We start from the raw sequence: 57,671 nt of genomic DNA, 5'->3' as shown, positions 1-57,671 counted from the left end.
GAACGTGGCAATCGACCGAGGCTCGCTGTTTGGGCACGATCGGCTGCATGGCGTACGAGTGTGGAGTCTGCGGTGGCCATGTCGATCATGGCTGCAACGGCGTGCTTGACCCGGGCGCTGGGGCTGGGGGAAGACGATGCTGCCGCCGCCTGCACTGCAACCTCTCGGAAGGTGTCCACATGTGTGAAGAGGAGGTCCTCCTTCGAGGGGAAGTGCAGGAAGAACGTGCGCTGTGACACACCTGCGTCTGCTGCTATTTCTGCCACGGTGGTCGCAGTGAACCCTCTCTCGTCGAACAATCGCGTGGCGCTCTTCAGGATGGCCTCTCGTGTGCGGCGGCGCCTCAGTTCGTGCCCATTCGTCACGGTGATCACCTGATCTCAAGGTCGAAGTGAAGATATACGCGGTCGTCGTCGCTGTCGGCCCTCATTGAATCGTGCCCTGGCGTGCCGTATGGGGCGTTCGCCGACGGGCCAGCCTCACCATCTGAACCAAGGTCCGCGGCGGGTACCGCAGATAGACAGTGTGAGGGCGAACCTTGCGGGTGAGCGCATCTGTCCCGCCGTCGCAGTACACGATCTGACCTGTCATGAAGCGGTTGCGTTCGGATGCCATCCAACAGATCAGGTCCGCGATGGGCTGCACGGGCCCTGGCGTTCCAAGGGGTTGCGGCAAGGCCGCCTCCAAGAGGTCCCGGTCGCGTTCCCATGTTGCCAAGAGCGCGTCAGTGGCAATGACTCCGGGCGCTACGGCGTTGACCGTGATTCCAGGCTTGGTCCACTTCTCGTCCACCGCCGTCGCGCGGACCCAGTGGTTCAGTGCGATCTTGCTCGAACGGTAGATCTGGCTGCCGCGGCCGGTGGCGGTGAGGCGGCCAGCCACGGCGCGTGCACGCGTCTCATCGCCGTTCTTGGCAGCTCGGATCAGGGCGACGTTCCCACGATTCAGTGTCGATGAGGAGGAGACAGCGACGACGGTGGGTGCGTTGCTGGCGACGAGCAGGCCGTGGAGCATTGAAGTCACCTCGGTTACGCCGAAATAGTTCAATGAGACTGTGTTCGGGTGGGGTGCGCCGGATCCGGCGACTGCGACGATTGCGTCCAGGCGACCGCCCGTGATGTTGCGCACGGCTGTGGCCAAGTGGATCCGGCCGTTGCGCTGAGTGAGATCTGCTTGTACATCAACATGCGCGCCGATGCCTGCGCGGATGATCATGCCTGAGCGGGGCAGGGACTCCGCGATTGCGCGACCGAGCCCGGAATCGGCACCTGTAACGAGGGTGACTCGTCCCGAAGTGTGCATATCTGCACTCTAGGGAGAAGTGTGCAGATATGCAATTATTTTCGTGGCGCGTTGACTGGTGAACACGTGGTTCGCATGACCACGGAGTGGTCAATCGTCGAAGGCCTACGAACTTGTGTCGGCAATTGGTGCTTCGTCGGGGGGGGGCGATGTGGCTAGATCTGTTGTTCCAGCAACTCGACTGTTTGGGTGAGCCCGTCCTCGTGTCGTGATATCGCAGCCAGTGCACGTGCACGTCTGGCGTACTGGGAAGCCTGTGGGCCGGTGGTGAGCTCGGTCACCAAGCGGGTCAGTTCTGCGACATCCAGGCGGTTGCGGCGCAGACGTCCCGGTTCTGGCCCCATGCCCAGCGCGTGCAGTCGCGAGGCATGGAAAGGTTGGTCAACGCCGAAGGGGATCACCACCGAGGGGCGTCCGCTGCGTAGAGCCTCATGGGTGGTGCCAGCGCCACCGTGGTGGATGGTTGCCGCGACCATCCCGAAGAGATGCTCGAACGGGGCCGCAGCGATGGCAAGGACATCGTCGGACAGGTGTCCGTTCTCCGTTTCGGAGGGGCTGAGCGTGAGCAGTGGGTATCCGGTGGCTCGGGCCGTGTCGAGGATCGCTGTCAGGTCCTGCTCGCAGGTGAACCGTGTGAAGCTGCCGAATCCGACGAACACTGGATTCCGTGTGAGGAACTCCGCCAATCGTGTACCCGGTTGCCAGGGTTGGGGTGGTGCGCAGAGATAACCGGTCTGGCGTGTGGATGCAGGCCAATCGGGGGCTGGCGGCACGATCAGCGGACTGGCGGCCAGAATGATCGGATACTTGTCAGCCATACGTGTGAGTGCAGCCGCGCCCTTGTGTGGCAACCCGAGTCGACGACGTACGCACGTGGTGAGCGCGCTGCCCAAGGAAGTCGAGAGCCGCCAGCTGAGGCCGGTTCCCCAACGGTCGTAGGGGGCCCATCCACTGAAGAACTGCGGTGCCAGAAAGCTCTCTCGGTGCGTCGTGGGCAACTGGCCGGTGAAGACGACGGTGGTCATGCGGCAGCCGAGGCCAGCGACGCAGGCCATCGCTGCGCCACGTCCCAGGACGCCGGTGATGATCATGTCGTCGCTGTGAACGCTACAGACCAGCGCGTCGGCGAGGCTGTCGGTCATGGCGGAGGTCCAACGACGTAGTAGCAGGTATTGGCCACCGAATGACCTGGACAGCACCTCCTGCGTGGGCGTGCGGGTCAATGCTTCGCCGAGGCTGGTGTCAATGGCCGTGAACTCTGCGCCGGGAGCCAAATGCGATACCAGTGGTCGGTATTCGGCCAAGGCCACCACGCGGGCCTCGTGGCCGGATGCAATCAGTGCGTCGGCGAGCGCCGCCAGAGGTTGGACATCGCCTCGTGACCCGAGAGCCAACAACACGAACATGGAATGAACCCTAGAGGGTCGGCGGGCGGCCGGACCGGGAGTGCACTGTTTTTACGTCAGGCGGGGAATGCGCTGGGTTGTCCAGCCCTGCTGGGTTTCGGCGGAGACACTGCGTCGTCAATGAGTGTGGTGAGAGGGCTGCCCCGCAGTGGAGTCGGTTCTCAACGTCGCCAATGACGGACTGGTCTCGCGGTACGGCAGATTGGAGTCGGTCGATGTCCAGCCCGACGGCATCACCTGCGTGGTGTTCTGCCATACCTGACGCCATGCGGGTGAGTGGAGGATGGTAGAACTCTCACATGATCTCGGTTGCAGACGGACACAACGATCTTCCGTGGGCCATCCGTGCGGGAGGTGGGTTGGACGCGGTCGATCTCGCCGAGGCCCCACAGTTCCACACCGACATCCCGAGGCTGGCCGCCGGTGGCGTCCGCGCTCAGTTCTGGTCGGTGTTCGTGCCGGGAACCGAACGGTGGGCACGAATCGAGGGCGTCGATCCCTTCACTGCCACCTGCGAGCAGATCGACATCGTCCACCGCATGATCCACCGTTGGCCCGAGCACTTCCGACTCACCACCACCGCTGCCGGGCTCACCGACCTCGCATCGTTGGAACGCGGGCCGGTGGCCTCACTGCTGGGCGCCGAAGGCGGGCACAGCATCAACAACTCCCTGGGAGCCCTGCGCACCCTCTACCGTCTCGGCGTCCGCTACATGACGCTGACGCACAACCAGAACAACGATTGGGCCGACTCCGCGACCGACGAACCCCGTCACGGCGGCCTCACCGACTTCGGTCGCGAGGTGGTGGCCGAGATGAACCGCATGGGCATGATGGTCGACCTCTCCCACACCGCCCCCAGCACCATGGCCGATGCCCTCGACGTGTCGAAGGCCCCGGTGATCTTCACCCATTCGAGCGCCCTCGGCATCACCGACTACCCGCGCAACGTTTCCGATGAGATCCTCCAGCGCATGGCGGCCGGAGGGGGCACGTGCATGGTGTCGTTCGTCGCCCCGTTCGTGAACGACGCCGCCCGCGACTGGCGACTCGCCTACGAGGCCGCCAAGGCGAACGTCGCTCCCGATGAGCATGATGCCTTCGACGCCTCGTGGATCGCCGAACACGGAACCTGCCCCATGGCGACCATCGACGACGTGGTGCGTCACGTGAATCATGTGCGTGACGTGGCTGGGGTCGATCATGTGGGTCTCGGCGGCGACTACGACGGCACGACGCAGCTCACCGCCGGGCTCGAGGACGTGGCGTCCTACCCGCACCTGTTCAGCGCCCTGTCCGAGCAGGGCTGGTCCGATGATGACCTGACCAAGTTGGGGTGGCGCAACATCGCCGCGTCGTTCGCTCGCGTCGAGGAAGCCGCCGAGGAGTCTTGGGTGACCTCATGATGCTGGAGGTCGCCGTACGTTCGGTGGCCGACGCCAAGGCGGCGTCGGCCGGGGGAGCGGACCGTGTCGAAGTGGTCGGTGAGGTCCGGTACGGCGAGATGAGCCCCGAACCCACCGTCGTCGCCGAGGTCTGCCGGGAGACCGACCTGCGCGTGCGCGCCCGCCTCAGGCTCCGGGAGGAATACACGACCGACGGCGGCGAACTGGTGCGGCTGCGCGCTCTTGCACACGAGTACACCCGAGCCGGGGCAGAGGGCATGGTGCTGGGATTCCTCACACCCTACGAAGAGATCGACGCCGAACTCTGTGGCGCCGTCGCCGGTGACGCCCCGTGGCCCTGGACCTTCCACGACGCCGTGGACCACGCCTTCGATTCGGACAAGGCATGGCGTGTTCTACGGCAACTACCGCGGTGTGATCAGGCGCTCACCGCAGGCTCGCCACGAGGTGTGGAAGCCGGGCTCGACGAGATCCTGACGCGGGCCCGCGAGGCCGATCCGTCATTGCTCCTGGTCGGCGGGGCCTTGGAGGCCGACCACGTTCCGTGGCTCGTCGGTGCAGGCATCCGGAATTTCCGACTCGATGTGCAGGTGCGTCCCGCGCGGTCATGGGACGAACCGGTGGATGCCGATTTCGTACGCGTGTGGCGGCGTCTGCTCGATGACGCCGAATCACGCTTCGGGTGACGGCACGGGCCTCTCAGTTCAGCCTGTGGTCTCTCAGTTCTTGAGGAAATCCGGCGGCAAGTTGCCGTCGTCATCGGCTAGGGCAGTCCGGGGCATGCCCTCCCAATTGCATTCCACACCCAGCGACGGGCGGCCCTTGAGCGCATACCACGTGGCCGCCGGATCCTTCAGGATCCCGTTCTTGCCCCGTTCCCGTAGTTGATTCATGGCATGGGCCAACGAACCGGGCGTGATGGCGTTGAGATCGAACGACTTCAGATCATCGAACTTCTGCCCCGGCTCCCTGCCGACCCACTGCACCGGCATGTCCGGGCGTCGGAACAGATAGATCGGACGCTTCTCACGGACACCGAAGAAGAACACCGCGTCCTGGGTCGCGTTCTGGGCGGCGAGCGAGATGCTCACCGGGGCCACCGATGCCGCCTTCGCGAGGCTGCGCACGGCCAGATCGACGTCTTCAGGTTTTACGTAGTCGAGTCGTGGAACCTGCTGCATGCCCTTGATGAAGTTGACTCGATTGTTGGGGCCGTCACCCTTGGCCACCGTCAACACCGGCTGCAGATAGGTGTTCTCCTGACGCGCCACGAGTGATGCACCGCCGTGTTCGGCGAGCAACGCCTCGATGTTCCCCAGATCGAAGGTCGTCAGCTCGAAAGGCTGCAGGGAGGGCAGATCATCGCCGCTGGCCTTGCCCTCGCTCCAGCTTCCGTTCCGCCACGTGTGCAGCGTGTGTTCTTCATCCACCACATCGACGCGTTTGGCGTCCGCGCTGATCTTGATCACCAGACCGGACTCGATCTTCTCCTGCAGGTGGGGGAGCAACGTGCCCCAGTCGGGTGTAGGAGAGACGACACTGCAGCCAGTGGCTGCGGTGATTCCAAGCGCGATCGAGGCGCCCAAGAAAGTCCGCCGGGGAAGGAAGAGTGAAGTCACCATCCCGAGGATAGTCCAAGCCGTGGACACATGCCCGCACTATGCCGGTATTCGCGCCATTATCCGCAGCACGCCGGATTTGCAGCACGCGGGACGCGAAAGTTTCCTGCCGGTGGGGCTCGCCTCGCACCCACGGGAGGCTCGACGCCCGAAGCATGCAACAGTGGGTGTCATGCTCATCCCGGAACCACAGGACCGGCCCTTTCGACACCGCGAGGCCACCAGAGTGGTCGTCCTCAACGAGGACGCCGCCGGGGACTCGGTACTTCTGTTCGAGGATTCCGATCCCGGGCTCCCGGACCGACGTTGGTGGGTGACGCCCGGTGGCGGCATCGACCCTGGTGAGGACGAACTCGACGCCGGAGTCCGTGAACTCCAGGAGGAGACCGGCCTGCGCGTGGAACGCGCCGACCTCATCGGGCCACTGGCCACGCGTCGTGTCGTGCATGGCTACACCGACCAGATCCTGGTTCAGCGAGAGACGTTCTACGGGGTCCGCACGTCACGGTTCGATGTCGACACCAGCGGGCACACGGAGGACGAGAAGATCACTCTCCAGTCGTGGCGCTGGTGGCCGGTGGATGAACTCGCCCGGACCGACGCCTGGATCTGGCCCGGCTACCTTCTGGATCTCGTGGCTGGGACGCGCCAGACGCCCGAGACGCCGGTGGATCACGGCGACCAGTTCGACGAGTCGACCGTCGGGCTCCTGCCCGAACAGATGCGGAACATCCTCGGAAGCTGAACCATCGAAACAATGGGCCGCTGGCTCCGGGCTGTTGAGCAAGTGAGCCGTTGAGCGCTGGGCTGTTGAGCAAGTGAGCCGTTGAGCGCTGGGCTGTTGAGCACTGGGCCGTTGAGCAAGTGGACCGTTGAGCGCTGGGCCGTTCCTGCGACGGGCCGTCTCAACAAGCCGTGCCGTCTCATCAAGCTGTGCCGTCAAGGCGAGTTGGTCAGTTCATCATCCGGTAACGGCGGTGGCGTCGGCGTCGACGTTCTGCCAGTGGAAGGGCGATCAGCTCGGCCACGTGGTGTTCGACGGCGTCGATGATGCGATGACAGAAATCCACCCATTCCTCCGTCGTCGCCGTGGCGGGATCGGGTTCGGCGACGATCTCGTCCACGGCTCCGGACCGCTGGAGATCGGCCGCACGGATCTGGTGAAGGTCGGCCATCTCGGGTGCCCGATCACGGGTGCGATGGATGATCGCGCTGGCCCCTTCAGGAGGCAGGGGAGCGATCCATCCGTGTTCGGCGCAGATGGTGCGATCCGCGGGTAGCAGAGCCAATGCGCCCCCACCGCTGCCCTCACCGAGGACCACCGAGATGACCGGAACAGAAGTGGTTGCCAATCGGGCCAGACAGCGGGCGATCTCTCCGGCCAGACCACCTTCCTCCCCCTCGGCGGAGAGCTCAGCCCCAGGTGTGTCGATCACCGTCACCACCGGTAGATCGAGCTCCTCGGCGAGTCGGATCCCGCGTTGAGCCACGCGCAGAGCAGCAGGCCCCAGCTCCGCGTCCTGCTGAGCGCGTCGATCTTGCCCCACGAGCACACATGACCACGTCCCGAACCGCGCGAGTCCGGTGATGATGGTGTGGTCGCTCTCACCCGAACCGGTTCCACTCAGCGGGATGAAGCGAGTGCTGCGGGCAGTCAACAGCTCGCGCAGGCCGGGCCGGTCGGAGCGACGCGTCGCGGTGACCGACTCCCACGCCGACCCCGGCTCCCTGGGCTCGACCGAGGCAGAATGACGCTGGGGCTCCTGCGGACTCAGCAGGATGTCGAGGGTCGCGATCCCCATCTCACGCACTCCGTCCAATGGCACCACTCCATCGATCACGCCGACTGACGAGAGGTTCTCCGCGGTCTGAACATCTTCGGGAAAGGGCTCACCGATCAGGAGTTCTCGGACGCGGGGCCCGAGGAAACCGATCAGGGCTCCGGGCTCGGCCACCGTCACATGTCCCAGCGAACCCCAGGACGCCAGCACCCCGCCGGTGGTGGGGTGGCGCAGATACACGATGTACGGCAGATGGGCGGCCCGATGTTCCATGACGGCTTGGCCGATCTTCACCATCTGGATGAAGGCAGGTGTCCCTTCCTGCATGCGCGTGCCGCCCGAGGACGGCGACACGAGCAGAGGCAACCCCTCCTTTGTGGCCCGCTCGATCGCCGATGTCAGCCGTTCACCGGCGGCGGCGCCGATGGAGCCGGCCAGAAAACCGAACTCTCCGGCCGCGACGGCGACCCGGCGTCCACCGAGCACTCCTTCACCGGTGATGACCGCCTCGTCGACACCGGCCCGCTCCGTAGCGCGGGCCAGCTGGTCGGCGTATTCGGGGCTCGGGTCGGGCTGGGTCGGTGCCACATCCCAGGAGCGAAATGAGGCGTCATCGAGGATGGCGTCGATGAGGTCACGGGCATGCGCGGCCATGGCGTCCTTTCGGCATCGGTGGATCATCGCTGATCGTCTCCAGCAAACAGTGTTGCCGGACGCCCGGCAATGGCAGGATCTGCCGGGAGACACGACCTGGGAATGTGACCAACCGGGGATGGTTGATGCGCCCTGGGTCTGTTGGTGGCCGGTGTGTGGGGGGGGGGCGGGGGTGTTGGTGGTCGGGTGTATGGATGCTCGGGGTGTTGGTGGTCGGCGTGATGCCTGGTGCTGGTCCGGGCATTTCCATGGAACCCCGGTTCCTGCTGCTCCGCCTTTACGTGAAGCCGTGTCTGTCCGGCACAAGGTAGAGGTGGAGGATATGTCCTTTTGAAGCGTCGTCCCACCTCTGCGTAAAGCCGTGTCTGCTCGGCACAAGGTAGAGGTGGAAGCGTCACCGCCGGGACGGTCGCTCTCGTGGCGGCAAAACCTGCTGGAAGTGCTCACCGGCATGCTCCGATGGAAAAATCTGAATGTCCAGATGAATTGCGGACGGCACCCGGGCGATCAGGTCTGGGTCCTGCATGCGGCGAACAGCGCTGAGCACCGTTTGATCGTTGCCCACGGGTGATCAGGATCCGGAGCAGTGCCTATGACCCAGCGTCCTGGTCGCAGGATCCAACGGCTTGGTCGCAGAATGTGTTGTCGCGGGAAGCAGTTCAGACGGACGCAGCGGTTCGTCCCGAGAGCGACGTTTCGGTTCGGCGTGGGCACCGGTTCGGCGTGGGCACCGGTTCGGCGTGGGCACCGGTTCGGCGTAGGCATTTCTGCAGCTTCAGCAAGAGGGCAAGATGCATGGAAAAACGTTGCGGACAGTATCTGTCCGCAACGCCGTCGGTTTTCCGGTTTCCGCCGGTGATTGAGGACGCCTTTTGACCTGAATGATTTTCAATGTGTGTGGGGGCCTTGCATGGATTGATGGAACCGGTGGGGGCTTTGCATGGGTTGGGAGATCTGTGGGGGCTTGTAGGGATTGATGGAACAGTGGGGGCCTTGTAGGGATTGGCAGATCCGTGAGGGAGACAGACAGCGCTGGGATGGCGACGGGGCCGTGCGGGCCACCAGAGGGGTGGCGGGGTCAGAAGGGCGACAGGCTGAGGCGCGGTGTGGTGTTGGCCGGTGCGGTGCGGTGCCGGGGTGCGGTGCGGTGCTGGGCGCCGCAATGCTGGGGGTGTAGCGCGGTGCGGTGTCGGGCAGTGTTGGCCGGTGCAGTGCAGGCGCTGAAGGAGGCGTCGGCAGGTGCTACTTCTGGATTGGCTGCGATGCCCCGGCACAGTATGGAAAGGGCGGGACCGGGCATCGTTCGTGTCGAAGGTGCCTCTGCCTCTACGTGAAGCCGTGTCTGTCCGGTGCAAGGCCGAGGTGGGAGTCAGCAGTCCTGAGTGGGACGTTCCACCTCTGCGTAAGGCCGTGTCTGCCGAGCGCAAGGTTGAGGTGGAGGTCGGCAGCCCTGAGCGGGACCTCCCACCTCTACAGAGAGCCGCGTCTGCCCGGCGCAAAGTCGAGGCGGAAACCCAGCGGGCGTTCGGTGTCAGGCCGGCGGGATGAAGTCGATGGTGATCAGGGGGTTGAAGCCCTCATCGGAGATCTCCAGACGTGTGGGGCCGCGAGGGATGTCGAATGACACCCAGCCACGGGCCTCCGAACCGGAGCCGGTGACCTCCTGGTTGTTGAGGTAGGGCTCCTTGGCTGCGCCGATCGAGGGGACGTATTGATTGCCCTCGAGGTCATAGGCCGCGTACTGGATCGACTCGACCACCATGGTTCCCTCCTCGGTCTCGACCAGCAGATCGATGTTGAGATAGGAGCCCCGACTGGGATCGATGTTGCCATCGTCGGCCCAGTCCGCTGTGACGACGGTGATCCAGCCGGTTCCGTACAGTCCCTGGACATGCACGCGGTCGCCGACCTCGGCCACCTGCACTTCGGGCGGTTCGCCTTCACGGGGAATCAGCTCGGTCTCTTCCGCGCCCGGAACCGGTCCGTCTGAGCCGGTCTGCTGCTGGATGCGCTGTGACCGTAGGAACAGGCCGCCGGAGATGACGAGGGCCAGCACCAATGACCCGATGATGATCATGGTGGGCAAGGTGAGCTCGATGCCGAGGAAAGATTTGGGGGCGTCATCGTCGGCATCCGCATGCGGCTCTGGCGTCGTACGTGGGGTCGCGTTCGTACGTGGGGCCGCGTTCGTACGTGGGGCATCGAAGTCCGGGCCATGCGAGTCCGTCTCGTCCGGACTCTCCGAGGGCACAGGGTCGCCGGGCAGGCGTTCATCGGGGAAACGCGCGGATTCCTGTGGGCGCGCATATCCCTCAGTGTCATCGGACCAGCGACTCATCACAGCTCCTCGGCATCGATGATGCGGTAGGCATAACCCTGCTCGGCCAGGAAACGCTGCCGATGCTGGGCGAAGTCCGCATCCACGGTGTCACGTGCCACCACAGCATAGAAAGTCGCCGAAGCGCCGTCCTTCGGACGCAGCAAACGGCCGAGACGCTGAGCCTCTTCTTGGCGTGATCCGAACGCTCCGGAGACCTGGATCGCCACCTCGGCGGTGGGCAGATCCACCGAGAAGTTGGCGACCTTCGACACCACCAGCAGATCGATCTCGCCGCTGCGGAACCGTTCGTAGAGTTCCTCCCGCTGCTTGGTGCTCGTCGAACCGGTGATGACCGGCGCATCCAGCCGCTCGGCCAGGTCGGTGAGTTGGTCGACGTACTGCCCGATCACCAGCGTCGGCTCCCCGGCGTGCCGGTTGACGATGTCGAGGGTCACCTCCGTCTTGCGGGCAGCGCTCGCCGCAAGGCGGTAACGCGCTTCGGGATCGGCCATCGCATAGGCGAGGCGGTCATCGTCGGGCAGCGTCACCCGGACCTCGACGCAGTCCGCCGGGGCGATCCAGCCCTGCGCCTCGATATCCCGCCACGGGGCATCGAAACGCTTGGGCCCGATGAGGGAGAACACCTCTCCCTCCTGGCCGTCCTCTCGCACCAGCGTCGCTGTGAGCCCCAGGCGACGCCGCGCCTGGAGGTCGGCGGTGCGTCGGAACACCGGGGCCGGCAGCAGATGCACCTCGTCATAGATGATCAGGCCCCAGTCACGGGCGTCGAACAACTCGAGGTGGGGGTGTACACCGTTTCGTTTGGTGGTGACCACCTGGTAGGTCGCGATCGTGACCGGGCGGATCTGCTTCCGGGCCCCGGAGTATTCGCCGATCTCGTCGGCGGTCAACGAGGTCCGACGCACGAGTTCGTCGCGCCACTGACGGGCCGACACGGTGTTGGTCACCAGGATCAGGGTGGTGGCCGACGCCTGCGCCATCGCCCCGGCGCCCACGAGCGTCTTGCCTGCGCCGCAGGGCAGTACGACCACACCGGAGCCCCCGTGGCGGAACGCCTCGACCGCCTGCCGCTGATAGGGCCGCAACTCCCAGTCGTCCTCCTCGAGATCGATCGTGTGTGCCTCACCGTCGATATAGCCGGCAAGATCCTCAGCGGGCCAACCCAGCTTGAGGAGCACCTGCTTGAGGTGTCCGCGTTCGCTGGGATGGACCACGACCGTGTCGGCGTCGATCTGTCGGCCGATCAGGCCTTTCACCTTGGCCGAACGCGTCACTTCGGTGAGCACTGCACGATCCGAGGTCACGAGAACCAGGCCGTGCGTCGGGTGTGACTCGAGCCGCAGCCGCCCGTATCGCTCCATGGTCTCGGCGATGTCCATCAGGAGTGAGCCGGGGACGGGGTATCTGCTGTAGCGCAGGAGGACGTCGACGACTCCTTCTGCGTCATGCCCGGCAGCACGTGCGTTCCACAGGCCCAGTGGAGTCAGACGGTAGGTGTGGATGTGTTCTGGGGCTCGCTCCAGCTCGGCGAACGGCGCTATCTCGATACGGCAGTCGTCGGCTTGTTCATGATCGACCTCGAGAAGGAGCGTTCGATCGGACTGGACGACCAGCGGCCCGCCCGTCATGGGGTCGCGGTCGGCGAATCCGGGGCCGAGGGGTTGTCCAGATTGAAGGACTGTGCCGGTGTGGAGCTCGGCTCGGGCTGTTCATCCATGGGCGGAGAATACGTCAGCGTCGCATAGCTGTATTCCGATTCCTCATCCTTGTTGAAGGCGAACCCCTGGACCTGCACCGATCCCGAGACGCGTGGACACGCCACCGTCATCGACGTCGAGGGGCCGCGGTACTCCTGCGACACCGACCCGCCGAACACCGACACGTCGTATCCGGTGGCATTCTCCGACCCGCTCCACGAGATCGTGAAATGGGAGTCCCGGTTGCACACGTCATCGAGATCCACACTGCTGAAAGTGATTGGCTCCGGGATGCCTGTCGGCGCGTCATCGGAAGGCGACGGCTGACTGCTCGTCGTCTGCTCCGTCGGCTCCGGCTCATCGATATCCGGGGCCGGCGCCGGGGGACGGCCAGGACGGTCCTGTTGTGTGGGGCGATCGCTGGGCGCAGGGGGCTTCGTTGACGACCGTGGAGATCGCGGAGTGGACGACGCACGTGCCGAACTCGAGCTCGATGGCCGCGGGGTGGGAGTCGAGCTCGAAGTCGGGCTCGGGCTCGGGGTCGGTGTGGCGGTGGGTGTGGTGGAGGGCGTCGTCTCCACGAAGGGAGGGGTGGACGACGCCGGTGCCGGAACAGGAGGCTTGGTGCGATGAGGCTCCTGAGCGGTCTGTGAGGATTCCTGGCCCCGGAACAGCCACAGCGCAAAAGTCAAGACGCCGACCAGGAGGACGGCGCCGACGATGATGCGCAGGATGTTCTTACGGGGCACGTATCGAATCGTAACCGAGAGATGTCGATTTGTATGTCACGAATCAGGGGAATCTCGGGGGAGAATATTCTCGGTGCGCTCTTGCTGCTGTTTACAACGTGCCCCTCGGCCCGTTCACGAGGGTCGGGGCCTATCTGGAAGCTGTGGGGTTGACCTGGAGGATCCGGGCGAGGGGGAGCGACAACCGAGTGTCAGGACCCACCAGATGCACCGAACCATCACTCATGCGTATCGGCACGGCCTGCGCGTGGCGTCGGGTTCCGTCGGAGGCCACGTAGCCGACATCGATGAGCTCACCTGCCTCCAAGGCGCGGCGCAACATCAGGGGGATCTCGCGGGAGGCCTTCGCCGCACGGGCGCGGCGGACGATGAGTTCGGCGATGGCATGGGTGTCGGGACGAGGCGGACGCTCGGTCGTGTTCGGCGCGGACACCCGACGCGGAGCGGGGCGTCCACCTGCGGCTGAGGGGGAGAGCCCGAGCCCGCGCAGCCAGGCCACCACATCGTCAGGTTCGGCATCGGCCACCAACACCGTCTCGGCGATTCGCGTGACGCCGAGGGCAGCGGCGCCGGCATCGGCGAGGGCCAGCGTCAGGTGGGCCGGATCGTCCATGGTGATCCAGCACGATGTGGTGCCGAGCCGGATCTGGCCGTGGCGTCGGGACACGTCCGAGATCAGGTAATGCAGTGGTTGCGGAACTTCAGTGGAACTGTGCTCGCTCACCCATGCGATCAGCTCTGACGCCGACCAGCCGTCGTCGAGGGCGCGCTGTACCGAAGCACGGGTGAACCGGAACACCGTTGCGCCGCCACGGGATTCGACCTCGGCGATCCGTCTGGCGACGACGGCCAGATCATGACGCAGTGGACCGGGGGCGATGGCGGTCAGATCAGCCTGAACGATCAGTTCGCCGACCGGTTCGGGGAAACGGGAACGCGCTGCTTCGGCGACCGTCGTCACGTCGTCGAGGACGGTGAACGGAGCCAGAGCCGTGACGGTGTCGAGCGCCATGATCCCCAGCCAGCCGGCCTCGAGCAGAACGTCCTCCACCGGCGGTGGGCCCTGTCGGGCGAACGCGGGGCGCCGGTGGGCGATCGAGGTGCCCAACGCGGTGGCGTCGATCCCGAGACCGGGTCTGCTTGCGAGCAGATCCAGCGTCAGACGTCGGAGGCCTGAAGGATCGGGCGGTTCGTTCTGGTCAACCGTTGCCGGATCGGCCCAAGGGTGGCGCCCGGCGTGACCGGTGCTCGGCCACCAACGTGAGGATCCGCGCCATGCGACGCTGAGAGTGGCCCATCGCGTTGCCAGGTCAGCGGCGAACCATGTGTCGGCCGCGGTGGTCAGGTGCGTGTGGCCCGCTCGGGAGGCTGTGAGCCCTGCCCACAGGGCCAGTTCGAGGAGGAATCCGGTGCGGGTGGTGTCCCTGCCGATACGTCGTGCCAGACGCCCCAGATCGCGTACGCCGATCCCGCCATCGCGGAGCAGTTCGACCGGTGCTGACTCCAGCTCATCGAGCAGTCCCTCGATGTCGCCGACGATCTCCAGCGCCGCTCCCGCGCCGGACTGGTCCACCAGGCCTGTGCCGCGTCCGGGCACGGTGAAGTCGGCCGGGACGGGTGCCACAGGGGTGGTGGGACGGGCCGCCCGCAGGGCGAGCGCCACCGGGCGGGGCAGTTCGACGGTGTGGGCTCCGGTATCGGCCCGGACATGGCGGAGCAGTCCTGCTGCCACCAGACGGCCGACCGGAGTGGACTCGTCGAAGGTCTTCAGACTGCCGACCGGGGGTCCTTGGGCAAGACGCTCGAGCACCGCACGTTCGGCTGTGGGTAGGTCTTGGGGCAGGGAGTCACCGGGCTCGGTGGTGCCGTTGTCGCCGGTGGCGTCCTGCGGGGCTTCGGCCAGTCCGCAGGGGTGAGGGCCGAACTCCTCGCGCACCGGTAGCGGGACACGCCACCCGTCGCCGGAAGGCCAGATCAGTGCCAGACGTGTGAGGTGAGTGAAGGCAGCGAGGGTCCGGGTCTTGTCTGCGCGACCGGTGTGTCCGTGGGCAGAGTTGAGCAGGCGAGCCGTGGCGGTCGGGTCGACCGGTTCGGGGAGAGCGCATGCGGTTTCGAGAACGGCGAGATGCCATGCATCCAGGTGATCGAGGCAGCGCCGGATGGAGGAGCGGGTCAGGGCACGGGCCCCGAGTTCTCCGAAGTCGTGTGGGGCCGGGCTGGTCAGATCCGGACGGGCCTCCAGCAGGGTCGCGATCCACTCGGCGTCGCGACGGCGCAGGGATTCGGCCAGCGTCGGCGCCGACGGGCTGGTCACGGCCGGTGCGGGGTGGGTAGCTCACCCCGGGACAGGGAACGGGTCACCATCGCCAGGACCACCACCAGAGCCAGCCAGCACAGGACGACTGCGATCAGTGAGGTGCTCTGGAGGGCAGGGCCCACCTGCAGGCCATTGAGCAGGGCGGCCATGAGGAACCACACCACCGCGATGGCGGTCGAGGTGATCAGCGTCGTCTGCACGGTGGCGCGTGCCTGGCGTACGCCGAAGCTGAAGACCATCGCTGCCACGAGCGCGATGGGAGGAACCCACGTGAAGGCTCCGAACAGTCCGCCGACGAGCAGGGAGATCACCACACCGGCCTGAGTGGCCTGGAGCACCTGCAGTGCGGTGACCGGGCCGGGCTGCCCGGCCGGCCTGCCGTTCGGGGGAGGCCATTGTGGGCCGGGCTGTGGCTGCCCGCCGCCCAGCGGCGGAATTGGGCGGTTGACCAGGGAGTACTCGGAATCGGCATGGGCTGCGCCCCAGGCGGACGGTTGGCGGCCGTGGTCCACGCCGGTGGCCGCGCTGAGCGGCTGACGTGGATCGGTGGGCTGTGGCGTCGGGGCCTCACCGGCTGTCATGACGTTGCGCGCCACGGCGAAGGCCTCATGCGGATCGCGGTACTCGGCTTCGGGGGCGCTGTGATTGGACAGGGGAGCGACGGGCTGCTCCTGCCTGTAATCGGACGGGGCGATGTGCGGTGCCCCGGAGCTGGGGCATGGCCTCGCCGGCGCCGTGCCCAGTCGGGGGGCGCGGGGCGCCGCGAACTCAGCGGGCCGTTCGCGCGGCGCATACTCCGGTCCGTCGAGCCAGGTAGCCATGGAGGGCAGTCTAACGACCACGGGGCGGTCGCGGCTGGATGCGCCGCCCACGCTGAGGGCTAGAATGGGCGCCTGCGCATCCAGCGCAGTTTCCACCGGCCGCCGGGAGCGGTCGGCGTCCGACCGCGATCGAGTGAGGTTCCAGTGCCCGTTGGCAAGGTCCGCTTCTACGACTCCGAGAAGGGGTTCGGCTTCCTGACCAAGGATGGCGGCGGCGATGTGTACGTGCGCGCGAGCGCACTCCCGGCGGGGGTCGCCACCTTGAAGCCGGGTCAGCGCGTCGAGTTCGGCGTCATCCAGGGACGCAAGGGCGAGCAGGCGTTGTCGCTGACGCTCGTCGATGAGCCCGTCTCGGTGTCCAAAGCCGCACGCAAGAAGCCCGAGCACATGGCCATGATCGTGGAGGACTGCATCAAGATGCTCGACGGTATCGGCAATGGTTATCGCCGAGGCCGTCATCCCGATCCGCGCACCGGCGCCAAGGCCGCCCAGGTGCTGCGTGCCGTCGCCGACGAACTGGAGCTCTGAATATGGCAGCCGCCCCGACACGCACTCCGCGACGCCCGAAACTCGACCCGGCCTGTGCCGAGGCGATCGACTTCGCCCGCGATGCGGTCGCCGAGGTCGCGATCGTGGATGTGGGCGAACACTTGGGCATGACGGCTGAGGCCGATCGCGTCGTCACGCACCGATTCGCCTGTGATCATCCCGGTTATCCGGGTTGGTACTGGGCTGTCACGGTGGTGCGTGCGTCCCGAGCCAAGAAGGTGACGATCAACGAGGTCGTGTTGCTACCCGGTGAGGGCGCGTTGCTGTCCCCGGAGTGGGTGCCGTGGGAGGAGCGCGTCGAGCCCGGTGATCTCCAGCCGGGCATGGTCGAGCCGACGCCCGACAACGATCCGCGACTCGAACCCGGCTACACCGCTGGTGAGCATGCCGCCGACGCCGATCCTGCGGAGGCGAGCTGGACGCGTGCGATCGTCGCCGAGCTGGGGCTGGGACGCGAACGGGTGTTGAGCATCGAAGGACGTTCCGAGGCTGCCGAGCGCTGGATCTCAGGCGATGGCGGCCCCAGGAACGAGATGACCAAGCAGGCTCCGGCCGACTGCCTCTCCTGTGCCTACTTCGTGCGCCTGACCGGTGCATTGGGCCACACCTTCGGCGTCTGCGCCAACGGGCACGCACCCAGTGACGGTCGTGTGGTGAGCGTCGACCACGGTTGTGGCGCGCACTCCGATGTGGTCGCCGACCACCGGGAGGCCGCACGTCCCGCCCCGGTGTGGGACACCATCGATGAGGATCAGAACCTCTTCGACTGACGTACTACGTGCTTTGCGCAGCGCGATACTGCCTCCACCTTGACCTTGTGCCGGGTACACACGGCTTGGCGTATAGGTGGAGTGGTGTGGCCCCGTGCGTGGAGCGGCGCGTGTGGATCAGGCGTGGAGTGCGCGGGTGGCGCGTCGGATGTCGAGGAAGTCCGGGCCGCTCGGGGCCGAACCGGTGTGGATGAACTCGCCCCACACCGAGCGAAGCTCGACGCCGAGGCGTTCCACATCGGCCCAATCGAGACCGTCGAGGAGGCGGCTCGACCGCCATGCGTCCGAACCGAACAGGAGCGGCATCTCGATCACATGCGCTCCGTAGTACTGCGTCGGTGGGCCCCAATCCACCGTGTAGCGGAATCCGTGTCCGCCGTTGCGCCAATGCCGCTCCATGAATGAGTCGACGCTGGCGTGGAAGATCTTGTCGGAGGTGCTGCGGATTATGGTCTCGATGCTGCGATTCACCACGCCAACGCGACCGCCTGCCGCAGCCACCTGCTTCGGGAGATAGAAGGCGGTCTCCCGTACGTTCGTCCCCATGAACACATCGATCTCGGGCGCGGCCTGCGCCCACGCGGCGTCGAGGTCCTCCTCCGCGGGGAGCGGGTGGGAGCCGTACTGCACGGTGTACGGCATCCCCATGTGACGCCAGGAACGCCGCGCCGCTGACACCTGGCCGACGCGCTCCTGGATGGACACCAGATGATCCACCGGTCCTGCCGCGCGCCCGGAGGCGTCCAGACGTCGGCCCATCGCGTCGAAGAGATCTGAACGTCCCGTGGCGATACCCAGCGGCGGCGACTGGCTGATGACGCGGCGGAACAGCCCGCGCGTGCCTTCGCTGATCATGAGATGTGCCACGGCGTCGCCGCCGGCAGACTGGCCGAGGATCGTGACCTTCTCCGGGTCGCCACCGAAGGCCTCGATGTTGTCATGGACCCACCGCAGCGCCGCAACCTGATCGAGGAGCCCGAGGTTCCCGGGGCCCGCCGAGCTCGGGAGATAACCCAGGACGCCCAACCGGTAGGTCACCGCCACCCAGATGACGCGTTGCTCACGAACGAAGATCGTGGGGTCGTAATAGGGGGAGTCTCCGGCACCATTCACATAGGCGCCACCGTGGATGTAGACCACGACAGGGAGGGTCTCCCCGTCAGCGATGTCGGCGGGTGCGTGCACCGAGAGCTGCTGGCAGTCCTCGTCGACACCCAGCCCGGTGAGCGCGCCGGGGAGTAACAGCATCGGATCGGGATAGGTGACCTGCGGGCAGGCGGCCGAGGGGACCGTCGCGTCGATGCGCTCCACCGGTGGCATCGGAGACGGGGGTGCGAAGCGTTCGGCACGGGCGTATCGGATGCCGCCCCAGTGATCGACCGAGTCTGACCGCCATCCGCAGATCGTTCCTGCAGGGGCGGACACGGTGGGTTGTGTCATCTCGTCGACATCTCCCGTTCCTTGCTCCGACATACGTTGCCCCGATGTGCATACGTCGCCCCGGCGTGCTCGTGCGACGTTGTGCCCGAAGTGTGGCGTGGCCGAATCATGCGGCCGCAGCCGATGCTACCGGCCCAGCTTGCGCCGGTGCTCCAGCAGTTCCTCGGCGAGGGCGGACAGTGGCGGGTGCTGGAATTCGTAGGAGAGCTGCGTGAGCACGGCATGCGCTTCGGGTGCGGGGGTGCGCACCAGGGCGTCGTGTGTGGCGGTCAGGAGGTCTGCGGTCTTCTCGCCTCGGGTGATCGCTCGACGCTGGGCCGTGCCCCGGGCATCCGGGTCAAGAGTGCGCACCGCGATCTCGAGGGCGTGTTCGCGCACTGCGGGCTCGGCGGCATCGAAACATGCGGTCACATGTGGCAGGGCGGACGGCCCGATCTGCACGAAGGCGCGAGTCAGGGCATGACGCTGATCCAGGTCGCGGACCCCGATCTTCGACGCCAGAGCGGCGAAGGTCTCGGGGTCGGCAATCCGGGCGAGCGCCCACCAGGCCTTCGACGCGACGGCTGGACGTTCGTCATCGACGAAGGGGACGATCGCGGTGACCGTGGCGGGATCCTCGATCTTGCTGAGGGTGTGGAGCACGCGCACGTGCTCGGCATCGTCGTCGGCGAGGGCGGTGAGCAGGTGAGGAACCGCCGCGCCGCCGCGCGCCACGACGGCCCAGGTGAGGGTCTCCAGGACGAAGGGGTCGATCTCGGTCAGCAGCAGTTCGACGAGTCCGGGTACGAGGGAATCATCGATGTCATCACCGGACCCCGGGTCGGAGTTTTTCCCGGTCTTGGCCCCGGGCCGGAGGGTTCCGAGTCGAAGAGCCGCGCTGTGACGGAGACGGGGGTCAAGGTCTCGTGCAGCGGCGAAGAGAGCGTCCAGATCGGCCATGTGGCAACGGTACGCGGGTGCTGGGAAAGACAACTGGAACGCGTGTGCCGAAACTCTTGACCCAGGTGATGACGGGTTGTGGAACGGGTTTTCGGCGGGGCCGGTGGCCGCTAGGTTTATGCGTATGTTCCATAAAGTCTTGGTAGCGAATCGCGGAGAAATCGCGGTGCGGGCGTTCCGTGCAGCCGTTGAGCTCGGGGCGAAGACCGTTGCGGTCTTCGCCTACGAGGACCGCAACGCCGACCATCGGATCAAAGCCGATGAGTCCTATCTGATCGGCGAGGAAGGGCACCCCGTTCGTGCCTACCTCGATGTCGATGAGATCATCCGTGCTGCCAAGCTGTCAGGTGCCGACGCGGTCTATCCCGGGTACGGCTTCCTCTCCGAGAACCCCGATCTCGCGCAGGCCTGTGCCGACAACGGGTTGACCTTCATCGGCCCCGAGGCCGGTGTGCTCGAAATGGCCGGCAACAAGATCCGGGCCCTCGAATCGGCTCGTTCCGCTGGTGTGCCGGTGCTGGACTCCAGTGACCCGAGCACCGACGTGGAGTACCTGGTCGCAGAAGCTGAACGTATCGGTTATCCGGTGTTCATCAAGGCCGTCGCCGGCGGTGGTGGACGCGGTATGCGTCGCGTCGACGATCCGGAGAAGTTCCGCGAATCGGTGGACGCCGCGATGCGCGAGGCCGAGGGTGCCTTCGGTGACCCCACCGTGTTCATCGAACAGGCGGTGCGTCGTCCGCGTCACATCGAGGTGCAGATCCTTGCCGACACGCAGGGCAACACCATGCACCTGTTCGAGCGTGACTGCTCGATCCAGCGTCGCCACCAGAAGGTCATCGAGCTTGCTCCCGCCCCCAACATCAGTGAGGAGCTCCGGGAGAGGCTGTGCGCCGACGCGGTGAAGTTCGCCGAGTCGATCAACTACTCCTGCGCCGGAACCGTCGAATTCCTCCTCGAGACCGAGGGGGAGCGCGCCGGGAAGCACGTGTTCATCGAGATGAACCCGCGTATCCAGGTGGAGCACACCGTCACCGAGGAGATCACCGACGTCGATCTGGTCTCCTCGCAGATGCGCGTGGCGGCGGGCGAGAGCCTCGAGGATCTCGGGCTTAGCCAGGACGAGCTGCGTATCCGCGGCGCAGCCCTGCAGTGCCGCATCACCACCGAGGACCCGCAGAACGGCTTTCGCCCCGACACCGGCCTCATCACCGGATACCGCTCCGCCAACGGCGCGGGCATCCGCCTCGACGGCGGCACGGTGGCGACCGGCACCGAGATCAGCCCGCACTTCGACTCACTGCTGGTCAAGCTCACCGCCCGTGGCCGCAACTTCGAGATCGCGGCGGCGCGTGCCCGTCGCGCGATCATGGAGTTCCGCGTGCGTGGCGTCGCCACCAACGAGCCCTTCCTGCTCGCGGTGCTCAACGATCCAGCCTTCCTCGCCGGTGACGTCTCCACCGGATTCATCGACGAGCGTCCGCACCTGCTCTCGGCCAAGCCTCCGTCGGACCGCGGAACCCGCATCCTGCGCTACCTCGCCGATGTGACGGTCAACAAGCCCAACGGCGATGCGCCCACGTGGCTGGACCCGTCGGTCAAGCTCCCCGAGCTCGGTGAGGCCGTCATGGCCCAGGATCCGCCCGAGGGATCGCGTCACAGACTGCAGCGCCTGGGCGCGGAGGGCTTCGCCGCCGAGCTGCGCGCAGCGACCCACACCGAGATCACCGACACCACCTTCCGTGACGCACACCAGTCGCTGCTGGCCACGCGGGTGAGGACGCGCGACCTCGCCGCCGTCGGCCCGACGATCGCACGCATGGTTCCCGGGCTGTTCTCGGTCGAGTGCTGGGGTGGCGCCACCTATGACGTGGCACTGCGCTTCCTGTCGGAGGACCCGTGGGAGCGTCTGGCGACGCTGCGTGAGGCGATGCCCGGTCAGTGCCTCCAGATGCTGCTGCGTGGACGCAACACCGTCGGGTACACGCCATATCCCGAAGCGGTGACGCGAGGCTTCGTGGCTGAGGCCAGTGAGGTCGGCGTCGATATCTTCCGTATCTTCGATGCCCTCAACGATGTGGAACAGATGCGTCCGGCCATCGAGGCGGTGCGTGAGACGCCATCGGTGGCGGAGGTCGCCCTCTGCTACACCGCTGACCTGACCGATCCCAACGAGAAGCTCTACACGCTGGACTACTACCTGCGTCTGGCCGAGCAGATCGTGGAGGCCGGTGCGCACATCATCGCGGTCAAGGACATGGCAGGTCTGCTGCGCGCCCCCGCGGCGCGGACGCTGGTCACCGCTCTGCGTGAGCGGTTCGACCTGCCCGTGCATCTCCACACGCACGACACCACCGGAGGCCAGTTGGCGACGCTCCTGGCGGCCATCGACGCCGGGGTCGACGCGGTCGACGTGGCCTCGTCCTCCATGGGTGGCATGACCTCCCAGGTGCCGGCGTCGGCGTTGGTCGCCGCGCTTGAACACACCGAGCGCGCCACCCGCCTCACCACCGATGGCACCGACCTGCGTGCGGTCATGCAGCTCGAGCCCTACTGGGAGGCGGTCCGCGCGATCTACAAGCCGTTCGAGTCGGGCATTCCCAGCCCCACCGGCCGCGTCTACGACCACGAGATCCCCGGCGGCCAGCTCTCGAACCTGCGTCAGCAGGCCATCGCGCTGGGCCTGGGGGAGCGGTTCGAGCAGGTCGAGGAGATGTATGCCGCCGCGAGCCGCATCCTCGGGCGCCCCACCAAGGTGACCCCGTCGTCCAAGGTCGTGGGCGACCTTGCGCTGCATCTTGTGGGAACCGACGCCGACCCGGCCGAGTTCGAGGCCGATCCCGCGTCGTTCGACATCCCTGATTCGGTGATCGGCTTCCTCTCCGGTGAGCTGGGGACCCCTGCCGCCGGGTGGCCCGAGCCGTTCCGCACCAAGGCGCTCGCGCAGCGCACGGTACCCGTGCGGGAGGAGTCGATCTCTGCCGAGGACGAGGCGGCTCTTGCCGTATCGGGCCGTGAGCGTCAGTCGACGCTCAACCGTCTGCTGTTCCCGAAGCCGACGGCGGAGTTCGACGCGATGCGTGAGGAGCACTCGGACATCTCCGTGTTGCCGACCGCGGACTTCCTCTACGGCCTCAAGCAGGGGCAGGAACGGTCCTACAGTCTCGGCAAGGGCGTGACGGTGCTCGTGGAGCTGCAGTCCATCTCCGATCCCGACGCCAAGGGAATGCGCACCGTGATGGCATCCATGAACGGTCAGCTCCGCCCCGTGCGCGTCCGTGACCGCTCCATCGAGTCGGACGTCCCCGCAGCCGAACGTGCCGACCGCACCAACCCCGGTCATGTGGCTGCACCCTTCGCCGGAACGGTGCAGGTGCAGGTCGCCGAGGGCGATGAGGTCGCCGAGGGCGACACCGTCGCGACGATCGAGGCCATGAAGATGGAAGCGTCGATCACCGCGACGAGGTCCGGCACCGTGCAGCGGGTCGTCAGCACCCAAGCCCTGTCGGTCGAGGGCGGCGACCTTGTCCTTGTCATCGGCTGAGCCGACTGCTCCTTGTCATCGGCTGAACCGCCTCGTCCTTGTCATCGGCTGAACCAATTGGGGCCGCGCCGAGCCACCTGATGTGAATCGGTGCGGCCTCGCCGGAGGCGACTACGATGGCCCGGTGACCATTCGCCTCGAGTCGTTCGACCGCCTGCGTTTCTGGCTGCTCGGCATGTGTGCCGTCGTGGCCCTCGCAGCCTTCCTGTGGTGGAGCGCCGATCGGTGGCACGGGTTGGGAGTTGTGATCGTGTTCACCGGGTTGATGGGGGCTTTGAGCCTGTGGGCGTTGCCGTCGGATCTGGTCCGTGTGATCGAGCTCGATGAACACACCGTGACAGTGCGACGTGCCAGCCCGACGGTGACCAGCATCGACCGCTCCGAGGTCGTCGATGCTGCTCTGGAGGGTGATGTGCTCCGGCTGGAGCTCGTCGATGGTGCCGCCGCGAAGTACCCGGACGTGCTCGCGTTGGGACTGGCCGACGGCAACACGGTGCGTCTTCCATTGGCGACGTCGACACCGGAGTCCTCGGTGAAACTGGCCGAACTCGTGGAGCAGATCGCGTGAATCCCCGAACACGCCGACGCATCGTCACTGCGACCCTTGTCCTGATCGTGATCCTCATCGCCGTGGGAGCATGGGTCCGGTGATGCAAGGGCGTACGCTGTGCCTCTCAGCATCCGAACGTCGGAGCGTTCCGACTCGAAAGGTGAGTGTGGGGGAGAGGTGTCGACGAGCGGCCACCATGGCGGTGGCGGGTCTTGTGATGAGCACGGCCGGGCACATGCCGGCGCACGCCGCGGAGGAGCTGCTGAGGTTCACCGATCCTCAGATCACCGAGTCCTCGGGGCTGGCGTGGGATCCGGACAGGCAGCTGTACTGGACGGTGAACGACTCGGGTGACACCGGCAGGATCTTCGGCGTCGGCCTGGATGGACAGACCCAGGGCGTCCACGAGTTCAACGCGCCGGTCCAAGATGTCGAGGCGCTTGCCCGCAGCGCCGATGGCCGTCTGTACGTGGGAGACATCGGCGACAACGACGCGGTGCGCGAGAACATCACTGTCTACTACTTCGACAATCCCTCCACCGACGGTGGCGACGGTTCCTACCGTGCGTGGGACTTCGTGTATCCAGATGGTCCCCATGACGCCGAAGCCATGTACCTCGGGCAGGACGGGCGGCTCCATATCGTCACCAAGGAAGAGTCGGGTGGAATCTACGTGGCGCCGGAGGAGCCGTCCGCGTCCGGCGTCAATGAACTCCAACGCATCGGCGACGCGTCCGCCTTCGTCACCGATGCCGTGGCCCTGCCCGATGGTGCCATCGCCCTGCGGACCTACTCGTCGGTGGAGGTGCTCGTCCCAGATCTGTTGACCCCCAATGCCCGGGCAGCACTCCCGTTCCAGCCCCAGGGAGAGACCATCGCCCTGCACCCCGAGGACCCGGCGCGGGTCGTGGTGGGCAGCGAAGGGGACAACCAGCCTCTGTTGCACGTGGCCCTGCCCACGTCGATCGAGGAGAATCCGCCGGCGGACGCGGAGCCTCCGCCATCACCCACGCCCCAGCCCGATCCGGAGGAGCAGGCCCTCGAGGAGGGAATCCGGTCCAATCGTTCGGGGACGCTGATCGCACTGCTGCTCGCGCTGGTGGCTGCACTCGCCGCCGGTGCCCATGTCTGGCGTCGGGCCGGTTCTCCCGAGGACGCAACCAAGGACGCTGGGGGCTCCGAGAGGTCCCAACCGGTGGAGGACACCGCCGTCCTGGGGCGCCGCGACCCCGACCGCGGTTACCCGATCGATTTGGCCCCGTCGACGTCGGATGACCTCATGCCCCGTCCTCCGCAGCACGGACAGCCCGGTGCGCCACCTCCGGGGGAGCAGCCGTCGAATCGTGCGGTCGATCAGTCGGGAACACGCCAGGACTTCGAGGGTGAGCATTCCGAGGATGACGCCGAGCGCACGATCGCCCGTCCCGAGGACTGGTGGCGCTGAGGCCGGTCACGGCCTGACGCCGGAATGCCTGGCAGGCGCTGCAGGGCGCCCATGGTTCACGCGTCTGGAGTCTCCTCCGGGTGCGTGAGGAGCCAGTCGATGCAGCCCAGGAGACGGGAGACGTCTTCGGCGTCCACGGCCGGGAAGAGGCCGAAACGGAGTTGGTTGCGTCCGAGTTTGCGGTAGGGCTCGACGTCGACGATCGAGTTGTGACGCAGTGTGCTGGCGATCTTCGTGGCATCGATGGCGTCGTCGAAGTCGATGGTCGCCACAACCGGTGAACGGTACTCGGCCTCGACGAACGGCGTGGCATGGGCGTGTTCCTCGGCCCACGTGTAGACCTGATCGGTGTTCTCCCGGGCGCGCCGTTCGGCGAAGGAGATGCCGCCGTTCTCCAACACCCAGGACAGCTGTTCCTTCATGAGCCACAGGGTGGACAGGGACGGGGTGTTGACCGTCTGGTTCTTCAAGGAGTTGGCTCGGGCCTCCACGAGCGACAGGCTCGTGGGGATCCACCGTCCCGACGCGGCGATCCGTTCGGCGCGTTCGATGGCTGCGGGTGAACACAGTGCGAACCACAGCCCACCGTCGGAGGCGAAGGCCTTCTGCGGAGCGAAGTAGTACACATCGAACTGTTCGGGGTCGACGTTGAGTGCGCCCGCTGCGGACGTGCCGTCGATGACGGTCAACGCTTCGGTCCCGCTGCGTCGTACCGGGGCCGCCGCGCCGGTGGAGGTCTCGTTGTGTGCCCAGGCGTGGACATCGGCGTCATCATCGGGCTGGGGCAGCACCACCGAGCCCGGCGCCACCTCGTGGATGATCGGGTCGGCGAGATGGGGGGCTTGAGCTGATGCGGTTGCGAACTTGCCGCCGAACTCGCCGAAGACGCCGTGCGCGGACCGCTGTTCGACCAGTCCGCAGACGGCGATGTCCCAGAACTGCGAAGCGCCGCCGTTGCCGAGAATCACCTCGTACCCGGACGGGAGGTGGTAGAGCTCGGAGAGGCCCTCCCGGATCGTGCCGACGAGACGCTTCACCGGGGACTGTCTGTGCGATGTGCCGAGGAGACTCGTGCCCACGCTTGCCAGCGAAGCGAGCGCTTCGGGCCGGATCTTCGCGGGTCCGGAGCCGAAACGGCCATCACGGGGCATGAGCATGGGGGGGATCTTGCGCATGACTCCATTGTGGCCCGTCTCGCAATCGCGCGGTGCATGGTCCACGAGCTCGTGGAGCGGGATCTTCCGCCGTGTTCTGTTGCGGCCGTGTTCTGATGCGGGCCCATTCTGTTGATGGGCATGTTCTGTTGATGGGGTGGAGCCTGATGCAGGGGCGACTGGTTGACTGTGTGCATGAACTCGACCGGACCGGCTGACCGCAGCCTTGCCGAGGAACGCCTGAATTACGATGTGGCCGCGCTGGCCGACGATGAAGCACCGGAGGACCCGTTCGTGCTCTTCCACGCTTGGCTGGAGGCGGCTCGGGCCGATGACGCCATTCCCGAGCCGACGGCGATGACGCTCACCACGATCCGTACCGGCCCCGATGGTTCGGTCCGGCCCCGCGCACGCGTGGTTCTCTGCAAGGACGCCACCGCCGAGGGGCTGACCTTCTACACCAACCGTGAATCGGGCAAGGGCGAGGAGATCGCTGCGAATCCGCGTGTGGCACTGACTTTCTGGTGGCAGCCGCATCACCGCCAGGTGCACATCGAGGGATGGGCCGAGGCCGTCTCCGACGCCACATCCGATGCCTACTTCGCTGTTCGCCCCCGTGGGTCGCAGATCGGTGCTCATGCGTCGCGTCAGTCTCGGCCCATCGGTTCACGAGCCGAGCTTGAGCAGGCCGATGCCGCCGCTTCGGCACGGTTCGCCGATGGGGATGTCCCACGACCGGTGTATTGGGGCGGGTATCTCGTCACGCCCGAGACCTTCGAGTTCTGGCAGGGCCGCCCCAACCGTCTGCATGACCGATTCCGCTACACACGTGTGGGGGCAGCCGAACAGCGGACTGATGCAGGAGCATGGGCCCGCGTCCGTCTCCAACCCTGAACCCGGGTAGTTTGAGACGCAGGAGGCCCGCGATGTTCCTGACCGAAGAAGAGATCCTGTCCCAGCCGGATTGCTGGCAGCGTGCCGTCGACATGGCCGAGGGCGTGCGGATGGTATGGCCCGAGCAGGGTATGCGCGTGGCCTTCGTCGGAACCGGAACCGCTTGGTTCATGGCCGAGGCGATGGCCGCACTGAGGGAACGGGCAGGGCAGGGGGAGTCGGATGCCTTCGTGGCTTCTGAGTTCCCGCCGACGCGTCGTTACGACCAAGTGGTGGTGATGTCACGCTCTGGCGCGACCACCGACATCGTCAAGACCCTTGAGAACCTGAAGGGGCGCATGCCGACGCTGGCCCTTGTGGGTAATACGCAGACGCAGGCGGCGAAGCTGGCGGATGAGACCATCGACCTCTCGTTCGCCGATGAGGCCTCGGTGGTGCAGACGCGCTTCGCCACCACCGCGCTCGCACTGGCCCGAGCACTGCTGGGCGCTGACGCCCATGCCGAACTCGAGCAGTGGTTACGCGATGCCGACTACGCGCTGGCGATCCGCATCGACGAGGAATATGCCGACGTGGACCAGATCACGTATCTGGGGCGGGACTGGACGATCCCACTCGCGGCTGAGGCTGCAAGCAAGGTGCGTCAGTGTTCGCAGGGGTGGGCGGAGGCCTATTCGGCTCTGGAGTACCGTCATGGTCCCATCACGATCGCTGAGCCGGGGCGTCTGGTCTGGATGATCGGTGAGGCGCCGACCGGTCTGGATGAGGACGTCGAGGCGACCGGGGCGAGGTTCGTGAGCCATATGATCGATCCGATGGCCGAACTCATCGTCGCCCAGCGTCTGGCTGTCGGACGGGCGATGCGGTTGGGGCTCAACCCCGATGCTCCACGTCACCGGACGCGTACGGTGCTTCATCCGGGCTGAGCGTCCCATGATTCCGGAAGTCAGGCTAGGGTTACCGATGTGAGCGAGTTGATCGATACCACGGAGATGTACCTTCGGACGATCTACGAGCTGGAGGAGGAACGCATCCCTCCGCTCCGTGCCCGGATCGCCGAGCGGCTGCATCACAGCGGCCCGACGGTGTCACAGACCGTGGCCCGCATGGAACGCGACGGTCTGCTGACCGTCACCGACAATCGTCACATCCAACTCTCCGACGAGGGACGAATGCTGGCCATCGCGGTCATGCGTAAGCATCGACTCGTCGAACGGCTTCTCATCGACGTCATCGGCCTTGAGTGGGATCTCGTGCATGACGAGGCATGTCGGTGGGAGCATGTCGTCTCCGAGGATGTCGAGGTGCGGTTGGTCAAGATCCTCGCTGACGTCACCGAATCACCGTATGGCAACCCGATTCCGGGGCTGGAGGCGCTCGGTGTTGAAGCCAGGGACGTCGAGCGCCTCCACGTGACGCAGCTGACCAAGGCACTTCGCGATGAAGAGCCGCACACCGTGGTGATCCGCCGTATGGCGGAGACCCTGCAGTCCGAGCACGACATTCTGGAGGACCTCCACAAGTGCGGGATCCGTCCCGGGGTCACGCTGACTGCCCGCCGGGGTGGGCTCGGTGTGACGCTTTCCACCGGCGAGGGGCCAGAGCTGGAGCTGTCCATGGAGGCCGCGTCGCACCTGTATGTGGCCCCCGCATGACTCCCGGTTCCTCCACCGGGCTGGCCGGCGACGATTATCACGTCGAGGGTGACGACACCGAGATCATCGCTTTGTTGGATGGGCATTGGTACGACGCCGTCGCCGCGCTGTTGAAGCGTGCCAACAGTGCCCGCGGTGATCTGGAGTACGCACGGGAGCTGGCCACGGCGGCCAAGCGCGTGTTGGATTTGGACGCCGAGGATTTCGGCATGATCGCGAGCGGTTTCGACGCGCCATGGGCCAAACGGCTGGCGCAGAGCTGCTTTCCCCACGAGCCACGTGACCCCGAGCGAGGAGCGCTGGGGTCTCTTGTTCCGTTGTACGAGCTGATGCTGGAGGTCATCGATCTGCGGGCGCTGCGGCATGAGCCTCTGCAGATCGTGGTGACCGCGCACCTCATCGGTGAGTACTTGTGTCAGTTGGCGTGGGAGAGCGTCCTGGGCCATGGGGGCGATCCGCTGCGGATGGATGAGACGGTGGGCGAGCGATGGGGCACCGATGACCCGGAGTGCCCCCACAGCTCGGCCCTCCAAGCCACGGCGCGTCGGGCGTTGAACGCCTGTGGTGGAGACCGGGTGGGATACACGGCCTACCTGGACAGATTCCATTCGCGGCTCGGCGACGCCCTCGCGGTATGCGCGATGAACCACGAGACGGTCGGGGCCGGTGAACGTCCCGATGTCGGAGAGACCTGCCCGACCCCGTGTTCGTGGGCCGTGCGCGGCTCCGTGGGGGAACGACGCGACCTCGATGCCCGCGTGCGGCTGGCTCTGCTCTACGTCGATTCGCCCATCGTGTCCCTGCGGCATCACGCTCCGGTCGGACACTTCTTCGGGGTGCCGTCGGTGGCTGAGATCTCCGATGCCTGGGTGCGCACGTGGGAGCGTCTGACCGCACCTTGGAACGACGGGAGTAACCCTTTGCTCGTCGAGGGTGCTCCCAAGGAGTTTCCGGTGGGGGAGGCCCTTCCCGGGATGGCTGCCCTGGTGTCGGCCGTCGCGGGGCGACGCGTGGGCCCGGGGAATGTCATCCGCAGCATCGGTGAGGACATCGGGCGGGCTCTCGGGCGTACCGTGGTCGACGAAGCCTCGTGAGGAGGCCGGTCATGGTTCGGCGTGGAGGAAGCGACGAATCGGGGCGGGAGACGAATCGGGATCGATACGGTGGAATATGCGCTTGCCCCGTGGCGTTGCAGCCGTGGAAGGGTGAGTCGGACAGCCTGGTGAATCTGACAGCCCTGTGAACCTGACAGCCCTGTGAACCTGACAGCATGAGACAACGATTCAAGGAGCACCATGGCAACCACTGAACTGACCAACGAGAACTTCTCCGACACCATCAAGGACAACGATTTCGTCATCATCGATTTCTGGGCCGAGTGGTGCGGACCGTGCAAGCGCTTCGGGCCGATCTTCGAGAAGACCTCCGAGGAGTATGACGACGTGGTGTTCGGCAAGCTCGACACCGACGCGAACCAGGAGATCGCCGGCGGGCTGGGGATCATGAGCATCCCGACCGTCATGGCTTTCAACCGTGGGAACCTCGTGTTCAACCAGGCGGGTCTTTTGAGCTCCTCGCAGCTCAAGAGCGTCATCGACCAGCTCCGTGAGATGCCGGCCGAGGATGCCGATCAGGCCGAGGGCGACGCCACGAAGTGATCTGCCGTGCCCGGAGGGGCATTGAAGTCGAAGGGGCGATGCGCTGAATTGCGCATCGCCCCTTCGGCATTCTCCGTGCTGTCGCCGTGTGCCCACTCGTGTGCACGCAACAATGTCACGGGTTGGGAAGCAGAAGGTGAGAATCAGCGATGAGGAGCGGCACCGGCTGGGCTTTGATAAGCGCCGTCTACCCACCCCCAGGAGACTGCCGGTACCGCTCGTTGAGCAAGTCTACTCGTTTTCGGGCAGTAAGCGCGAACACATGAGCAAAAAGTGAGCACCCTCTCAGGACCCCTGGGCGTGAGGAGATATATCGACCAAAGTAAGGCGTCAAGGGAGGCCGGATGCCATGGCGTCTGACAGTGTGTTCCTGGGCAGCCCATGAGGGGCAGCGTCCGCATGACGAAGGGTGACCACCGTGAGTGAAACGACCACCACCGAAGACCCGCGCATCAGCGTCGGATTCCTTGGCCCGCAGCCGTACATGGAGCATGCGCTCGACGTGCTCGGTGAGACCTACGACGTCCACATTCTCAACCCCAAGGGGTGGAGCGATGAGGAGATGGACGCCGTCGCAGCGGACTGCCGAGAGAAAGGGATCCAGGCCGTTGCCGGATACGCCCAGAAAGACGCCTACCACCACATCCTCATCAACGAGCGTCTCGGAAACCCCGTGCCGCGCCGTAAAGCCTTCCTTCACTGCATGAACAAGTACCTCATGCGAACGCTCGAGGCCGACCCGTTCTGGTTCGTGGCCATCGACCCCCTCCAGCAGACCGACGAGGAGATCATCGACTCCATCGCCGAATGGCCCTTCATGCTGAAGAACACCTCGCTGTCGCTGGGTCGCGGAATATACCGGATCAAGGACGCCGATGAACTGCGCCGGGTCCTGGGTGAATACCGTGCCAACACCGAGTTGCAGGAACTCATCGCCTCTGATGTCGACGCCTACACCAAGACGATGGAGGACGACATGCCGCAGGTGGTCCCGCCGTTCATCGGTGAACACCTCGTCGACATGAAGACCTGCGTCGAATACTGCTACGAGGGGTACATCACCGCCGACGGCGAGATAGTCCACTACGCACTCACCGAGGAGGTCTACTTCGACGATCACCAGGCGCTGGGCTACATCACGCCACCGATCAGCCTCGGCACCGAGAAGATCAACGAGATCGAAGCATGGGTCGAGGACTACATGGGGCGTATGCGTGACTTGGGCTACCTCAACCAGTTCTTCAATCTTGAGTTCTGGATCATGGGTGACGGCACCATCGCCCTCACCGAGATCAATCCGCGGGCCGCGCATTCGTATCACTACAACTACGAGTATTCCTTCGGGAACTCGCTCTACGGGGACAACCTCGAACTCGCGCGCACGGGCGAGAAGCTCGAGCACAAGACCCCGTGGCACAAGTGGCGTGACAACGAGACCAGATGTTTCACCCTGATCGCGTTGATAACCTCGCAGGTGCCCGGGAAGGTCTCCGACATCCTCGACTACGACTACGTCGACCAGCTGGAGCAGAACGAAGGTGTGCTCATCCGGCACACGCGTCAGCGCGATGATGTCCTCACGTCGGAGGACATGACCGCCGCCGGCGTCATGCTCCAGCAGATGTGGCTGACCGGTGAGACGCGCGAAGACGTGATCGCCCGTGAACGGGAGATCCGCTCGAAGATCTATCGAGATCAGAGCCACAACGGCTCGGAGAAATATCCTTCGTACTGGAAGTGACCTGCACCCACAGACGACGAAGCGGGGCATCAGTTGGCTGGTGCCCCGCTTCGGTTTCTGGCAGCTCACCGCTGCATGACTGCTGTCACTGTTCGGGATGCTGGATGTTCGGGTGCTGAGCCCCTCCGTAGGGCTGACCCTGGGGGCGGCCGAGGTGCCCCGGGAGCTGCGGGGGCGTCCAGCCGTACTGCTGCTGCGCCTGCTGCTGGGTCTGACGGGCCGCCTGCTGTGCAGCCTGGGCCTTCTCCTGGGCCCTCTTCTCGGCTTCGCGACGTGCACGTGCGCGGGCCCGATCCTGCTCGTCCTGGCTGCCTTCACCATCGACGCGCTCGTTCTCGGAGTTGAACTCGTCGAACGCGGGCTTGGCGCCCTGGGTCTGCAGCAGCGAGGTGCGGATCTCGTCGAACATCCCGCCCATGGCGCCGGGGTTGGACGGGAGGTACAGCACGTTGGTGTTGGAGTTGCGGGCGACGTCCTGCATGGTGTCGAAGTACTGCGTCATGAGCAGGAGCTGCTCCGCTGTGCCTTCGATCCCGGCTTCCCGCAGCATCTCGTACTGGGCGGCGATACCTTCGGCGATCGCGCGACGCTGGGCGGCGATGCCCACACCCTGCAGACGCTTGGCCTCGGCCTCGGCCTCGGCCTGCGTCACGCGCTTGATCTTGTCGGCCTCGGCGAGAGCCTGGGCGGCCTCGCGGTCACGTTGTGCTGCGTTGATGGAGTTCATCGAGTCGCGGACGCGTGCGTCGGGCGAGATGTCGGTGACGAGCGTGTTGACGATCTCGAAACCATAGATGCGCATCTGCGCCGACAGCGTGCGCTCCACCGACTGGGCGATGTCGTCCTTCGACTCGAAGGCCTGGTCCAGTTCGAGCTGGGAGAGGGCCGAACGGACGACGTCGAACACATAGGAGCGGATCTGCCCCTGAGGGTCCATGAGGCGGTAGTAGGCGTCCTGGACGTTCGCCTCGGGGACGAAGTACTGGACGGCGACCGGCACGGTCACGAACACGTTGTCCTTGGTCTTCGTCTCGATGTTCACCTCGAGCTGCTGCACGCGCAACGAGATCGGGGGAGTGGTCGTGTCGATCCAGGGCACCTTGAAGTTCAGACCCGGCTTGGCAACGCGGAGGAACTTTCCAAAACGTTCGACGATGACGTGTTCCTGCGTGCGCACCTTGAAGGACGATTTGAAGATCGTGCTCAAGATGATCAGGCTGATGACGGCCAAGACGCTCATGAGTGCGATTGGCACCGTTTCCCCCTTTTCTGGAGTTCGGCGGTGTGTGAGTCGCTTCCGCCGAGTCTGTTGTGTTCGTTGCCGATGTGCCGGTAATTGTGCCTGATTCGGGGTGCATCGCCCCAGAACCCGGTACCCCTGCTGGATGCAGACGCCTTGTATCTCAACACGAAACATCCCGAGTCGCGACATCGTGTCAGCGACGTCGCGACTCGGGATGGATGGCGGCCCCGACAGGATTCGAACCTGCGGCACAAGGTTTAGGAAACCTCTGCTCTATCCCCTGAGCTACGGGGCCGGGCCGGTCAGCCGGGCATATTCTAGGCGTGCATGGGTGGGGTTGGTCCAGCCGGTCAGTGGTTCAGGCGATCCCAACGCATCCACTCGGGTTTGTTGGTCCATGCCATCCGGTGGTGCTCGGCGGTGGAGAGCCGGCTGGCTGCATCATCGTCGATGACGATCGTCACGTTCGGATGGAGCTGAAGGACCGACGCCGGGCACGAGCTGGAGACCGGACCCTCGAGCATCTTCGCCACTGCCTCGGCCTTGTTGGTGCCCTTGGCGACCATGACGATCTCCCGGGCGTCCATGATCGTTCCGAGGCCCTGCGTCAGGCACTGGGTCGGCACCTCGTCGAGTGAGTCGAAGAACCGCTGGTTGTCTTTACGGGTTCGTTCGGCCAGTGTCATGGGGCGGGTTCGTGATGCCAGTGATGACCCGGGCTCGTTGAATCCGATGTGTCCGTTGGCCCCGATTCCGACGATCTGTACATCCACGCCGCCGGCGTCGATGATGGCCTGTTCGAAGCGTGCGCAGGTGCCCAAGGGGTCATCGCTGTTGCCGTCGAGCACATGGACGTACGCGGGGTCGAGGCCCAAAGGCTCGGTCACGGTGCGTCGGATGACCTCGGCGTAGGACTCGGGGTGTCCCTTGGGAAGCCCGATGTATTCATCGAGTGCGAAGCCGGCCGCTCCGGCGAGGTCGAGGCTTCCGTCCTCCAACATGGCGGTCAGTTCGGCATAGAGGCCGAGGGGGGACGAGCCGGTGGCGAAGCCCAGAACCGGAGGGATGCCGCGGCGTGTGGTTGCGCTGCGGCAGGCGCGGGCGACCCTCAGCGCTGCGAGGCGGGCGACTTCAGCGGCATTCGCGGCGATGACGACTTCCATGGGTGCTCCTTGGTGCGGTGGGGCTTCTCGGTGGGCGTGTGCGCCAAGGTGGTTGGGCTGCAGCGCGCATCCGAGTGGAGCGTAGTGGGCGAGTGGGGCCCGCTGAAAGGCGCCCCGGCATCGATAGGCTTGATCCCATGCCTGAACTCCAGATCTCCAAAGCCGTGGTGGGCAGCGGAGCAGATTCCGCCGTGGCCGAACAGGTCCGGGTGGAATGGTCCGACGATGGCATCATCACCGCCATCGAGACCGACGCGGAAACCCCCACGGCCGGATGGGCGGTGCCGGGGTTCGTGGACACCCACACCCACGGTGCGATGGGGAAGGACTTCGGCAAGGCGGATCTCGACGGGGCTCGTGAGATCCTCGATCACCATCATCGGCACGGCGCGACGACCGTTTTCGCCTCCATGGCGACCGACACTGTCGAGCACATGGCCGCACAGGCACGTGTGCTGGCAGACCTGTGCCGCTCCGGTGAGCTCGACGGGATCCATCTGGAGGGGCCCTTCCTCGCAGAAGAGCGCAAGGGTGCACACAGCGCCGAACTGCTCTGTGACCCGAAGGGCTCGGCGCTCTTTGAGCTCATCGACGCGTGCGGGGGGCACTTGGCCATGGTCACGCTTGCCCCTGAACGTGATGGCGGTATCGATGCGGTCCGCGAGCTCGTGCAGCGTGGCGTGGTGGTCGCTTTTGGGCATTCCGACGCTGACGCCGCCACGACTGCCTCGTGCATCGAAGCAGGGGCGACCGTCGCCACGCATCTGTTCAACGCCATGCCCGGCATCCACCATCGCAGTCCCGGGCCCATTCCGGCCCTGCTGACCGACCCGACGGTGATGTGTGAACTCATCATCGACGGTGTCCACGTGCATCGTGATGTTGCGCAGATGGTCGTCCAGACCGCTGGGGCCGACCGGGTGGCGTTGGTGACCGACTCCATGGAGGCCACCGGGCTCGGCGATGGCCGTTATGGCATCGGTGCTCTGACCGCGCAGGTGACCGATGGTGTCGCACGGATCGTCGAGACCGATGGGTCGGTTGGTGCCATCGCCGGATCGACGCTGACCATCGACGACGCTTTTGCGCGCATGGTCGGCTGGGGGCTGCCCGTCGAGGACGTCGCGCACATGGCCGCCACGACACCGGCGCGATTCCACGGACGTGACGATGTGGGTGTTCTGGAGGTGGGGAGGCGTGCCGATCTTGTCGTCGTAGATGATTCCGGTCGTCTCCAGCACGTTCTGCGTAGGGGAGAGTGGATTCGATGACCGATCATGATGGTGCTGTCGGCTTGGAGCAGGCCCGCAGGAAGATGCAGGACGTCGGAGTCTCCGCCGAGGCCATCGACGTGTTCAGCCACTATTACCGGCAGCTACAGCAAGGTGCCACGGGGCTGGTGCGTGAGCATGAGATCAAGCCGGTCACCGAACTGGACCGGCTGGAGGATGTGAAAGTCGATCCCCAGCGGGCTCGAGACGCCCTGGCACAGACAGTCCAGATCAAGCTCAACGGTGGGCTCGGAACGTCCATGGGCATGGAGAAGGCCAAATCGCTGCTCCCGGTGCGTGAGGGGCGCAGCTTTCTGGACCTCATCGTCACCCAGGTGTTGCATGCTCGCGCTGCGTACGATGTCGGGCTCCCGCTGTTGTGGATGAATTCCTTCCGCACCCGGCGAGAAACCCTCCAAGCCCTCGAGAACCATCCGGACCTTCCCGTGGAAGGACTCCCGGCTGATTTCCTCCAGAATCAGGAACCCAAACTCCGGGCCGATGACCTCACTCCGGTGAGCTGGCCCCAGGACCCCCAGCTCGAATGGTGTCCGCCCGGTCACGGAGATGTGTACACCGCGATACATGCGGCCGGTCTGGTGGATCGACTGCTGCAGCAGGGTTATCGCTATGCAGCAGTCTCCAACTCCGACAACCTCGGCGCGACCCCGGACGCCGGCCTTGCCGGATGGTTCGCCGAATCTGGTGCGCCGTTCGCGATGGAGGTGTGTCGACGCACGCGTGCTGACCGCAAGGGCGGGCACGTCGCATGGCGCTCCAGCGATGGGCGGCTGATCCTGCGTGACAAGGCCCAGGTTCATCCCGATGATGCCGATCGGTTCAGCGACCATCACCTTCACCGATACTTCAACACCAACAACCTGTGGTGGGACCTCGAGCAGCTCAAACATGTTCTGGATGAACGTGGGGGTGTGCTGGGGCTGCCTCTGATCCGCAACACCAAGCCCGTCGATCCAACCGATCCTGAGTCTCCGCAGGTGTATCAGATCGAGACCGCGATGGGTGCGGCGATCGAGGTGTTCGAGGGGGCCACGGCGATCGAGGTGGATCGGTCACGCTTCCTGCCGGTCAAGACCACCAATGATCTGCTCGTCGTCCGGTCCGATGTGTACGAGGTCGGTTCCAACGGGCACTTGGAGCAGCGTTCGGGAGCGGTGCCGTTCGTGACGCTGGATGATGCTCACTACAAGCGCATCGACGACTTCGAGCAGCGTTTCGAGAAAGGGGTGCCATCCCTTGTCGGTGCGGACAGCCTCACCGTGGATGGGGACTGGACCTTCGGTGCCGACGTCACGATCACCGGAGCCGCCCACCTCCGAGGGCCGGGGGGCCACGTCGAGGATGGGTCGCGGCTGTGACCACTCCGCTCGGGCCTGCCACCACCGGCTCTGGACAGCCGGTCGATGCGCCGTGGCATATTGCTCTGGTTGCAGCATTGACCGGGGAACGACGCGATGATCTGGGGCTCCAGACGGAGCCCGACATGGATGTGGTTCTCGACATGGTGGGGGACCAGCCACTGGGGCACCACGCGGTGCCGGACGATCTGATGGAGCAGCTTCCTGCTGCTCGGTTCGCTGCGGTGCTCGTCGAGCTGAGGCGCCGACGGGCGGTGGGTAGAGTCCCGGCGCCGGGGCCACGAAGTCTCGATGCCGACGATCGGAGACTTCTCGCTGATCGTCCGCCGCACTGGGGTTGAAGTTTCCGTCGTACTGGAGTCGCCTGCAGATTTTCCCGATGGCCGGGAAGGGACGGTGCTGCTCGGGGTGACCGAGCAGGTGTGAAGCAGAGGGAAAGCTGAGCGCCCGGCCGAGGGCCGGGCGCTCAGGATGTTTCGGAAAGTCGGTTCAGCGACCGGCGAGCAGGTCGCGGATCTCGACCAGGAGGTCGGCTTCGCTCTTCTCCGCGGACTCTTCGAGACCACGCATCTTCTTGTACTTCTGGTAGGGGGTCACCACGCCGAAGTACAACACGGCTGCAGTGATGAAGAACATGATGAGCGCGGTGATGAAGGCGCCGACGTTCACGCCGGCGATCGCCGTGCTGCTGAAGGCATCGACGCTGAAGACCAGGCCGATGAGGTCGGTGATGATACCGGCGAACGTCGAGACGACCTCGGCGAATGCGGTGCCGATGATGAAGGCAACAGCAAGCTCGATGAGGTTGCCCTGCAGTAGGAATTCCTTGAAGCCCTTCATGAATCACTCCATCTCTGAGGGGGCGGGGTCTCACGTGCTGAGAGCCGCAGAAAAATTTAGCATCGAAACACCCGGAGGTGGGGATGTGGACGTTCAGCGCAGCAGCGGGCTCAGAACGGCTCGGCTGCTGACCTGCGCGAGGGCTGTGGCTTCGTCGGGGGAGGCCTCCACGAGGGTCAGCACTCCCTGCGCGCTGGACGCGGCGCCGAACCCGGTGTCGGTTTCGGCATCGGGAATCGTCACCACGCGAACATCCTCGGCGACGACGGCGTCCGGACCGATGTCGGGCCCGGCAGCGATGATGTCGATGCGGTCACCGGCGCGGATCACCTGAACCAGGCCGGCGTCGGCGAACCGCACCGGGGCGACCGAGCGTCCCGGTGCGAGGGCACGAGGACTGAGGACCGACTGACTCGTCACCGGAACTCCGCGTGGTGTGGTCGCGGTGAGGATCTGCCCGGTGAGCGTGGTCGGATCTGCGGAGGCAGAGTCGGGCACGAGTTCGATCGGCATGTCGACCACTGTGAGATCCGGTTCGGTGAGCGTCCTCCCGCCGGTCAGTTCTGCGGCCGCGACCACCACTGGGGTGGTTGCCGGAGGAGCAGGAGTCAACGCTTGGACGAGAGTCAACACACCCAAAGCAGTGGCGATGGCGGCGAGAGTGCGGCGGTGGTGGCCGAGACGACGCAGGAGTGAGCGGAGGTCCATGCCAGACACCATGGAAGGGGCGGACACGGATCGAGCCCCTTATCCACAGGCAGATCAGGGGTCCACAGGCAGATCAGGGGCCCACAGGTGGGTCAGTTCGACGAACCACTCGTGGAGGAGCCGCCGGTGGATGAGCTATCTGAGGTGTTCGTGGCGGATGCGTCCGACGAGGAGCTCGACGCGGATTCACTCGATGTCGTCGCACTGCTCGAGCCCGATTTGTTCGTGGAACCCCCGGAAGAACGGCTGTCGGTCTTGTAGAAGCCCGACCCCTTGAACACGACTCCGACGGCGTTGAAGATCTTGCGCAGGCGACCTCGGCACTCGGGGCACTCGGTGAGCGCGTCATCGGTGAACTTCTGCACGGCCTCGAGGTCGTGGTCGCATTCGGTGCAGCGGTATTGGTACGTCGGCATCCTTGGTCTCCTGGGTTCTGGCACTCGACTCCTCCGAGTGCCAGCCATGGATGATACATCGAACGACCGGTACCCTCAGCCCGTGCGATTCCTCCCTCCTCGATGGCTCTGGATCACGATGGGCTCGATCATCCTGGTTCTGGCCGCGCTGATAAGTGCATCGACCGTTGCCGTGCGGGGTTCCTTCCCGCGGACCACCGGAGAGCTGATCCTCCCCGCGCTCAATGGGGAGGTCACTGTGCTCCGGAACGCTCGCGGCATTCCTGAGATCCGCGCCGACAGCGCCGAGGACCTCTTCACCGCACAGGGATTCGTGCATGCGCAGGAACGTTTCTTCGAGATGGACGTTCGGCGACACACCACCTCCGGTCGGTTGGCAGAGCTCTTCGGCGATGAGCTGTGGGAAACAGACGCGGTGATCCGTACGATGGGCTGGCGTGAGGTTGCCGAGCGGGAGGTCGATGCACTCCCCGCCGAAACCCGTCGTTACCTCGACGCCTATGCCGCGGGCGTCAATCAGTACCTCGAACAGAGTGACGGATCGATCGCACTCGAATACGACGTGCTCGGCCTGCAGGGCCTCGACGTCGATCCCGAACCTTGGACCGCGGCGGACTCGGTCGCATGGCTCAAGGCGATGGCTTGGAGCCTCGACGGGAATCTCAAGGACGAGATCCTGCACGGCGTGATGGAGAACGAGGTGGGGCCTGATCGTGCAGCCGAGATCTTCCCGACGAACCGCCCCGATCAGTACGCTCCCATCGTGGCGCACGGTCGGCAGACCCCAGAGGGGTTCGTCCCAGCCGGTGGTGGAGACCAGATGGTCGAGGAGCCTGGAGCGGTCCGCGACCGGGTCGCATCGCTGAAGGCCGCGGGGCGAGCGGCTGACACTCTCGGTGCCCTGATCGCCGATCCCGGTCTGGGGGCGGACGTGGGGTCGAACTCCTGGGTCGTCTCGGGGGAGCGGACCGCATCGGGAAAGCCCCTGCTTGCGAATGACCCTCACCTGGCGGCTTCGGTGCCCTCGACGTTCCTGCAGATGCGCTTGCGCTGCAATGAGGTGAACGCGCGATGCCCCTTCGATGTGGGCGGGTACTCGTTCTCCGGTATGCCCGGCATCATCATCGGACACAATTCGCACATCGGCTGGGGCCTGACGGTTCCCTACATCGATTCCCAGGATCTCTACATCGAACACATCGTGGATGGTGCGGCCCGGCGTGCGAAGGGCTCGGCGGAGGTTCGTGAGGAGACAGTGACGCTCAAATCGAGCAGCGGCCGGACCAAGGACATCGTGGTGCGCAGCACCAGCAACGGCCCGCTCATCTCCGATGTCGGGCTGACCGATGAGCTGCGTTCTGACCGCGGGGCTCCGGGCAGTCAGGGGCCGGAGGGCAAGGCCTCGGAAGATGAAGATTCTGGCGAGTACGCGGTCGCTCTGCGATGGGCCGCGCTGGAGCCGAGCCAATCGATCCGCGCGATCTTCGACCTGAACCGCGCCACTGACTTCGACGAGTTCCGAGACGCCGCTGAGCTGTTGAAGTCTCCATCGCAGAATCTGGTGTATGCCGATGTGGAGGGGAACATCGGTTACCAGCTGCCGGGGGCACTGCCGAAGCGCAGGGTCGGGGACGGCAGCAAACCGGTGGAGGCGTGGAGGCCCGGCGCTGCGTGGGACGGTTTCCTCGCCTTCGAGGATCTTCCCTACGCCTACAACCCTCCCGAGGGCTATATCGTCGCCGCCAACCAGCAGATCATTGACGCCGAGATGCCCGAGCAGGCCGGGAACTCCTTCGGATTCCGTTCTCAGCCGATCATCGAGGCCCTCGAGGGGCGCAGAGATTGGGACGCCCGCGCGACCGCTGAGCTGCAGGGCAACACCTACGTCGAATGGGCCGAGGAATTCGTCCCGGCTCTCGTCGCGGCACAACCTCTGGAGCCCTGGGTGGTCGACGGCCAGGAGGTGCTCTCCGAATGGGACCTCGAAGCCGACCCGGAATCCGCCGGTATGGCGTTCTTCGCCTTGACGATGCGTCAGGTCGTCCAGCGGACCTTCGGGGACGAGATCCCGTCGGAGTTGGGGCCGGGGCAGGGCAGTGACCAGTATTTCGCCGTCCTCGAATCGATGATGGACGAGCCGCAGAATCCGTGGTGGGACGATGTGAACACTCCGCAGACCGAATCCCGGGACCAGATCCTTTCCGAGTCCCTGCTGGCCGCCCGCAAGGAGATCACCGCGGTCATGGCCCGTGATCCGGAGCAGTGGTCGTGGGGCAGGCTGCACAGCCTGACGCTCACGCACCAGACGTTGGGCACATCGGGGATCGCCCCGGTCGAGTCGATCTTCAACATCGAGCCGCGTCCTGTCGAGGGCGGTTCGGCGGTCGTGTCGGCCTGGGGCTGGGACTCACGTGGAAAGGACTTCTCCGTCGTCAACGGGCCCACCATGAAGATGGTGGTGGACTTCGGCGATTTCGATGATTCGTTGTGGATCAACCAGAGTGGCACCTCCGGCCATGCCTTCCACGCGCATTACGCCGATCAGCTCCCCGACATCCTCGCCAACGAACACGACCCGTGGCCGTGGACGCGCGCAGCGGTGGATGCGCCCGATGCAGACGGTTTCGTCGATGAACAGCTGAAGCTGCTTCCTCCGGGCTGACACACCTTGGGCAGCGCCCGGCGGGCGGTTCATGTCGCGCGCTGGACGCCCGCCTCGGTCGCGATGACATCGACGCGTAGGTCCCACGGCTCGCACGGCAGTGTCTCGAGGAGCTCGTCGGCGCTCACCAGGGTCATGCTCACGCAGGAAGCGGGGGCCCCGGCCAGAACGCGGTCGAACCAGCCACCACCGACGCCCAGTCGTTGTCCGGATGCGGTCGCTGCGAGGGCGGAGGTGATGATCACGTCGACATCGGCGAGTGCGTGCGGGCCCAACGGGGGCGATGAGGGTTCCGGAATTCCCCACAGGCCCGAGCGCATGCCGGCGGGACCGGTGTAGACGGCCCAGGTGGGCGCTTCGCGTCGGGACCCGTCGGCGTGCGGCGTCAGGACCGGCAGCAGCACCCGTGCCCCACCCGCGTGCAGGGCGGACACGATCTCGGTGGTGTCCGGCTCCGGAACCACGGACAGATAGGACGCCACGGTCAGGCCCGAAACATCCCCGAGGAAGTCCAGGACGGCGGCGGTGCGGCGGGCGTCGGCGTCTGCTCGTTCGTCCTCGCTCCGTACATCACGACGCTGACGGAGAGCTGCCCGAAGTGCTTGTTTGGCAGCGTGGAACTCTGCCGGATCGACCATGGCCGAAGCTTAGATGCCGACGGAGGAGGCGTCCCATAGGGTGGCCCCATGGGACTGTTCCGACGCAAGAAGGCTGAACCGGAGCCCGAGCCGACGCCGGAGCCGGCGCCGACGCTCCCTGAGCCACCCGGTCAGGATGAGCGCGGTCTCCGATCGGTGGAGGATCAGCGGGCATGGACGTTGTCCATGATCCACGAGCTGCCGCCCTTCGGTATGCAGCTACTGGACGCGGTGGGTTTGGGGCTGTGTGAGGAGATCCGCTCCGACGTCAACCTGCCGGGGTTCGACAACACCGCCATGGACGGCTACGCCGTGCGGGCGCAGGACATCGCGGCTGCCACGGCCGATGCGCCGATCGTCCTGGAGGTCGTGGGCCGGATCGCGGCGGGTGAACCGGCAACGGCAGGGCTCGGCGAGGCGGACCTGGCCGAGGGGCAGGCCATCCGGATCATGACCGGCGCGCCGATCCCCTCCGGTGCCGATGCGGTCATTCCCTTCGAGCGGACCGACCGAGGCGAAGATGAGGTGCGTTGCTTCGGGCCTGTTCCCGAAGGCGCCAACATTCGCCGCCGAGGCAGCGATGTGGAGGAGGGAGACCTGCTCATCACCGAGGGAACGCGGCTGAACGACCGTGCCATCGGGTTGCTGGCCGGTGTCGGAATCGATCAGGTGATGGTGCGTCCGCGGCCACGGGTGGTGGTCATCGCAACCGGCAGTGAACTCGTGGAGCCCGGGATGGATCTCGAGGACGATCATCAGATCTACGACTCGAACTCCTGGATGCTTGCTGCCGCGGCCGGGGCCGCCGGTGCGCAGGTTTACCGCGTCGGACTGTTGGCCGACGACCCGGAGCAGGTCAAGCAGTCCATCAGCGACCAGTTGGTGCGGGCCGATCTGGTGGTCACCTCAGGCGGGATCAGCGAAGGGGATCACGACATCATCAAGGAGGTCATGCCCGAGCTTGGCATGGTCGATTTCAGTCGTGTCGCGATGCAGCCGGGCAAGCCGCAGGGGTTCGGGCTCATCGGTGAGGATGAGATCCCGGTGTTCATGCTTCCGGGTAACCCGGTGAGTGCCTACGTCTCGTTCGAGAACTTCGTGCGTCCGGCCATTCGCAAGCTCATGGGCGTCGAGCCACATCTGCGGGAGCCGCGACGCGCCATCGCCTCCACCGTGCTCCGGTCGAAGCCGGGTGTCGCCCAGTTCCACCGCGGATTCGTGCGCACTGACATGAGCGGACGCCGGACCGTCGAGCCGGTCGGGGGGAGCGGCTCCTATCTGCTGGATTCGCTGCAGCGCTCGAACTGTCTGATCCTGATGGAGCGTGATGTCGAGATGATCGCGGCCGGCCAGTCGGTCATGGTCTGGGCGGTCGATGAGGAATGAGTCATGCTGGACGACGAGCTCGTGGAAGGGTGTGAGGCGGGATGATGGGTGAACGACTCACACATCTGAATGATGAGGGCCATGCCCACATGGTTGATGTGACCGCGAAGGAGGTCACTCAAAGGAGTGCGACGGCGTCCGGGCGGGTGCGGCTGGCAGGTGCGGCCGTGGCGGCGCTCCGGGAGGGGAACGTGCCCAAGGGGGACGCTCTGGCCACGGCGAGGATCGCTGGGATCATGGGAGCCAAGAAGACCCCCGAGCTGATTCCCCTGTGCCATCCATTGATGGTCTCGGGAGTGCAGGTGGAGTGCACGGTGGTCGATGAAGGTGTCGAGTTGTCGGCCACGGTGAAGACGGCCGAGCGCACCGGCGTTGAGATGGAGGCATTGACGGCGGTGTCGGTCGCGGCGCTGACGGTGATCGACATGGTCAAGGCACTCGACAAGGGCGCGGTGATCGAGAACATCCAGGTGGAGGCCAAGTCGGGTGGACGAAGCGGTGACTGGAAGCGGGACCATGCTTGGTGAGGCACACACCCAGGATCTTCACGTTCATGACGCGGTGGTGATCACCTGCTCGAATCGAGCCTCGGCGGGGGTCTACGACGACGTGTCCGGCCCGTTGCTGGTGGAGTGGCTGCGAGGGCTCGGCTTCGAGGTCGCCGATCCGGTGGTCGTTCCCGACGGGGAGCCGGTGCGGGCGGCATTGCAGGAGGCACTCGACCGCGGTGCTGCTGTGGTGCTGACCACCGGCGGCACCGGTTTGACGCCCACGGACCAGACCCCCGAGGTGACCCGAGAGCTGCTGGACCGTGAGATCCCGCAGCTCAGCGCTGCCATTGCACAGCACGGCGTGGGGAAGGGCGTCGCCACCGCAACCCTGAGCCGTGGCTTGGCTGGGGTCGCTGGTTCGACGCTGGTGGTGAATCTCCCCGGATCCAAGGGTGGGGTCAAGGACGCGATGGAGGTCCTCGAACCGGTCCTGCACCACGCAGTGTCCCAGATCCACGGGGGCGACCACGCATGACCGCGTGGCCGGTCGCGCTCCGGGAAGGGGCGGTCTGGCTTCGGCCCATCCGAGCACGTGATCAGAAGCAGTGGGACCAGGTGCGGGCCCGCAATCGTGACTGGCTGGCCGAGTGGGAGGCGACGCTACCGCCCGGCGGGCGCCCGGGACCGACGTCCTTCCGTGGTTTCGTGCGCATGGTGACGCGTCAGGCGCGGCGCGGTGAAGCGCTGCCGTGGCTTGTATGGGTCGATCCGGGTGGCGGGGCTGGTTGGCGCGTTGCCGGGCAGTTGACCGTTTCGCCGATCCACTATGGATCTGCCAACTCGGCGACCCTCGGGTACTGGATCGATCAGGGTTTCGCTGGCCGTGGCGTCATTCCCACCGCGGTGGCGCTGGCGGCCGACTTCTGCTTCACCGAACTTGGACTCCACCGCATCGAGATCGCGATTCGCCCTGAGAACACCAAGTCGCTGCGTGTGGTCGACAAGCTCGGATTCCGCCACGAAGGGTGTCGACGTGCTTTCCTGCACATCAACGGGGACTGGCGCGACCATGAGATCTTCGTCATGCTCGCCGAGGAGGCTCCCGCCGGAGGCCTCGTGGCGCGATGGCGGCAGAGCCGTCACGGCGGGTGAAACACGGACACGCGGCCTCGGGTCACGCTCAGGTCACGGCCTGCGCCCTACGGTTCAGTCATGGGTTCGTCGGTATTGATCTTCGGAGGGATCGCCCTTGCGTGGGCGGCGTATTTCGTGTCCCAGGTCATGCGACGCAATTCGGGTGGCCGCGTTGATGCCGCCGCCGAATTGGCGTCGGCCACACCCGTGTTCACCGGTGGTGACTCTGCTTCGGTCATCGACGCCGGAGGAAGCCGGGTCGACCTGTCGACCCCGTTGACGCGTCGAGCCGAGCTGGCCGAGATCCGAGCCATCGACCGCACTGCGGCGCGGCGTCGACGCATGTTCCTGGCCATCGCCTTCGGACTGGTGGCGACAGTGGTGATCCTCGCGGCCACCGGCTATGTCCCATGGTGGGGCACCGCTGTCCCCGGCGGCCTGCTGCTTTTCGTCATCGGGTTCAACCGCTTCAGCGTGTGCGTTCTGCGACGGCAACTCGATGCGCGTTTCGATGCGATCTGCCATGGACATGACGAGGCGACTGTTTCGCTGAGCCGTGATGCCGATCGGTCGGGCGAGGATGGATCGGTGGATGTGGAGGCATCGATGGATGTGACGGTGTCGTCCACTGGTACGGGGACGTCGTTGTCGCCTGAAGGCGGCGGGAACCCCGACCTCTGGAGTCCGCTGCCGGTCACCAAACCCACATATGTGAGCAAGCCGCTGGCGCCTCGGACGGTGCGTACGATCGATCTGAGCCCGCCGGTCTCGCCGGCGTCAGCGCCGATCGTTCCCGTCACGGCTGATGGCGAGCGGGAACCCCGGGCTGTCGCTGTACGGCGGCAAGGTCACAGCAAGTCCGCGTGAACCCTTCCGGCGGGGCCGCGCCGAGTCTTCGTGGGTGGAGCCCGCTCTGTGGGGCGCGCCGGTCGCACGGATGCGCGGTCGGTGGCTGAACGGTAGTGTGGCATCCGGTCACGCACCGCCAGTGGTGGTGCAGGCATTCCCCGGTTGGTCTGTCGGCAGGGCCCGCCTGACTTTGAATCAGGATTTAGCGACGTAGGTTCGACTCCTACCCGGGGAACGAGACGCATCAGGCGGATCGACGGGTCAAGGCTGCGCAAGTGGGGCCCGAGGAGGGAAAGGCCGTGGGAGCAGACTCCACCCCGGTGGCGGCAGTGGTTGTGTTGGCAGCCGGAAGCGGGACGCGTATGCGTTCGAAGACATCCAAGCTGTTGCACACGGTCGGCGGGCATTCGATGTTGTCATGGGCGGTCGGCGCGGCCGATGCCGTCAACCCTCATCACCTGTGTGTGGTGGTGGGGCATGCGCGCGAAGAGGTCACTGCCCATCTCGGCGAGGTCGCGCCACATGCGACCACGGCGCTACAGGCCGAGCAGAACGGCACCGGGCATGCCGTGCAGTGTGCACTGACCGAGCTTGGGGAGCTCGACGGCGAGGTCGTCGTCACCTATGGTGACGTGCCCCTGTTGTCGGGGGAGACGCTGCAGAGCCTGATCTTGGGGCACCGTGAGGCCGGTAACGCTGTCACAGTGTTGACAGCCCAGAACCCGAATCCCACCGGGTACGGGCGCATCGTGCGTGATGCGGCCGGTGAGGTGGAACGCATCGTCGAGCAGAAGGACGCCTCCGACGACGAGTTGGCGATCACCGAGATCAACTCCGGTATCTACGTGTTCGACGGGCGCGTACTCGCCGACGGCTTGGCCCGGATCACGTCGGACAACGCGCAGGCCGAGTTGTATCTGACCGATGTTCTCGGAATCGCCCGCGGCGATGGCCGACGCGTCGGCACACACGTGGTCGATGACCTGTGGCAGACCGAGGGCGTCAATGACCGGGTACAGCTCGCTCGCATGGATGCCGAGATCAATCGGCGCATCTGTGAGCGTTGGATGCGGTCCGGCGTGACCATCGTCAGTCCGGAATCGGTGCGTATCGACCGGGATGTCGATCTCGCCCAGGATGTGACCCTGTTGCCGGGAACGCACCTGCAGGGTGCCACCACGGTGGCATCCGGGGCCACCATCGGGCCGGAAACCACCTTGACCGATGTGGAGGTCGGGGCCGGCGCCACGATCACCCGTGCTGTTGGTTCGCTCGCCGTTGTGGGGGAGGGCGCCACGGTGGGCCCCTTCGCCTACCTGCGGCCGGGTACGCGCATGGCGGCGGGGGCCAAGATCGGGACCTTCGTCGAGTCCAAGAACAGCGTCATCGGGGAAGGGGCCAAGGTCCCACACCTGACGTACGCGGGGGATGCGGACATCGAGGCCGGGGCCAATATCGGTGCCGGAACGATCTTCGCCAACTACGACGGTGTCGCGAAACATCGTACCCATGTGGGACGGGACACCTTCGTCGGATCCAATTCGGTGCTCGTGGCGCCGGTGGATCTTGCCGACGGTTCCTATGTCGCCGCAGGCTCAGCCGTCACCGAGAACCTCGGGCCCGGCGATCTTGCGGTGGCGCGGGGTCGTCAGCGCAATATTCCCGGATGGGTCGCCAAGCAGCGTCCCGGAACCCCCACTGCCGCGTCGGCTGAGGCGGCAGAACCCATCGGCAAGGAGTAACCATGAGCGGCGTGAAGAAGAACCAGGACAAGCACATGATGCTGTTCTCCGGGCGTGCATACCCGGAGTTGGCGCAGGAGGTCGCTGAGCTGTTGGAGGTCGACCTCGTCCCGAGTCGTTCGATCACCTACGCGAACTCCGAGATCTACGTGCGTTTCGAGGAGTCGGTGCGTGGCTCGGATGCCTTTGTGATCCAATCGCACCCAGCTCCGGTCAACGAGTGGCTCATGGAGCAGCTCATCATGATCGATGCTCTCAAGCGGGCTTCTGCCAACCGCATCACCGTGGTGTCGCCGTTCTATCCCTATGCGCGTCAGGACAAGAAGCACGCCGGTCGTGAGCCCATCTCGGCCCGGCTGGTCGCAGACCTGTACAAGACGGCCGGTGCCGACCGCCTCATGTCGGTGGATCTGCACGCCGCACAGATTCAGGGATTCTTCGATGGGCCGGTGGACCACCTGTGGGCACTCCCGGTGCTGGCGGAGTATGTGACCGAGAAGTACGGCCAGGACGAGATGACCGTGGTCTCACCCGACGCCGGCCGCGTGCGTCTTGCCGACATGTGGACCGACAAGCTCAACTGCCCGCTGGCGATCATCCACAAGCGTCGCGATCCGAACGTGGCCAATCAGGTGGCCGTGCACGAGGTCGTCGGTGAGGTTGAGGGGCGGGTCTGCCTGCTCGTGGACGACATGATCGACACCGCCGGAACCATCTGCCAGGCCGCCGATGCGTTGAAGGCCCGCGGAGCCAAGGCCGTCATCGCAGCCACGACGCACCCGATCCTCTCCGGGCCCGCGGCGGACCGTCTGAACGAATCGGCGTTCGAGGAGGTCATCGTCACCAACACGCTGCCGATCTCGGAGGACGTGCAGATCAACAAGCTGACCGTGCTCTCGATCGCGCCACTGATCGCCAAGGCCATCCACGAGGTCTTCGAGGATGGCTCGGTCACCTCATTGTTCGACGGCCAGAGCTGACTTCGAACGTCATACGTGTTCTCCGGCCCCGAGCCTCGTGCTCGGGGCCGGACCCATCCTCGGGTGTCTTCGGGTCCCGTGTTTCGAAGAGCCCGTATTCCTTGGGGCCTGTGTCTTCCTTGGGGTCTGTGTGTTTCTTGGTCCCTGTGTCTTCCTTGGGGTCTGTGTGTTTCTTGGACCCCGTGTTCCCAGGAGGCGTCCGGCCTTTCGAGGGGGCTCGTGTTCCCAGGAGGCGTCCGGCCTTTCGAGGGGGCTCGTGTTCCCAGGAGGCGTCCGGCCTTTCGAAGAGGCCCGTGTTCCTTGGGAAGCCCGTGTTTCTTGGGTGCCTCGTGTGCCGAGTCAAGACGCGAGGCCGGCGGTTCGGGGCTATGTCATGCAGGGGTCGAGCGTTCTTCCTCTGCGGATGGGAGAACAGCCGCACCCGGGGTGTCTCCATGTCGACAGGTGCTGTCCCTCCCGGGCGGATGGGAGAAGAGCAGTACCCGGTGCGGGAACACCGGGGGTGGCAACTCCACCCCCCATACGGATGGAAAAACATTGCGGACAGGTTCTGACCTCGGTGGGGCTGGATCTTCCATTGAAAAGCGCAGTTGAGGACGGGATGTGTCCTTGATGAAAAACGATGTATGGGGCCCAGTCGTTCGGGCGCTCTGCTCGGGTATTCGCGGGGGCTCGGCACTCGCGGGGCGTTTGGATGCTCTGCTCGGGTATTCGCGGGGGCTTGGCGGTTCTGGGGGCGTTTGGTGCTCTGCTCGGGTGCTCACGAGTTGCTCGGGTACTCAGGGGACTCGGGTACTCAGGGGGCTCGGGTACTCACGGGAATGGGGCCTCCTGACCTGGATGATCTGGAATTGCCAGACTGGAATTGGCAGAGGCGGAGGGCGGCGCGTAGACTTCCTCCTTGTCTTGGCGAGGGACCACGGGTCCGTTATCGACGGGAAATTCCTCGCTGTCCGTATGCCCACACAGGGCTCATCCACAGGAGGAATGACATGGCTGATGAGATCCGTATCTCCGCTGAAATCCGTACCGAGTTCGGCAAGGGAGCATCCCGCCGCGTCCGTCGAGCAGAGCGTGTGCCCGCTGTCATGTACGAGAAGGGCAACGAACCTGTCCACCTGACGCTGCCCGGCCATGCGTTGGCCATGGCCCTGCGTCACGAGAATGCCCTCATCACACTCGATATCGATGGGAAGGACCAGCTGGTCCTGCCGTGGCAGGTGCAGCGCGACATCATCACCGGTTTCGTCGAGCATGTTGACTTCTACATGGTGAAGAAGGGCGAGAAGGTCGTCGTCGACATCCCGGTCTACACCACTGGTGAAGCCGGTCCGGAGACCTTCGTCACCATCGAGGCCCAGACCATCTCGGTCGAGGCCGAGGCGACGCACATCCCCGAATCGGTCGAGGTCCCCATCGACGGCATGGAGCCCGGCACCCAAGTGCTGGCTCAGGAGCTCAAGCTCCCGGCCGGCGTCACCTACCAGGGCGAGCCGGAGGACCTCATCGTGAACATCACCCAGGAGGCCAGCGCCGAGCAGGTCGAGGCTGAGCTGGAGGCCGCCGAGGAAGAGGCCGGCATCGAGCGTGAGCCCTCCGATGACGAGGCCCAGGACGAGAACTCCGAGGAGGAGTGATCGTTGGCGACATGGCTGGTGGTCGGCCTCGGTAACCCGGGGCCGGCCTACGCCGCCACCCGACACAATGTCGGGTGGCTCGTCGCCGATCTCCTCGCCGAGCGTGCTGGCGCGCAACTCTCGGCGAGTCGTCGAATGCGAGCAGAGATCGCCGAGACCCGCATGGCTGGCGGGCGCCTCGGTGGAGTGGGGGCGGACGCTCAGAAGGTCGTTCTCTGCAAGCCCACCACGTTCATGAATGAGTCGGGCCGGGCGGTGCGCAGTGTTGCGGACTTCCTCAAGGTCACTCCGGACCACATCGTGGCCATCCATGACGAACTCGACCTCAATCCGGGACAGTTCCGGGTCAAGGTCGGGGGAGGGGACAATGGGCACAATGGTCTGCGCTCCATGCGTCAGCATCTGGGGACAGGCGATTTCCTTCGCGTCCGCTTCGGTATTGGGCGCCCACCGGGACGCCGTTCGGTCACCGACTGGGTGCTCGGGGGATGGTCAGGGTCCGAGGCCGAAGACGTGGCTGTCGATGTGGAGTTGGGGGCTGACGCGGTGGAGTCGCTGATTCGTGATGGTTTGACTGCCACCCAGAACGCCTTCAACGGATATGGTGGCCGCGGGCAGTGACGCTGCCCTCCGAGTCCGGATGATTCATCAGTCGACAACATCGTGGGGGAGAAACGGTGAGCCAGTCACCTTTCAACTTCGGTAGCGCCAGCGGCTCACCGGGAGGCGAGCGCGATCCGTTCGCGCAGCAGCCCGAATCTCAGGTACCCGACCCGTTCGGTTCACCTGCGCCCCCTCCGGGAAGTGGTGGTGAGGGTGCCCCTGCGCCGATGCCTTTCCAGAATCGATCCGCTTCCCAAGGCCCGGGCGATGAGGCCACGGCTGCACACCCGTTCCAGGCCGCCGATGGTTTCGACACCCAGCCCGACGGCGTGTTCGCCGCTCCGGGCGGTGGCTCGCTGACGCTGTCGCGTCCGCCTGTCTTCCTGCTGTTCATCGCTCTGGTCATTGCGGTGGCGGCCGCCATCGTGGCTGGTGTCTTCGGTCAGCCCGTACTCGCGATCGTGTGCTGGGTGCTCGCCGGGCCAGTGGCGATCGGCGTCCTGGCCTTCTTCGTGATGCGAGACAACGCGGCCCGGTCGGTCGGTGTCTATTCCAGCCCCGGCTGGGTTCGTCCCCTGCACATCGTGACCAGCATTGTCTGCTTCGTCGCGGTGATCGTTCCCGCTCTGCGGATCGCTTTTTGGGTGGGGCGTCTCTGATGCGGGCCCGGATGAGGACGCGTCGACGTCTGTCCCGAGATTCGGTGCCCCAGCGTTCGGTCAGTGGAGCGCACTTGTTCAGTGGAGCATGGTCGTTCGGTGGAGCTCTGCGATTGAGCCTCGCTTGGTTCCTGATGGCATCTTTGGGGCTGATCGGCGCATTGGGGATCGGTCCCGAGCGTCCCGCGCACGCCGCGTCTGCGGCCGACGACTTCGTGAAGTGCCTGAACGGCAGCCAGAGCGGTGACTTGATCGTGCTCGTCGACACCTCGGCGAGTCTGCAATCCACCGACCAGGAAGCAGCGCGTGTTCGTGCTGCCGAGTTCCTGCTCAAGCGTCTGGCTCGCAGCGCAGACCGATCCAACGTAAAGATCAATGTTGCGCTGGCAGGCTTTGCGAATCGTTACGAGCACACGTCGAAATTCACTCAGCTCAATGGTCAGTCCGCCGATGGCGTCCTTCGTGAGATGCGTGCTTTCGCCGACCGGAAGCACGGCGAGGGAACCGATTACTGGCTTGGTCTCGATGGCGCGCGTCGTGAGCTGGCTGAACGCAAGCAGCAGAACCCCAACACCTGTCAGGGGATCGTGTTCTTCTCCGACGGCACACTCGATATCGACCGTGCACCCGATGAGGACAGCAATCCGGTCGATCGCCCCTACGATCCGGAGAACCCCCTGCACACCGATCAGGAACGTCAGCGTGCGAAGGAGCGCGCAGCCGCGAGCATGTGCCGTGAGGGAGGCCTGTCCGATCAGTTGCGTGTGGCTCCGGTGACGCTCTTCGGCGTGGGCCTGACCGGGGAGGCGACCGAGGGTGACTTCGACCTGATGAAGCAGGTCAGCTCCGGCGACTGTGGTTCCCAGCCTCCCAACGGTCAGTTCGACACCGCCGATGACATCGACGGATTGCTGCAGGCGTTCGACAACATCAGCGGCGAAGGGACCAAGAACGAAGGCGGCTACTGCCAGGGCCGTGAGGACAAATGTGAGGAGGGCGCGCACACCTTCGTGCTCGACCCCTCGGTGGCCTCGGTGTCGATCCTGGGCAATGGGGACCTGGAGAATTACGAAGTGCTCGTGGTCTCGCCCGGTGGTGAGGAAGTCGTGCTCGCCGATGGTGAGGGCGAGCAGTCCGCCGACGCCAAGGGCGTCAAACTCACGTGGGAGTGGCTCTCGGACAAGTCCTTCAGCCTCGACCTCGACAAGCAGAAGGCTGACAAGCCATGGACAGGCCAGTGGCGGGTCATCTTCATCGATCCGGAGAGCAAGAATCCCGAAGCGCGCAGTCGGACGAACCTGCACGTGACCGGCAACGTCTTTCCCTCGTGGGAGAACTCCGATGTCGTGATCCGTGCCGAGGAGCAGATTCCCCTCGAGTTCGGGCTGGTGGATGCCCAGGGGAGCCCCATCAAGCCGGGGTCGCTACTGGGCGAATCCTCCTTCCAGGCCGTTCTGGTCGACGCCAACGGCGAGGAGAAGGAGATTGCGTCGCTCGCGGGCAAGGAGATCACCGGCACACATGACCTCGACACCGCCGGCCTGCAGCCTGGTAAGGCCACCCTGCGCATGAGCCTGGGGGTCACCACCGCTCCGTGGAAGAACCCGGAGACCGGCAAGGAAGTGCCAGGGACCGAGTTGCGCCCCCAGGTGTCGGAAGTACCTGTCACCATCGGCGCCCCGGCAGGTTTCCCCACCATCGAGGGCGGGGTCTCCTTCGGGCCGATCGAGGGCAAGGTGGAGAACGCTCCGGGGACGCTCAGGGTCACCGGGCCGGGCTGTGTCTGGGTCGACGCCGGCGCCACCCCGACGGTCACCACCGGTCCTGAGGAGATCAGCGCGGTCTCGATCACGTCCGAGCACAACAGCCCGGAGAGCTGCCTGCAGGTCGCCGAGGGTGAGTCCGCCGATCTTCCGGTGTCGCTCACCTCCGAATCCGGGAACGGCGCACTCAACGGCACCTTCGCGGTGATGACATCCTCCGAAGAGGATCCGACTCTCACCCGCCCTGCGGATGTGGAATACAACGCCGAGCTGACAAGGCCGTTGAACCCGGTCAACTTCGCCCTGACGTTGATCGCGGCGTTGCTGCTGGGGCCGGGCATCCCTCTGGGCCTGCTGTATCTGGCGAAGTGGGCCACTGCGAAGATTCCCGGACGCGGTCTGATCTACACGCCGATCCCCGTCACCGTCGAGGACGGACAGGTGCTTCGTGATGGGCGACCCATCGAATGGGAGGACGGCGACCTGCGGCAGATGGCGCACATGGATTCGGGCGGTCAGCGTCGCCTCCAGCTGGGGCCGGTCACCCTGCGTGCCCGTACCGGTGCCTCGCCGTTCGGTGCTGGGCATGTGGTGGTCGAGGCGCCCGATCGCGTCGGTGCCTCATCCGAGTACCGTCAGCCGGTCGGCAAGGAGCATCAGGCCAAGCTCGATCTGGGCGTCCACAACACATGGGTGATGGTGCGCTCGGCCCAGCCCGGGCCCGAGCAGACGATGGTCGTCTTGCTCACCGCTGCCGACGCGGCACCCGGCACCCGCGAGAAGCTCATGGAGGACCTGCGCCGCATTGGTCCGCAGGTGTACAAGCAGCTCGTTGATCTGCATGAGCCCGGTGGTGGTGCAGGAACAGGTGGTGGCGCAGGAACCGGTGGCGACGCAGGAACCGGTGGAGGCAGCCCCTTCGGTGGCCCCTCGACCAACGGGGGTTCTGGTGCACCCGACGGTGCCAATCCTTTCGGGCAGCCGTCCTCCGCGCCGCCTCCTGCGATGCCGGGGCAGCCGGGCCCGTTCGCTTCTGGGGGCGGATCTGCGGGGGCGCCGCCGCAACCCTTCGGTAGCCCGGGTGGGGGGTCGGCCCCTGGCGGGGCGCCGCCGAGTGGTCCTGGCGGGCCGCCTGGACCCGGTTTTCCGCCGAACCCGTGGGGGTGACCTGCTGATCCTGTCAGATAGTGCTGCTGTCGATGGAGAACCGGCGTCATAATGTCCGTGACGAGGTGACCACATTCGAAGGACGCCTGCCCGAGTTAGCCCCTAGGGTTGGTTTTGCACGAGGGGCCTGCTGTGAACCTAGGAGTTGGATTCGATGAGGCGTTTTCTGGTTGTCGGCTGTGGCGGCTCGGGCGGGTCCGCGCTCGCCTACATGATGGACCAGCTGCGTTCGGACCTCGCGCAGGAACAGGTCGACCGGCTTCCGGCGGGGTGGCAGTTCGTCCACTTGGATGTGCCTGCCGGTGAGGAGCCGGGCCCTGACGGCATCGGGAACGTCGAAGCTCAAGGGGGGCGTTACCTCGGGCTGGGCCCGCAGGCAGGTTCGTACGCTGATCTGGACTTCTCCGTATCGCGCAAACTCGGCACCAGTCGTGCTCTCGACGCCATCGGCACCTGGGCGCCGCGACGTCCCGAGGCGATTGCCACACCGATCTCCGTGGGCGCCGGTCAGTACCGCTCGGTGGGCCGCATGATCACGCTCTCGCGTATCGAGGCGCTGCGTGAAGGACTTGTCTCGGCATGGGAGGACCTCTACCGGGTCGAGACGCACACCGAGATGAAGCAGGTGGCCCACCAGGCCAAGCTCGGCGACTATTCCCAGAATGATGTGCCGATCGTGCTCGTGGTCTCATCGATGGCCGGTGGCGCGGGGGCTTCCATGGCTCTCGATGTCTGCCGCATCATGACGACGATCAACGGGCTCGATCCCAAGCTCATGGCCGTGTTCATGGTGTCGGCCGATATTTTCGATTCGCTGCCTGAATCAGCGCGATCCGGTGTTCGCGCCAATGCGCTTGCGATGCTGGGTGAGATCGTCGCGTCGCAGACAGGATCCGCTCAGGAGCATGACGTGCGCACCATGCACGCACTCGGCCAGCAGCACGGCACCGGAGCCTCGATTCCGTTCGCGCGAGTCTTCCCCGTGGGTCGTTTCGTGGGTGCTCAGCGCACCATGTTCGGCGACGGGTCGCCCAAGGCCGTCTACCGCGGACTGGCCCGTGGCCTCGCGGGCATGATGATGTCGGAGCAGGCCACCAACCAATTCGTCTCCTACGACCTCGGCAACACCGGCTCGGTGCCGCCGGACTCGAGCTACTTGGGTTGGGGTGCTCAGCCCGATCCGCTCCCGTGGGGTTCGTTCGGGTTCGCCTCGCTGTCGATGGGACGTGAACGTTACGCCGAGTACGCCGCGCAGCGCATCGCCCGATCGTGCGTCGATCGTGCACTCGATGGTCACCTCCAGGAGGGGAACACCGCTTCTGGTACCGAGCAGGTCAAGGCTCTGGTGCAGAGCCAATGGTCGGCGTTGTGCCATGAGTTGCAGCTCGTCGATGCTCCGGGCCCGAATCCCAACGCCCTTTCACAGTGGCTCATGGGCGTCGCCTATCCGCAGGCACAGGTGAACCAGACCGCGTTCAACATCGTGAACAACGCGGTGATGAATCAGCTTCCGCCGCCTGATGGGCACGATGTCGCGCACTGGGTGCCGTCGATGCGTCAGATGCTCGCCTCGCGCAAGAACGGACTGCAGGACGCCGCTGCCGCCGAGGCCAACCGGTGGGCCTTCGACTGGCACCAGTCCCTCATGCGCCTGCTCATCGACGTCGTCGGTGGCGCGATCTCGCGCTTCGGCCTGCCATTCGCCGTGGCGTTCATCGATCGCCTGCGTCAGCACATCCGTGAGGTCATGGTGCCTGCGGCTCAGGAGCTGCGCCAGTACGACCAGAGCGACATCACCCAGCTCTCGCCGCAGGTGGAGCAGACTTTGGCTGGCATCAAGGGCAAGGTGACCGGCGGTGGTCAGATCCTCAGCCAGATCGGTGACTGCCTCAGCGGCAACGTGTTGCAGCACACCTACGCCAAGGCATCGGGGCTGGTGGCTGAGGTGCTGCAGTCGTTCGTCACCGATGTACTCGCCCCGCTCGGTGAGTCGCTCCACGAACAGCAGCGCATCTTGGAGCAGGCGCGCGAATCGGCTGTCCGTCACGACGGCCTCGCTCGTCTTGCGACCGATCAGTACTCGGCCTGGCCCAGCGATGAGGACCAGAAGGCGCCCGAGCGTTTCGATGAGGCCAACAACGAGGTTCTGCTCACGAACTCGCAACAGTTCGGCCCGCAGTACATGGCCGACATGCGCAATTCGATCAGCGGTGATCTCGGTTTCCCGCAGGCGCGGTTGGCCGTTGCGCGTCAGGTGACCTCGGGGATCTGGGAGACCACTGGCGGCGATCGCCCTCCGGGCGGGCTCATGGAGGTGACCACCGGATGGCAGTGTCGGGTGTTCCCGGTGGACCCCAACACCGGTGAGTCGATCGTCCCGACGCGGGCTCGTTTCGACGTCCATGCCCGGCCCGCTGAGCTTCTCGAACGTGCTCGCCTGTTCGTGGCTCGCCCGGAGGAGTCGTTCCATCGTTTCTGCTCGATGTCGCTGCGTGACTATGTGCGCGGC

50 protein-coding genes and 2 tRNA genes (2 of these 52 running past the window's edge) are annotated in these 57,671 nt (G+C 65.6%); 32 read left to right on the top strand and 20 right to left on the bottom strand.

The window, feature by feature from the left end; genetic code table 11:
- The 3 genes from FB460_RS08845 to FB460_RS08835 form a co-directional block, all read right to left on the bottom strand.
- Positions 1-365 carry the 5' portion of a TetR/AcrR family transcriptional regulator gene (locus FB460_RS08845; RefSeq protein WP_170210022.1) on the bottom strand. The gene continues 220 nt to the left of window position 1, outside the view, so 365 of the gene's 585 nt are visible here — the first part of the coding sequence; it begins with the start codon at positions 363-365; its stop codon lies off the left edge, out of view.
- A gap of 61 nt (positions 366-426) precedes the next feature.
- Complete coding sequence (locus FB460_RS08840; protein ID WP_142093758.1) at positions 427-1,302, bottom strand: SDR family oxidoreductase; 876 nt, start codon at positions 1,300-1,302, stop codon at positions 427-429.
- Positions 1,303-1,457: 155 nt separating this feature from the next.
- Positions 1,458-2,708, bottom strand: coding sequence for a nucleotide disphospho-sugar-binding domain-containing protein (locus FB460_RS08835; RefSeq protein WP_142093757.1), 1,251 nt, complete (start codon positions 2,706-2,708; stop codon positions 1,458-1,460).
- Positions 2,709-3,007: 299 nt separating this feature from the next.
- Here FB460_RS08835 and FB460_RS08830 point away from each other — a divergent pair, with 299 nt between their 5' ends.
- Both FB460_RS08830 and FB460_RS08825 read left to right on the top strand, forming a co-directional pair.
- Entirely contained in the window at positions 3,008-4,114 is a 1,107-nt protein-coding gene (locus FB460_RS08830; protein ID WP_142093756.1) for a dipeptidase, read from the top strand.
- Complete coding sequence (locus FB460_RS08825; protein ID WP_246044344.1) at positions 4,099-4,800, top strand: copper homeostasis protein CutC; 702 nt, start codon at positions 4,099-4,101, stop codon at positions 4,798-4,800. The genes FB460_RS08830 and FB460_RS08825 overlap by 16 nt, the downstream gene beginning before the upstream one ends.
- 33 nt (positions 4,801-4,833) lie before the next feature.
- Here the strand turns inward: FB460_RS08825 and FB460_RS08820 are convergent, their stop codons facing one another.
- Positions 4,834-5,733, bottom strand: coding sequence for a hypothetical protein (locus tag FB460_RS08820; protein WP_142093755.1), 900 nt, complete (start codon positions 5,731-5,733; stop codon positions 4,834-4,836).
- A 172-nt stretch (positions 5,734-5,905) separates the two neighbouring features.
- On the opposite strand from FB460_RS08820, the gene FB460_RS08815 reads away from it, so the two are divergent.
- Positions 5,906-6,478 carry an NUDIX hydrolase gene (locus FB460_RS08815; protein WP_142093754.1) on the top strand — a complete coding sequence of 191 codons (573 nt, stop codon included), beginning with the start codon at positions 5,906-5,908 and terminating at the stop codon, positions 6,476-6,478.
- A gap of 208 nt (positions 6,479-6,686) precedes the next feature.
- Here the strand turns inward: FB460_RS08815 and FB460_RS08810 are convergent, their stop codons facing one another.
- From FB460_RS08810 to FB460_RS08795, 4 genes are all read right to left on the bottom strand, one after another.
- Complete coding sequence (locus tag FB460_RS08810) at positions 6,687-8,168, bottom strand: carboxyl transferase domain-containing protein (RefSeq protein ID WP_142093753.1); 1,482 nt, start codon at positions 8,166-8,168, stop codon at positions 6,687-6,689.
- Positions 8,169-9,699: 1,531 nt separating this feature from the next.
- Positions 9,700-10,506, bottom strand: a complete 807-nt coding sequence (locus FB460_RS08805) for a DUF4352 domain-containing protein (protein WP_142093752.1) — start codon at positions 10,504-10,506, stop codon at positions 9,700-9,702.
- A complete protein-coding gene (locus tag FB460_RS08800; RefSeq protein WP_142093751.1) occupies positions 10,506-12,137 on the bottom strand; it encodes a DNA repair helicase XPB in 1,632 nt (543 codons plus the stop codon). Before FB460_RS08800 ends, FB460_RS08805 begins: the two co-directional genes overlap by 1 nt.
- Positions 12,134-12,472 carry a hypothetical protein gene (locus FB460_RS08795; protein ID WP_142093750.1) on the bottom strand — a complete coding sequence of 113 codons (339 nt, stop codon included), beginning with the start codon at positions 12,470-12,472 and terminating at the stop codon, positions 12,134-12,136. Before FB460_RS08795 ends, FB460_RS08800 begins: the two co-directional genes overlap by 4 nt.
- 196 nt (positions 12,473-12,668) lie before the next feature.
- On the opposite strand from FB460_RS08795, the gene FB460_RS13070 reads away from it, so the two are divergent.
- Positions 12,669-12,839, top strand: a complete 171-nt coding sequence (locus tag FB460_RS13070; protein WP_170210021.1) for a hypothetical protein — start codon at positions 12,669-12,671, stop codon at positions 12,837-12,839.
- Between the two features lie 246 nt (positions 12,840-13,085).
- Here FB460_RS13070 and FB460_RS08790 read toward each other — a convergent pair whose 3' ends face one another.
- The gene (locus FB460_RS08790) at positions 13,086-15,269 is read right to left on the bottom strand and encodes a helicase-associated domain-containing protein (RefSeq protein WP_142093749.1); all 2,184 of its coding nucleotides are present in this window, start codon (positions 15,267-15,269) and stop codon (positions 13,086-13,088) included.
- Positions 15,266-16,093: a UbiA prenyltransferase family protein gene (locus FB460_RS08785; RefSeq protein ID WP_142093748.1), complete on the bottom strand. Its 828-nt coding sequence runs from the start codon at positions 16,091-16,093 to the stop codon at positions 15,266-15,268. The genes FB460_RS08790 and FB460_RS08785 overlap by 4 nt, the downstream gene beginning before the upstream one ends.
- Before the next feature lie 144 nt (positions 16,094-16,237).
- Here FB460_RS08785 and FB460_RS08780 point away from each other — a divergent pair, with 144 nt between their 5' ends.
- Both FB460_RS08780 and FB460_RS08775 read left to right on the top strand, forming a co-directional pair.
- The gene (locus tag FB460_RS08780) at positions 16,238-16,621 is read left to right on the top strand and encodes a cold-shock protein (protein WP_142093747.1); all 384 of its coding nucleotides are present in this window, start codon (positions 16,238-16,240) and stop codon (positions 16,619-16,621) included.
- 2 nt (positions 16,622-16,623) lie between these two features.
- The gene (locus tag FB460_RS08775; RefSeq protein WP_142093746.1) at positions 16,624-17,412 is read left to right on the top strand and encodes a DUF3027 domain-containing protein; all 789 of its coding nucleotides are present in this window, start codon (positions 16,624-16,626) and stop codon (positions 17,410-17,412) included.
- Between the two features lie 117 nt (positions 17,413-17,529).
- On the opposite strand, the gene FB460_RS08770 is transcribed toward FB460_RS08775, so the two are convergent.
- Together FB460_RS08770 and FB460_RS08765 are read right to left on the bottom strand one after the other, a co-directional pair.
- Positions 17,530-18,852: a carboxylesterase family protein gene (locus tag FB460_RS08770; RefSeq protein WP_170210020.1), complete on the bottom strand. Its 1,323-nt coding sequence runs from the start codon at positions 18,850-18,852 to the stop codon at positions 17,530-17,532.
- Between the two features lie 126 nt (positions 18,853-18,978).
- On the bottom strand, positions 18,979-19,791 hold the full coding sequence (locus FB460_RS08765) for a HEAT repeat domain-containing protein (protein ID WP_142093744.1): 813 nt from the start codon (positions 19,789-19,791) through the stop codon (positions 18,979-18,981).
- 118 nt (positions 19,792-19,909) lie between these two features.
- On the opposite strand from FB460_RS08765, the gene FB460_RS08760 reads away from it, so the two are divergent.
- The 3 genes from FB460_RS08760 (at position 19,910) to FB460_RS08750 (ending at position 25,329) form a co-directional block, all read left to right on the top strand.
- Positions 19,910-23,335 carry a pyruvate carboxylase gene (locus FB460_RS08760; RefSeq protein WP_425466981.1) on the top strand — a complete coding sequence of 1,142 codons (3,426 nt, stop codon included), beginning with the start codon at positions 19,910-19,912 and terminating at the stop codon, positions 23,333-23,335.
- Positions 23,336-23,459: 124 nt separating this feature from the next.
- The gene (locus FB460_RS08755; RefSeq protein WP_142093742.1) at positions 23,460-23,903 is read left to right on the top strand and encodes a hypothetical protein; all 444 of its coding nucleotides are present in this window, start codon (positions 23,460-23,462) and stop codon (positions 23,901-23,903) included.
- Between the two features lie 199 nt (positions 23,904-24,102).
- Entirely contained in the window at positions 24,103-25,329 is a 1,227-nt protein-coding gene (locus tag FB460_RS08750; RefSeq protein ID WP_142093741.1) for an esterase-like activity of phytase family protein, read from the top strand.
- Positions 25,330-25,385: 56 nt separating this feature from the next.
- On the opposite strand, the gene serC is transcribed toward FB460_RS08750, so the two are convergent.
- Complete coding sequence (serC, locus tag FB460_RS08745) at positions 25,386-26,504, bottom strand: phosphoserine transaminase (RefSeq protein ID WP_142093740.1); 1,119 nt, start codon at positions 26,502-26,504, stop codon at positions 25,386-25,388.
- 174 nt (positions 26,505-26,678) lie between these two features.
- Between serC and pdxH the strand changes: the two genes are divergently transcribed.
- From pdxH to FB460_RS08715, 6 genes are all read left to right on the top strand, one after another.
- The gene (gene pdxH, locus FB460_RS08740; RefSeq protein WP_142093739.1) at positions 26,679-27,377 is read left to right on the top strand and encodes a pyridoxamine 5'-phosphate oxidase; all 699 of its coding nucleotides are present in this window, start codon (positions 26,679-26,681) and stop codon (positions 27,375-27,377) included.
- Positions 27,378-27,409: 32 nt separating this feature from the next.
- Positions 27,410-28,303 (top strand): SIS domain-containing protein, encoded by an 894-nt coding sequence (locus FB460_RS08735; RefSeq protein ID WP_142093738.1) that lies wholly within the window; start codon positions 27,410-27,412, stop codon positions 28,301-28,303.
- 39 nt (positions 28,304-28,342) lie between these two features.
- On the top strand, positions 28,343-29,032 hold the full coding sequence (locus FB460_RS08730; RefSeq protein WP_142093737.1) for an iron-dependent transcriptional repressor DtxR: 690 nt from the start codon (positions 28,343-28,345) through the stop codon (positions 29,030-29,032).
- Positions 29,029-30,126 (top strand): hypothetical protein, encoded by a 1,098-nt coding sequence (locus FB460_RS08725; RefSeq protein WP_246044342.1) that lies wholly within the window; start codon positions 29,029-29,031, stop codon positions 30,124-30,126. The genes FB460_RS08730 and FB460_RS08725 overlap by 4 nt, the downstream gene beginning before the upstream one ends.
- A gap of 201 nt (positions 30,127-30,327) precedes the next feature.
- Positions 30,328-30,690 (top strand): thioredoxin, encoded by a 363-nt coding sequence (gene trxA / locus FB460_RS08720; protein ID WP_142093736.1) that lies wholly within the window; start codon positions 30,328-30,330, stop codon positions 30,688-30,690.
- Positions 30,691-31,108: 418 nt separating this feature from the next.
- Positions 31,109-32,431 carry an ATP-grasp domain-containing protein gene (locus FB460_RS08715; RefSeq protein ID WP_142093735.1) on the top strand — a complete coding sequence of 441 codons (1,323 nt, stop codon included), beginning with the start codon at positions 31,109-31,111 and terminating at the stop codon, positions 32,429-32,431.
- 85 nt (positions 32,432-32,516) lie between these two features.
- On the opposite strand, the gene FB460_RS08710 is transcribed toward FB460_RS08715, so the two are convergent.
- The 3 genes from FB460_RS08710 to nagB all read right to left on the bottom strand — a co-directional run bounded on the left by FB460_RS08710 (position 32,517) and on the right by nagB (position 34,837).
- A complete protein-coding gene (locus tag FB460_RS08710; RefSeq protein WP_246044341.1) occupies positions 32,517-33,686 on the bottom strand; it encodes an SPFH domain-containing protein in 1,170 nt (389 codons plus the stop codon).
- A gap of 207 nt (positions 33,687-33,893) precedes the next feature.
- A tRNA-Arg gene (locus tag FB460_RS08705) sits at positions 33,894-33,969 on the bottom strand.
- Between the two features lie 55 nt (positions 33,970-34,024).
- Positions 34,025-34,837, bottom strand: a complete 813-nt coding sequence (gene nagB, locus FB460_RS08700) for a glucosamine-6-phosphate deaminase (protein ID WP_142093734.1) — start codon at positions 34,835-34,837, stop codon at positions 34,025-34,027.
- Between the two features lie 137 nt (positions 34,838-34,974).
- Between nagB and nagA the strand changes: the two genes are divergently transcribed.
- The 3 genes from nagA to FB460_RS08685 are packed head-to-tail and all read left to right on the top strand — an operon-like array spanning position 34,975 to position 37,828.
- A complete protein-coding gene (nagA, locus tag FB460_RS08695; RefSeq protein WP_142093733.1) occupies positions 34,975-36,108 on the top strand; it encodes an N-acetylglucosamine-6-phosphate deacetylase in 1,134 nt (377 codons plus the stop codon).
- Positions 36,105-37,487: a UTP--glucose-1-phosphate uridylyltransferase gene (locus FB460_RS08690; protein WP_142093732.1), complete on the top strand. Its 1,383-nt coding sequence runs from the start codon at positions 36,105-36,107 to the stop codon at positions 37,485-37,487. The genes nagA and FB460_RS08690 overlap by 4 nt, the downstream gene beginning before the upstream one ends.
- Complete coding sequence (locus FB460_RS08685) at positions 37,484-37,828, top strand: hypothetical protein (protein ID WP_142093731.1); 345 nt, start codon at positions 37,484-37,486, stop codon at positions 37,826-37,828. The genes FB460_RS08690 and FB460_RS08685 overlap by 4 nt, the downstream gene beginning before the upstream one ends.
- A 148-nt stretch (positions 37,829-37,976) precedes the next feature.
- On the opposite strand, the gene FB460_RS08680 is transcribed toward FB460_RS08685, so the two are convergent.
- From FB460_RS08680 to FB460_RS08670, 3 genes are all read right to left on the bottom strand, one after another.
- The gene (locus FB460_RS08680; RefSeq protein WP_142093730.1) at positions 37,977-38,327 is read right to left on the bottom strand and encodes an MscL family protein; all 351 of its coding nucleotides are present in this window, start codon (positions 38,325-38,327) and stop codon (positions 37,977-37,979) included.
- A 93-nt stretch (positions 38,328-38,420) separates the two neighbouring features.
- On the bottom strand, positions 38,421-39,035 hold the full coding sequence (locus FB460_RS08675) for an SAF domain-containing protein (RefSeq protein WP_170210019.1): 615 nt from the start codon (positions 39,033-39,035) through the stop codon (positions 38,421-38,423).
- A 92-nt stretch (positions 39,036-39,127) separates the two neighbouring features.
- The gene (locus FB460_RS08670) at positions 39,128-39,451 is read right to left on the bottom strand and encodes an FmdB family zinc ribbon protein (RefSeq protein ID WP_142093728.1); all 324 of its coding nucleotides are present in this window, start codon (positions 39,449-39,451) and stop codon (positions 39,128-39,130) included.
- 82 nt (positions 39,452-39,533) lie between these two features.
- On the opposite strand from FB460_RS08670, the gene FB460_RS08665 reads away from it, so the two are divergent.
- Positions 39,534-42,113, top strand: coding sequence for a penicillin acylase family protein (locus tag FB460_RS08665; protein WP_170210018.1), 2,580 nt, complete (start codon positions 39,534-39,536; stop codon positions 42,111-42,113).
- Positions 42,114-42,142: 29 nt separating this feature from the next.
- Here FB460_RS08665 and FB460_RS08660 read toward each other — a convergent pair whose 3' ends face one another.
- Positions 42,143-42,751: a 5-formyltetrahydrofolate cyclo-ligase gene (locus tag FB460_RS08660; protein ID WP_142093726.1), complete on the bottom strand. Its 609-nt coding sequence runs from the start codon at positions 42,749-42,751 to the stop codon at positions 42,143-42,145.
- A 48-nt stretch (positions 42,752-42,799) separates the two neighbouring features.
- Between FB460_RS08660 and glp the strand changes: the two genes are divergently transcribed.
- The 13 genes from glp to FB460_RS08595 all read left to right on the top strand — a co-directional run.
- The gene (glp, locus tag FB460_RS08655) at positions 42,800-44,137 is read left to right on the top strand and encodes a molybdotransferase-like divisome protein Glp (RefSeq protein ID WP_142093725.1); all 1,338 of its coding nucleotides are present in this window, start codon (positions 42,800-42,802) and stop codon (positions 44,135-44,137) included.
- Between the two features lie 44 nt (positions 44,138-44,181).
- The gene (moaC, locus tag FB460_RS08650) at positions 44,182-44,664 is read left to right on the top strand and encodes a cyclic pyranopterin monophosphate synthase MoaC (protein WP_211345923.1); all 483 of its coding nucleotides are present in this window, start codon (positions 44,182-44,184) and stop codon (positions 44,662-44,664) included.
- Entirely contained in the window at positions 44,636-45,163 is a 528-nt protein-coding gene (locus FB460_RS08645; RefSeq protein WP_342775215.1) for a MogA/MoaB family molybdenum cofactor biosynthesis protein, read from the top strand. The genes moaC and FB460_RS08645 overlap by 29 nt, the downstream gene beginning before the upstream one ends.
- Positions 45,160-45,780 (top strand): GNAT family N-acetyltransferase, encoded by a 621-nt coding sequence (locus FB460_RS08640; protein ID WP_142093722.1) that lies wholly within the window; start codon positions 45,160-45,162, stop codon positions 45,778-45,780. The genes FB460_RS08645 and FB460_RS08640 overlap by 4 nt, the downstream gene beginning before the upstream one ends.
- Before the next feature lie 60 nt (positions 45,781-45,840).
- Positions 45,841-46,629, top strand: a complete 789-nt coding sequence (locus tag FB460_RS08635) for a GumC domain-containing protein (protein WP_142093721.1) — start codon at positions 45,841-45,843, stop codon at positions 46,627-46,629.
- A gap of 137 nt (positions 46,630-46,766) precedes the next feature.
- Positions 46,767-46,846 (top strand) — tRNA-Gln (locus FB460_RS08630).
- 64 nt (positions 46,847-46,910) lie between these two features.
- A complete protein-coding gene (glmU, locus tag FB460_RS08625) occupies positions 46,911-48,353 on the top strand; it encodes a bifunctional UDP-N-acetylglucosamine diphosphorylase/glucosamine-1-phosphate N-acetyltransferase GlmU (RefSeq protein WP_281281835.1) in 1,443 nt (480 codons plus the stop codon).
- 2 nt (positions 48,354-48,355) lie between these two features.
- Positions 48,356-49,333, top strand: a complete 978-nt coding sequence (locus tag FB460_RS08620; protein ID WP_142093720.1) for a ribose-phosphate diphosphokinase — start codon at positions 48,356-48,358, stop codon at positions 49,331-49,333.
- Between the two features lie 992 nt (positions 49,334-50,325).
- On the top strand, positions 50,326-50,970 hold the full coding sequence (locus tag FB460_RS08615; RefSeq protein WP_142093719.1) for a 50S ribosomal protein L25/general stress protein Ctc: 645 nt from the start codon (positions 50,326-50,328) through the stop codon (positions 50,968-50,970).
- A gap of 3 nt (positions 50,971-50,973) precedes the next feature.
- Positions 50,974-51,591: an aminoacyl-tRNA hydrolase gene (pth, locus tag FB460_RS08610; RefSeq protein WP_142093718.1), complete on the top strand. Its 618-nt coding sequence runs from the start codon at positions 50,974-50,976 to the stop codon at positions 51,589-51,591.
- A 56-nt stretch (positions 51,592-51,647) separates the two neighbouring features.
- Positions 51,648-52,232 carry a hypothetical protein gene (locus tag FB460_RS08605; RefSeq protein WP_142093717.1) on the top strand — a complete coding sequence of 195 codons (585 nt, stop codon included), beginning with the start codon at positions 51,648-51,650 and terminating at the stop codon, positions 52,230-52,232.
- 134 nt (positions 52,233-52,366) lie between these two features.
- Complete coding sequence (locus FB460_RS08600; RefSeq protein WP_211345922.1) at positions 52,367-55,162, top strand: vWA domain-containing protein; 2,796 nt, start codon at positions 52,367-52,369, stop codon at positions 55,160-55,162.
- Between the two features lie 154 nt (positions 55,163-55,316).
- Positions 55,317-57,671 carry the 5' portion of a tubulin-like doman-containing protein gene (locus tag FB460_RS08595; protein ID WP_142093715.1) on the top strand. 1,188 nt of this gene lie beyond the right edge of the window, so 2,355 of the gene's 3,543 nt are visible here — the first part of the coding sequence; it begins with the start codon at positions 55,317-55,319; its stop codon lies off the right edge, out of view.

The organism is Propioniferax innocua (assembly GCF_006716235.1).
GTDB classification, from domain to species: Bacteria; Actinomycetota; Actinomycetes; order Propionibacteriales; family Propionibacteriaceae; genus Propioniferax; species Propioniferax innocua.
This window is presented reverse-complemented; position numbering and strand designations above follow the sequence as displayed.

What these genes read in the sequence shown, in the direction of transcription:
- FB460_RS08805 (WP_142093752.1), bottom strand. Translation starts at nt 10,506, where the DNA reads ATGAGTCGCTGGTCCGATGACACTGAGGGATATGCGCGCCCACAGGAA.
- FB460_RS08620 (WP_142093720.1), top strand. Translation starts at nt 48,356, where the DNA reads ATGAGCGGCGTGAAGAAGAACCAGGACAAGCACATGATGCTGTTCTCC.
- FB460_RS08765 (WP_142093744.1), bottom strand. Translation starts at nt 19,791, where the DNA reads ATGGCCGATCTGGACGCTCTCTTCGCCGCTGCACGAGACCTTGACCCC.
- FB460_RS08735 (WP_142093738.1), top strand. Translation starts at nt 27,410, where the DNA reads ATGTTCCTGACCGAAGAAGAGATCCTGTCCCAGCCGGATTGCTGGCAG.
- FB460_RS08670 (WP_142093728.1), bottom strand. Translation starts at nt 39,451, where the DNA reads ATGCCGACGTACCAATACCGCTGCACCGAATGCGACCACGACCTCGAG.
- nagA (WP_142093733.1), top strand. Translation starts at nt 34,975, where the DNA reads ATGCCTGAACTCCAGATCTCCAAAGCCGTGGTGGGCAGCGGAGCAGAT.
- FB460_RS08800 (WP_142093751.1), bottom strand. Translation starts at nt 12,137, where the DNA reads ATGACGGGCGGGCCGCTGGTCGTCCAGTCCGATCGAACGCTCCTTCTC.
- FB460_RS08810 (WP_142093753.1), bottom strand. Translation starts at nt 8,168, where the DNA reads ATGGCCGCGCATGCCCGTGACCTCATCGACGCCATCCTCGATGACGCC.
- FB460_RS08640 (WP_142093722.1), top strand. Translation starts at nt 45,160, where the DNA reads ATGACCGCGTGGCCGGTCGCGCTCCGGGAAGGGGCGGTCTGGCTTCGG.
- FB460_RS08615 (WP_142093719.1), top strand. Translation starts at nt 50,326, where the DNA reads ATGGCTGATGAGATCCGTATCTCCGCTGAAATCCGTACCGAGTTCGGC.
- FB460_RS08675 (WP_170210019.1), bottom strand. Translation starts at nt 39,035, where the DNA reads ATGGACCTCCGCTCACTCCTGCGTCGTCTCGGCCACCACCGCCGCACT.
- FB460_RS08660 (WP_142093726.1), bottom strand. Translation starts at nt 42,751, where the DNA reads ATGGTCGATCCGGCAGAGTTCCACGCTGCCAAACAAGCACTTCGGGCA.
- FB460_RS08750 (WP_142093741.1), top strand. Translation starts at nt 24,103, where the DNA reads ATGAGCACGGCCGGGCACATGCCGGCGCACGCCGCGGAGGAGCTGCTG.
- FB460_RS08770 (WP_170210020.1), bottom strand. Translation starts at nt 18,852, where the DNA reads ATGACACAACCCACCGTGTCCGCCCCTGCAGGAACGATCTGCGGATGG.
- FB460_RS08785 (WP_142093748.1), bottom strand. Translation starts at nt 16,093, where the DNA reads ATGGCTACCTGGCTCGACGGACCGGAGTATGCGCCGCGCGAACGGCCC.
- FB460_RS08775 (WP_142093746.1), top strand. Translation starts at nt 16,624, where the DNA reads ATGGCAGCCGCCCCGACACGCACTCCGCGACGCCCGAAACTCGACCCG.
- FB460_RS08830 (WP_142093756.1), top strand. Translation starts at nt 3,008, where the DNA reads ATGATCTCGGTTGCAGACGGACACAACGATCTTCCGTGGGCCATCCGT.
- FB460_RS08840 (WP_142093758.1), bottom strand. Translation starts at nt 1,302, where the DNA reads ATGCACACTTCGGGACGAGTCACCCTCGTTACAGGTGCCGATTCCGGG.
- nagB (WP_142093734.1), bottom strand. Translation starts at nt 34,837, where the DNA reads ATGGAAGTCGTCATCGCCGCGAATGCCGCTGAAGTCGCCCGCCTCGCA.
- FB460_RS08815 (WP_142093754.1), top strand. Translation starts at nt 5,906, where the DNA reads ATGCTCATCCCGGAACCACAGGACCGGCCCTTTCGACACCGCGAGGCC.
- FB460_RS08760 (WP_425466981.1), top strand. Translation starts at nt 19,910, where the DNA reads ATGCGTATGTTCCATAAAGTCTTGGTAGCGAATCGCGGAGAAATCGCG.
- glp (WP_142093725.1), top strand. Translation starts at nt 42,800, where the DNA reads ATGGGACTGTTCCGACGCAAGAAGGCTGAACCGGAGCCCGAGCCGACG.
- FB460_RS08600 (WP_211345922.1), top strand. Translation starts at nt 52,367, where the DNA reads ATGGCATCTTTGGGGCTGATCGGCGCATTGGGGATCGGTCCCGAGCGT.
- FB460_RS08680 (WP_142093730.1), bottom strand. Translation starts at nt 38,327, where the DNA reads ATGAAGGGCTTCAAGGAATTCCTACTGCAGGGCAACCTCATCGAGCTT.
- FB460_RS08835 (WP_142093757.1), bottom strand. Translation starts at nt 2,708, where the DNA reads ATGTTCGTGTTGTTGGCTCTCGGGTCACGAGGCGATGTCCAACCTCTG.
- FB460_RS08690 (WP_142093732.1), top strand. Translation starts at nt 36,105, where the DNA reads ATGACCGATCATGATGGTGCTGTCGGCTTGGAGCAGGCCCGCAGGAAG.
- serC (WP_142093740.1), bottom strand. Translation starts at nt 26,504, where the DNA reads ATGCGCAAGATCCCCCCCATGCTCATGCCCCGTGATGGCCGTTTCGGC.
- FB460_RS08635 (WP_142093721.1), top strand. Translation starts at nt 45,841, where the DNA reads ATGGGTTCGTCGGTATTGATCTTCGGAGGGATCGCCCTTGCGTGGGCG.
- trxA (WP_142093736.1), top strand. Translation starts at nt 30,328, where the DNA reads ATGGCAACCACTGAACTGACCAACGAGAACTTCTCCGACACCATCAAG.
- moaC (WP_211345923.1), top strand. Translation starts at nt 44,182, where the DNA reads ATGGGTGAACGACTCACACATCTGAATGATGAGGGCCATGCCCACATG.
- FB460_RS08725 (WP_246044342.1), top strand. Translation starts at nt 29,029, where the DNA reads ATGACTCCCGGTTCCTCCACCGGGCTGGCCGGCGACGATTATCACGTC.
- pdxH (WP_142093739.1), top strand. Translation starts at nt 26,679, where the DNA reads ATGAACTCGACCGGACCGGCTGACCGCAGCCTTGCCGAGGAACGCCTG.